Raw genomic sequence first — 57,671 nt, 5'->3', positions numbered from 1 at the left:
GTGCGATGCTCTTCACTTTAATAATCGGTGTCACTTTAGGTTCCATTTCTGGTTATTATGGTGGAAAAGTTGATAGTTTGATTATGCGTTTCACTGATTTGGTATTGGCGCTCCCATTTCTTGTACTTGCATTAACGATTATTGCTTTGGTGCCAACGATTACCACCGCTTTATTTGTTTGTATTATTGCTTTAACCATCTGGCCCAATTTAACACGAATTATTCGAGGGACCTTCCTTTCGCTTCGCGAACAAGAATTCGTCTTAGGCGCTCGAGCCATCGGTGCATCCGATTTCCGCATTATTTTCCGACATTTCATTCCAAATGCGATCGGACCTATTATCGTGAACGCGACGTTAATGATGGCACAAATGATTATCATTGAGTCTGGTTTAAGTTTTATTGGAATGGGCATTCCACAGCCTACCCCAACATGGGGAAATATGTTGTCAGAAGCACAAAATATTCGTATTTTAAGGAATCATCCGGAAGCGTGGATCCCACCTGGACTGGGGATATTTCTAACCGTCTTATCGATTAATTTTATTGGAGATGGATTACGTGATGCTTTTGACCCGAAAAGTAATAAGAGATAAGGTCAAATGGATACCAGTTACAGATTTTTACATTCTTGAAATATGGTGGATTGTATTAAGAGTGCCAAGATCTGTTTTTTCTCTGATTCTTCAAGAACGTTTCTACAGTTGTTTACACAATGATATATGAAGCGGAAGACTTCCCCTTAGGAAACGTCTTCCGCTTTTAGATTAATCCATACATTTATAGGTTTATAGAACCCGCGCGTTCATTCACTTTTTGCTATGCTCCGATTCCTGCGATGAACAAGTACCCTAATCCCTCTCTCTTCGTATGAGATACTACTAATCCTACTTCAGCAAAATTTTTTCGATAGATAAAGTGTAACTTCAATCAGTGGGAGTCTTACGAACGTTTGCTCCGGGATAAAATTTTTGATAAGAAATTTCCTATCAGATGTTTTAATTTCTCACATTTAGGTTAGATAACTAATAAGCTAGAAAATACTTATGCTAAAGGAGTAGATGCATCACTATGGATATAAATAAGGAAATTAAAAAGTTAGAAAGTGTCCATCTAGAAAAGCCAGAACGTGTTTTCAGCATGTATTTAAATACAGATCCTGCTGATCCTGATCAGCAAGGAGGAGAATGGAAAATTCAATTAAAAAACGGATTAAATAGCTTTGAGAACTATCTAAAAAAAGATAACGATCGGGAGGAAAAACGTAACTTCAAAAAGGTAAAAGAAAAAGTAGAACGCTTCGTTCATGAAAATGAATTAAAGTTGAAAAAGAGCATCGTTATCTTTGCAACTCCTGATGATTCCATATGGTTTGCTGAAATTTTTCAAATCCCTGTAGAAAGTAATTTTTATTGGGAAGAAACTGCAAAAGTTGATCAGCTAAAAGAAATCTATCACAAATTCCCTAAAACTGGTATCATTTTAACGCAAAAAGAAGCGATTAAAACAATGGATACAGAACTTGGCATACTTAAGGATACCCAATTATATGAGTTAGACTTAGAAACAGAAGATTGGCGCCAACATACTGGCCCTCATCGTGCACAAGTAACAATGGGAGCTGGAGGTAAAAGTACGAAGCAAGACCAATTTGAATCACGGTTCGAAGCAAATCGATATCGTTGGTACAAAAGCCTTGCTTCAAAATTAGACAAGCTTTCAAAGGACAATCAGTGGCAAAAAATATACATTGTTGGTGATAAAGAAGAAGCAAAAGACCTTTGCGACAATATGAACAAAGAAGTAACTAAAATTGTCGAAAAAAATATGCTTGAACATGAAGAAATGAAAGTGATTGCTGAAGTAATGGCGTCTTAGGAGACCGTGAAAAAAGATTGCTAATTATTAAGTGCAAGAAAAAAAGGCAGGCAAGATCTAAGTATAGATCCTGCCTGTTCTTTATTCTTACTTCAAGCAACAACATCACGTTTTTGAAAAACACCAAACGCTAGAAAATGAAAGAATAGAAAGTATATTAGTAAAATCCCAATGGAAAATGCCAATGTCATCCCTTCTACTGGGGGCACACCATCCGTGTAAACAGTTAAATCCGTATTGGCAAAAAGAATATATTGTGCCCAATCAAATCTACTCGCTACAAGCATTGTAATATTACCTCCCATTAGATAAAGGAAAAGCGCAATCGCTAGGGCAAACGAGTTACTACGAAAAACGGCTGAAATCATAAAGGCCATTGTCGCAACCATTAACAGATTGATTGAATTTAGTAAATAGTCGCTGATCAGTTGAATTGGCATGCTTTGTTCCACAACAGTCCCATTTCGGTATGCTAAATGAACTGCTTCTGAGGAAGGAGATCCAAATAGGATAAATCCTATTACACTAGCAACAAAATAGATGATACCAATGAGAAAAAGACCAAATAGAAGCGATGTCGTGTATTTTGATAACAATATTTTTACACGACTGATTGGACGAATTAATAATAATTTAATAGTCCCCGAAGAAAATTCACTAGAAACAATTCCAGCTGCAACAATAATTGTAAATAATCCAGCAAAACTTAAAAGAAATTTCACTTCTTCTACAAATGCCCAGACATGTACCTCTGGATTAGGCGGGAGATTTTGTTCAATACGATACGTATTAATCGCGATATTTCGTTTATATACCATATCCATTCTGGCATTCGAATACATTCCTAATTGCTCTTGATCAAAATCAATTTGAGCTTGTAATTCCGCTTGCCAATCCGTTGGATGCTCCACTTGCTCTTGTTCAGGTTCAAGATATTTCAATATACCTCCAAAGCCAATCACCGCTATAATAAGAAAGCCGATCATAATGAAAGTAGCTTTTTTACGAAAGATTTTTCCCCATTCATTTTGAATTAGTCGAAACATTTTCCTTCCCTCCTTGTTGCTTGGTTATTTCTAAAAAGCGATCTTCCAATGTTCTGGTTATCTTTTTAATACCGTATATATCAATATCTGAATTTGATAATTCTTTTACTAGTTTTGCAATTTTTTCTTTTGTTGCATGTACAATAAATCCTTCTTCATTACGTTCTACTTTCCATTTTTCTTCTAGCCATACCCACGCACTATCAAGAGAGCCTGTTTCAAATGAATAGGCTGGTTGGTCGTAAGTAGTATCTTCATGGATGTCATGAACAGCAATTAATTTTCCCTGTTGAATGATAGCAATTCGATCACACATCATCTCCATCTCAGATAACAGATGACTAGAAACAACAATACTTAACTGTTTTTCTTTTGCTAAAAAACGTAGATGATCACGCATCTCTCGGATTCCTGCGGGGTCTAGTCCGTTCGTAGGTTCATCCAAAATCAATAATTTGGGTTCATGTAATAAGGCTTGAGCGAGGCCAAGTCTTTGTTTCATTCCTAACGAATAAGTTTTTACCTTGTCGTTAATCCGATCACCTAAACGAACTAACTCAATCGTCTCCTTCAGTTTTTCTTTACTGACTTGTTTATGCATTCTTCCATATTGAACAAGGTTTTGATAACCCGTTAAATGTTGATACATTTCTGGATTCTCCACAATTGCACCAACGTGCTTGATTGCTTGCTCAAAATCTTTTCTAATACTATTTCCGCAAATTACGATGTCTCCACTGGTCATTTTCATTAATCCAACGATCATTCGAATCGTAGTCGTTTTTCCAGCACCATTGGGACCTAACAATCCAAATACTTCTCCCTCTTGAATCGTTAGACTAATGTCATCAATAATCTTTTTCTTGCCCATTGTTTTACTCACGTTTTCTATCGAGAGTACGGTTGTCATAACGCTCCCTCCTCTTTCTGATGTACAATATTTTTGAACCATTCTAATACCGATGTCCCATGTTCCTCACGAAGTACTTCTACATCCTCTTTCCCGATAATATCACCATAATATAGCGCAATCACTTGATCCAATAATGGCTCTATTTCATTGATTTCATGTGTAGCGATCACTAGTATTTGTTTATCAAGCTGAACATATTGAAGTAAACTTTTCACTGTCGCTTCACGGACCATTGGGTCTAAGCCTGAAAATGGTTCATCCAATAAGATGACCTCGGCATCGCGCGCCAACGCCGTGACTAATTTTAATCGACCACGATTACCCTTTGATAATGATTTTACTTTCTTCTTTGGATCTAGCTTTAACTGGTTTATAAGTTCATTTGCTTTGTTTTTATTAAAATTAGCAAACTGACTTGCTACAAAGTCTACTGTCTCTTGTACAGTAAATGACTCGTAAAACATATCTAACTCTGTTAAATAAGCTACATCTGCCGTTGTTTTTCGCGTAACATTTATACCATTCAAAGTGACGTCACCACCATCTGGAAAAACCAGTCCTGTCATCATTTTTAGTGCTGTAGATTTTCCACTACCATTTGGTCCAACCAACCCATAAATCTTTCCTTTTTCCAGATGAAGATCAACCTCTTTAAGTGCGAATTCTCTTCCGTATTTTTTCGTAACCTGCCTTAATGCAATCGTCATTTTATTCACACCCTTCTAGATAATTTTGTAATTGTTCAATCATATCTTTGTTTGATACACCGATCTCCAACATCTGTTCCACATAATTCTCAATGATCTCTTTTTGCATTGATGTTTTTAGCTCATCTAATAATGTGGCATTGTCTAACACAAACGTACCTTGCCCTCTCCTCGTCTCCACAACATTCATCCTCTCTAGTTCACCATAAGCACGTTGGATTGTATTCGGATTCACACCCATTTTCACAGCCATTTCTCGAACGGATGGTAATTTCTCTGCTGGCTTTTGTTTATTTTGTAAAATATCTATCACGATGCTATCGACAATTTGCATATATATCGGCTTGGATGACTGAAATTCTTTCGACATATTTACACCTCTACCTTCTTGGTCAACAATCTCGCTGAGAGATAAAACAAGAAGCAGGTTAAGAAAACATAGTAAAAGGCTGGAATGATCGGGATGCCCACGAAATCATCAAAATATACATTCCAAGTTGCGCCATCATAATTCACCTGCGGCATGAACTGGATGTTGAAACGGTAGCGAAAGATAAATTGACGAACAGATTCAAATCGAATGGATAAGACCTCAAGTATATTATAAGTAAAATAAATCAATGCGATGATGAGCCAACGTAACGATCGAATTCTAGGATACCGATTTAAGGAGTGGTAAAGCGTCCAATAAAACAGAACCCAACAAGTTAAATAAAGACCATAAAAGATGAGAAGAAAAAAAACAAAAGTTACCATTGTAAGAAATACTTGCAGATCCAACTGTTGATATACTTCTCCTCCAAACGAATACATCGAAAAAGCAAAATAACCAATCAAGATAAACTGATAAATAACTTGAAAAACAATACATAATAATAATTTTGAAAAGAACAACGTATAGCTTGATCGTGGACTATATAGCCACAACTGGTTTTTCCCTTCTTTTAATAAAATAGAAAGCATCATTATTGGAATAAATCCAACCATTGCGAAACTTGCCATGATTAAGATGAATATCGTACCAGCTGGTTCGGCTGTATAAAAAGATGCAACAATTCCAAAACCTAAAGCTAACATCATAATAATAAATGAAACCAATAGGTCTGCTCTTAATAATCGATAATCTTTTCTTAGTAATCCGATAAACGGTTGGGTCATAATCAAACAACTCCTCATGTATTAGTGTACTAATTAGATAGTACACTAATACATGAGGAGTTTCAAGTACTTTTAATTTTTTTAGGCAGAATTGGTGATTCATCTAAGATAAGAAAAGATCACAACCAGCACTGCTGGATGGTGATCTTTCCATCGTTTACCTAAAATTGTATTTGTTTCAGCTGATCTGCATGATTGCGATTTGTGTTAATTACTTCTTCTACAATTCGTTTACTTTCAGGGTCAATATCACCTTTAACCACTTCTTCTGCATATGCTACCCCATAGTTGTCCATCCCTTTTATTGCTTGTTCAATCATTTCTTTTGATTCTTTAGGGGTAGTCCATTTATGCATATAGCTGTGTATTGCTCCTGTGAACCCCTCACTATCGGCTGGTGCTCCATTTAAATTCTGAATTCGCTCTGCCAACTTATTAGCGTTTTGTTTTTCTTCTTGTTGCATTCTTTGAAATTGTTGCTTCAATTGTTGATTGTCTGTTTTTTGGATATAATGTTCCAACGTACGAATTCCCATATACGTTCCTCTTAGTAATGTGTTTAGTTCCTCGACAACAATACCTTCATCATTTTGCATATACATCACCTCTTTCACTATTATGAGGTACTATTATTTTTGTTATGCAATTATATTGAGCCAATTATTTTCTTCATGTACCACTACTCCATTCTAAAACATTCCGCGCGTGGTTATTTTCATAACAAATAAAGGCTCTAACCTTTGGTACAGCAAAAAAATGCTTTCCTATACTATAGAAAAAAGAGCGCTGCACCTATGCGGCACAGCGCTCTTTTTTTCATCGATTATTGGTGTTTCTCCAAGAAATCCAACATTAAGCTATATACTTTAATCTCGTTTTCTTTTTTGGAAAATCCATGACCTTCATCATCTAACACTAAGTATTCAACATCTCTGCCCTTATCTCTTAGCTTTGCGACGATTTGATCAGATTCTTCTTTTACTACACGTGGATCTTTTGCTCCCTGAATTACAAGCATTGGTTTGGTCATTCCATCCAAATAAGTAACCGGTGAATCTTTAATGAAACGTTCTTTATCTCGTTCTGGATCACCTAACCATCTTTCCATAATTGGTTTCCAGTGCGGTGGAACAGAATTAACAAACGTAAATAAATCTGACGGACCAAAAATATCAATTACCGCCTTGAAATATTCGGGATGTCGACCATGTAGTAGAAGCGCCATGTACCCACCATAGCTACCACCTACCAAAAATAACTTTTCTGGACTAGAAATGTTTTTTTCAAATAACCATTCAATCGCAGCGATATTATCTAACCGTGGACCTTCTCCCCAATCTTGCTCGACCATCTTCACGAACGATGATCCATACCCTGTACTACCTCGGAAATTTGGGGCAAAAATGGTGTAACCGCGATTTAAGAATGCTTGGAACATCGAGCGAAACATTTTCCTTTCTGAAGCTTGCGGTCCCCCATGTGGCCATAAAATGGTATAACCATTATCATATTCTGGTTTCGCTTTAAATAACAGCGATTCAATTTCTAGTCCATCAAAAGAAGTATAGGCGACAACGTCTGGCTCGACCATATCCGTACTATTTAAACCAAGTACACGATTATTCGTCAATTGTTTCCATTCCCCAGCTCCTATTGATTGAAATAGATTTAATGGGACGGTTCCGCTTCTTCCTAACAAATATAGAGTTCCAGACTTGGCAATGTGTAATTTCTCAATCACATCGACAGGAGTACCGGTTTTTAATAACTCACTAGATGCGAGATCATAACGATATAAAATATCCTCTACTCCTTTTTCTGTAACGAGGTAAAGTGCTTGATTCTCCTTATCATGTTTAATCACTTGAATGCTCTCGTTGGCAATAGTCAAAACAGGCGAGAATTTTTTTAGCTTCAGATCAAACTGAGCAAGATAATTATATTCACTATCATAATTCGTGATAAAATAAATGGTATCTTGGTCAATAAATGTAGTTCGAAGGTCACATGAACTTTTTCTGGGTCTGGAGTTAATGGGTAATTTTCTTCTCCAACTTGCACAAAACCAATCGAATACGTATTCGCGAACATGCGTAAATACACAAAAGCCGTTTCATCTTCAGATACTGCTGCTAATTCTGTCGGTGAAATCTCTCCTTCATGAATTAAAATATCTTTACCATCAACAAGATTGCGCATACGGGCATTTAAGAAGGATGGGTTATCTTTTGACGTCATATAGTACACGCGCTCACCATCTTCACTTAGATGAGTAAAATAATACTTCTCTTCCGATTCACCAGTAATAAAGGGTTGTGGAAGCCCTCCCTCGCTAGGGAGTGCATAAATCTGATAATTTTCATCGCCATCTTTATCATAACCAGCTAAAACATAGTGATTGTTTGGATCGAATTTGATAAAATTGACTGATTCATCATGATGCGCAAACAAATAAGGTGCTGTGTTCGGCAAATCCATTCCCCACAAATTCATCTTCCCATCCATATTCGAACTAAATAATAAGTGCTTTTCATCCACGCTTACCGTAAAATCTGTAATGACATATGTACGAAAAAACTGCTCCACTGTTGGTTTTGGAAATTTTATCATGATATTCCTCCTCGAATTTTTTCTTCCTATTAAATGTAAACCCTTTTATGGATAACCGCAATTTTTTCCCTCCCTTTTTTCATAGCTTCAGGTACATCAGAGCTAAGACTTTCGTCAAAAAAATCTATCGATTTCTTTCATTTTTCTGTATACTATTCTTCATAGGTTAATAAAGAAGAACAAGTAGGAGAGATTAGGGCGAAGCATCGAGGAGGTATAACAATTGCAAAAATTAACTCGCCGTCGCGTAAGTATGATGTTATTAGGAAATTTATTTATAGGGTTAGCAGTAGCTTTGCTACGTATCAGTATGCTGGGGACTGATCCATTTTCAACCATGAACTTAGGGGTTAGTGGATTCCTTGATGTGTCATTTGCAATCTATCAACTAGGATGGAATGCAATTTTATTCGTTATTGTCCTTCTTTTTTATAAAGAGTTAATTGGGCTTGGTACAATTGTAAATATGGTTGGTATTGGTTTTATCTCCGACTTCTTTGTCTATCATTTTCTCCAATACTTTGGTGATCTGTCCGTGCTCCCCATACGAATGACTATGATGACACTGGCTGTTCTCGTTATTAGTTTAGGAGTGGCACTTTACATTACACCAGAATTGGGGATGGCCCCATATGATTCATTAGCTTTCGTGATAAAGAAAGTCACCAACAACAAAATATCTTTTGCCTATGCTCGAGTGATTACCGATATCACTTGTGTTGTCGTTGGTTTCTCACTCGGTGCAACAGTTGGTATTGCAACAGTAATCTCTGCTTTTTGTATAGGACCTTTCGTTCAGTATTTAAGAAAAAACGTGACAGAACCAATGCTTGCTAAAGAAGCAAAAACCCTAACAGGTAAAATACCTGCTCATAAAACACAGTAAAAAAGTGTCGTACTAACCTTTTCGGATAGTATGACACTTTTTTCGACATATACCGACGGGTGACAGGCACCCATCGTCAGTGATATAGTGGTATATATGACAAAAAAACATCACTCAAATACAGGAGGAATTAACTTGAAGCTACTGATAGCCATTATTAACGACCCCAATCTTATGGGGGAAATCCTCGATGAATTTTACGAGGAAAAAATAAAAGGGGCTACCGTAATAGAAAGTAAAGGAATGGCTCATATTATGGCACACTATACTCCATTTTTTGCAAGATTTGCTGAATTTGGAGATGACGGTGATCGGAACCAGACTTTACTCGTTGTGGTGCATGATGATGAAGAAAGAGACAAAGCAATCACATGTATCGAACGAATCGTTGGCGATTTATCAAAGAAAGATACGGGTATTGTGATCACTTTGCCTATCGATTATACCAAAGGATTGATCGACCAATGAGAGGTGTTTTGAATTGAATATTTCATTAGCTATCGGGATTATATTACTTGCAGGTGCTGCGGGTGGAAAAATAGCTAGATTAGTAAACTTACCTTCTGTTACCGGTAATCTTATCGCAGGAATTCTCATAGGTCCATCCGTCTTAGGCATCGTTCAAAGCGATGTTTTAACCGATCTCACACCTATTAATGATCTCGCTTTAGGCGTGATCGCACTTTCCATAGGGGCAGAGCTCCAATGGTCAAAAGTTAAGAAACTCGCAGGTAACGTGACGAAAGTATTTTTTGCAGAAGCTCTTATAACTCTATTGTTTGTATTTCTTGCTTTATACTTTACGAACGTTCCCTTCCGTTACGCTTTAATCTTAGCAGTCATTAGTATAGCGACCGCACCAGGCGCCATCATTGCTTGTATTCGTGAAAATCCTGGTAAAGCAAATTTCAGTAAAGTGCTATTATCTGTTGTCGCATTAGATAATTTATTTGCGATTACGCTGTTTGGTATCGTATTAAGCTTCCTACAAGTGACCGGTGGAAATCTACCAGATGGTAGTGCACCTTTTTGGATAATGGCAACAAGAGATCTTGGACTTGCGATCTTAATTGGACTTGTTGCAGGTATCTTCCTTATCTTAACCGCAGAATATGCCAAGAAAGATGGGCACATTCTTGTTTCCGTTCTTGGCGCTGTTTTAATGACTGTTGGAGTCTCGAATCAACTAGATACGCCCGCTCTTCTGGCAACCATTATTGCAGGGGTTATTTATGTTAACTTTAGTAAACGTGCGAGTAGAATTAGTCGATCACTATTTACTGTAGAAGGTACAATACTACTCGCTTTTCTTACTTTAGCTGGGACAAAACTTGATTTATCAGTTCTTCCCGCCGTTGGACAAATTGGCGCTGTTTATATCATAGCTCGATTTATTTGTAAGTTGGTTGGCACAAGATTAGGCAGTTTATTCACCGATTTTCCAATATCGTGGAAAACAAATTTAGGACGAGCATTAACACCACAAGCCGGTGTCGCAATCGGTCTTGCGATTATAGCGGAGCAAAAAGAGATATTCTCACCTAACTCGATTATGCCAGTCATCTTAGCTGCTGTTGTTGTATTTGAACTAATTGGCCCTATCCTCGTAAGAAAAGCACTCTGTAGTGTTGAATAATGCTATGATGATTCATGCCAGTGAGAACAAGACTCACTGGCATGTTTCAATTCTTCTTAAGCGCTGGATGCGTTCATAGAGGATCGTGTAGTTTCATTTTCAAAAGTTCTTATTTCATTTGAACCTCTATCACCCTGAAATCAGGCATATTTGTTCATTGTACTGGATTATTGCTGATAGGCAATGTCCACTAACTCAGGTACGGTAACAAACTCTAAGCCTTGATCTTTTAAAGTAGGGATAATTCGGTGAAGGGATTTGATCGTATTTGTTCGATCTCCTTCCCACTCGGCACCATCATGCATTAAAATGATCGCACCTGGATGTACATTACTAAGTACGTTATAGGAAATCACTTCTGGTTCTGACTCTTGCCAATCTAAGGAATCAACCGTCCAACCGACAACAGAATAATTTAACTCACCTAGTGTCTCTACTAACTCATTGTACAAAAATCCGTAAGGCGCTCGAAATAATTTGGTCCGATATCCAACGAAACCAGCAATGATGTCTTCTGTTCGCTTTACTTCACTTTCTAGAACATCAAGATCTGCTTTTTCAACAAGATTCGGATGCCCATACGTATGGTTCCCAATAATATGTCCTTCTTCATTGATTCGTTGAAGAAGATCAGGATACTCTTCCGCACGTGCTCCTGTTACAAAAAAAGTAGCTTGAACATCATACTCTTTTAATACATCCAATACATCAGGAGTGAAACGGGGATCTGGTCCATCATCAAACGTTAATGCAATTTGATTTTTCGTTCGATCACCACTTAATACCATGATTTCTGGGTATCTCTCTTGTAGAATATAATTTGATACAGGATAACGAACGCGTTCCGTTAACTCAGATCCACCTTCTGGATTCGGGAAGTCCTCCCTTTGTGGTGTAGCAGATGATGGTGTTATCCCGAGAAAAGGACCTAAAAACAAAAAAATAAAACCAAACAAAATCCATTTACAAGTATTTTTAGTCATTGTATATCCTCCTATTTTTACATCATACTTTATTTTTCATTATAGGAAGCACTTTATTCATACCATATAATGTTAATTTTACATTTATATTTTAAGCGACAACGAACCAAATTAGGTTATATTGCTACAATTGAACATGGAAATGCTCTTCTTTTTTTGTTAAGACACAATCAATCAATCTTCACTCGACAAAACTACTGTTGATACGTATGTCCCTATATTCTTAACTTTGTAAACTATTAACAGGTATTCTATATGCTTTTTTGAGTTCATAAAGGAGAACAAGAATGTCTAGGAATTCTCTTACAATAACTGATCAGCAATTATCGAAAGAACTACTACATATTTTAGACAATACGCGCATGTGGAAATTGAAAGGAAACACACCATCCGAGTTAAGGGAGAAAGAAATGACACACGCTCAATTATTACGAGATACCGCTTATTCTAATACAGAAAAATCACAAAAAATTCTAGAGCCAAACAAGAATATACAAAAGAAAATTGGACGAAATCATCCCTGTCCATGTGGAAGTGAAAAGAAATACAAAAGATGTTGTGGTTATTAATCCTGTTTTCATACAGACAAGTAAGTGATTAAACGGACGAGTGAGGGGTATCGCAATTATTGTTGGTGGAGGTATAAATTACTTTAAGGGATGTACAAATTATAGTACGTGGTCTTTCATCAGAGGATGATTTAATGAGGAAGTAGTTGGAATATCCTGATCTTTCAACACATCTATTACCATGGGAATAAATAGATCATCCATCATGATAATAATTGGTTTGTGATTAAAAATTTATGCATGAACAAACATAGAACATCGGTTAGATTGTAGCAGCTGGAGTGAATGAAGTTATAAGTCATCACCGGTAAGCTTGCTTATCGATGATGACTTATTATAGATTACTTCGTTAAGTTTGCCTATTTTTGGTACTCTGAGTTGGAGACGTCTATATCTGTTCCGAAAAGTTATCCATGATTTAACACTTTATCGTTTTTTTCCATTTTATAATATTTCTCCATTTGATTTAATCACTTTCTTATACCACTCAAATGATTTCTTCTTGTAACGTTTACCTGTTCCTTTTCCTTCATTATCAATATCTACATAAATGAAACCATAACGTTTTTTCATTTCACCAGTACCTGCACTGACAAGGTCAATACACCCCCATGAAGTGTATCCCATCAAGTCCACACCATCGTCTACGGCTTCAATCATTTGTTTTAAGTGTTCTCTCATATAGTCAATTCGATAATCGTCCTCCACTATTCCATCTTTCAGTTCATCAACAGCACCAAGACCATTTTCTACAATAAACAAAGGTTTTTGATAGCGATCATACAAATTGTTCATCGTAACGCGTAAACCTACAGGATCAATTTGCCATCCCCAATCTGATGCTTCTAAGTGTGGATTTCTTAATGAAGCAAAAGCATTACCTGATGTTTTGTTAGTTTTATATACTTCTGGGTCTGCACTAGTAAGTCTTGATGAGTAATAGGAAAATGAGATAAAGTCAACAGGATATTGTTTTAAAATCTCCACATCCCCTTGTTCTAGCTCCAATTCAACATCCAGTTCTCTGAATAGACGCTTTGTATAAGAAGGATATTCACCTTTAGATTGTACATCGATAAAAAAGTACTGTTTTTGATTTTCTTTGACCGATTTTAACATATCATCCGGATGACAAGAGTATGGATAGATTTCAGCAGCCGCCAACATACAACCAATCATAAACTCGTCTCCATTTATTTCTTTCGCCACCTTCGTTGCTAAACTAGAAGCAACTAATTGATGGTGAGCCGCTTGAAATTTTACTTGGTTAGCATTTTCATCATCAGAAATAATGAGACCTCCACCAAAGAAAGGAATATGCAATAACATATTAATTTCATTAAAAGTTAACCAGTATTTCACTTTATCACTGTACCTGTCGAATACTACTCTTGCATATCGCTCATAAAATTCAATTAATTTTCGATTACGCCATCCACCATATTCTGTTACTAAATATAACGGTGTATCAAAATGGTTCAATGTAACAAGTGGTTCAATCCCATATTTTTTACATTCATCAAAAACATCATCATAGAACCTTAATCCAGCTTCATTCGGCTCTAATTCATCTCCTTTAGGAAAAATACGTGGCCAAGAAATGGACGTTCGAAACACTTTAAATCCCATTTCTGCAAAAAGCTTAATATCCTCTTTGTACGTATGATAAAAATCTATTGCTTCGTGACTTGGATAATGGTTAAAATTTGTTTCTAATGCTTTTTGGGGATGAAATAAAGCATCGCGTCGTTCTTTTCCAGATGGTAAAATATCAACCAATGAAGTGCCCTTTCCGTCTTTTTTGTAGGCTCCTTCTGCTTGGTTTGCAGCAATTGCTCCACCCCATAAAAAATCTTTTGGTAAACTCATTTTGTTTCCTCCCTTGAAAATTAAACACTTAGTAGAGATATCACTTCGCTAAACCAATAAGTACAGGAAATAACAAATAACTGGCATGTCACTTCTACACACCAGTTATTTTTTCTTAACTTATGCAGCTTCTTCTTCCTTCAAAGCTTGCTTATCGATAACACGGAAGAATGGATAGTAGATAAGACCTGTAACAATTATCATCAACACTTGAACAATGAGGATGACTACTCCACCTTGAAGAATTGCATTGAAGAATGCAGGTGTGCCTAATGGTAAATGTGCTCCTGCTAACTTCCCAATTATTCCAGATGCCATTAAAAAGTATGGAATAATAACGGCTACAAGTGGTGCAACTACAAATGGTATTGCCAAATAAGGATTCAAAACGATAGGTAGTCCAAAAATAAGTGGTTCATTAATTCCGAAAATAGTTCCGGGTAAAGATATTCTACCTAATGTTTTATAACGCTTACTTTTTGCCATGAATGCCATAATGATAGCTAAACCTAATGTTGCACCTGAACCGCCTAATAACATGAAAACTTGTGCAAATGCAGTATTCACAATATTCGGAAGCTCTTGACCAGCTGCGATTGCATCTAGATTTTCTACACCTAGAGGCATCCAAATACTCAAATAGATTGGTAAAATAACTAACATTCCATGAATACCAAGCAACCATAAAGTATGAATTACTAACGTCATAGCAATTAATGACCAGAAACCGCCACCAAGATTTTGCATTGGCGTTTGAATGAAGGAGTACACAAATTGATGCATACTTACAAACTCTGTCATTCTAAACAAGAAGCTTACAATCGTAAATAATACAACAATGAGAATTCCGGGCACTAAACCTGTGAACGTTTTTGCTACTGTTGGTGGTACACCGTCTGGCATCTTAATCGTAAATCCTTTATCAACAATGAACACATAAAGTCTTGAACTAATTAAACCTACGATAATCGCCACAAACAACCCTTGTGCTCCTAAAAATTGAAATGGTAATGCAATCGCATCATTTTCACCTAACAATCCTGTAGGCGTTAAAACAAAGAATGACATAAGTGCAATCAATCCTGCTGGCGCACCGTCTTTATCAAATGATCCAGCGAATCGATAAGCGATAAAAAACACGGCATAAACTGCTATCATATTCGTGGTATATTGAGCGGGTAACTCTAATATTTCCTTTATTCCAGTACTAGTTATAAAGTTTTGGTAAGCTTCAAACTGCATCCCACTTAATAATGTAGAAAAAGCGCCAATAATTAGTGCTGGTAAAGCAGACATCAACCCATCAGAAATGGCTTTCAAATAACGATTAGAACTAATTTTTCCTGCAACGGACTGCAACTTTTGTTGAAAACCAGATAAAGCCATAATAATTTCCTCCTTTAGTATTCTTTATTTTATTAAATCTAGTGCCCAATCTAATACTTTCTCGCCATTCATTGTTCCATAATCAATACTGTTAATTACCTCTACTGGTATTCCATCTGATCCACCATATTGCTTGGCATAGTCATCTTTCAAATAAGATACTTGTGGACCTAATAACAACACATCTGCATCTTTAATATATTTCTTGATGTCTCCACCGGATGTTGCAGCAATCTTAATCTCTTCCTCTTTAGCTCCAGCAGCTTTCTCCATTTTGTTAACTAACATACTTGTTGACATTCCTGCGGCACAAACCAATAAAATATTTTTCATTTTAATTACCTCCTGAAAGTTGAGTTATTTTTTTATTTAAATCAATAATTTCTAATGCTAAATCTCTTACTGTCATTGCATTCATTAGATGATCTTGAGCGTGAACCATTAATAAAGAAATTTCTGTTTTATCTCCTCTTGATTCTGCTTGAATAAGATCTGTTTGAATTCGGTGGGCTTTATTTAATTCTTCATTTGTTTCTTCTATAAACTTTTCTGCTTCGTCAAATTCTGCTTTTTTGGCTGAAGCCATTGCGCGCATCGAAGCACTTCTTGCATTACCGCCATGTATGATTATCCCCATTATCACTTCTTGATTTTCCAATTCTGTATCCTCCCTTTTTAGATCGTTTATTTATCTTACTTACACTATACAAGTAAAACGCTTACATCTAAAGTTACAGTTTTTCCACTAGTAGCGGAACGAATCTATAACGAATGAATTTCCGTTCACTTAGGAAATACTTCACTTTTTGTACGATTATTCTTTCAAAAAAAATGAAAAGAATGTACCATATTGTCACATTCTTTTCAATAGTTTTAAGACAGAATCCCTATTTTTTTCTTCTAAAATTTCATCTATCATTCTACGGTCATCAACAAAACGAATTAAATTTTTATACATCGGCTCAAGACTTTCTTTGTTCTCATTTGCAACATGCAGTAAACAAACAAATTGAACTTTATTTCCACTCCAATCAATTGGCTTTTTTAGTGTAGCTAAAGTCCAAAATGTACGATCAGATTGTGCTTCTAACGGATGAGGTATTGCAACTAAATTACCATAACTAGTTGAAGCTGCTTGCTCACGAGCCAATACTGATTCAATGATTCCTTTGTCGACATAGCCTTTATCAATTAGTTCATTTCCTAAATATTCGATCACTTCTTGCGGTGTTTTTAGATCCAAATGTAAATAGATAAGATTTTCATCTAAATACCGTTCGATAACCGGTGAGTTTTCTGAGTCTAACATTTCTTCAATTTTCTCTAATTCATTAGCGCCTAATAATGTGTTAATCACAATATGTGGAATGTTAATCGACTCTGGTAATGGCACCGTACTAACAATAAGATCAATAGTGTCTTGATCGTATTTCGACAAGTTGTGTAATTCTGTTGCACCAATAATAGTTAATTGACTGCCAAATTTCGCACGCATTTTATATAACAAAAGTTGAGAACTGCCCAAACCAGTGGTACAAACAATGAGACATCGCTTAGGTTTCGTTTGCAATTTTGCCCTTTCTATTGCTGCACCAAAATGAAGTGCGATATAGCCAATCTCATTTTCATCAACACTAATATCAAAGTCCTCTTCAATTACTTGACAGGCTATAATTCCTGCTTCAAATGCTACTGGATAATTCACTTTAATCGCTTCAAGCATAGGATTTCGAATGTTCATATGGTTTTTATAACGGTGAATTGCTGGCTTTAAATGGATGGCGATAGCTGCATGTAACTCTTGATCATCTACAATGCCAAACTGCATTTGATCTTCCACTCGCTTAATCATCTTATGAACAGTGATGAGAATATCTTTATCAAAACTATTTCTTAGTTTCGTCCCATCATTGTTTAAAAATAGTTTTGTACCTAACAAATGCATAGCTACATAAGATATTTCAACGGTGGGAAAAGAAATCCCCAGCGAAAGCTCAATTTCATGAATAATTGATCTTGCAACATCATATTCTTTTTTCTTAAGTATATCGTTCTCGTCTTGATTCACTAATTCGACATATTGCTGACTTTTAATTCGCCTACACGCAATTGCAATATGAACCACTAAATTATTTAGAGCTATGTCTGATAAATTCAACTGGACAACTTTTAATTGCTGTAAAACAATTTGATGGATAAGATCCATTTGTTCATTCGGAAGTAACCATTCCTCTTGATTAAATTTATCAACAATAACTGTTGTTCGTCTAAATAAGATTTCCGAAATAGCATAGCGTTTTTGCTTTTCTTTTCCAGTTAAGATTAATCCATAATTCGGTCGTTTCGATAATTGTAATTGATACTTGTTAAGAATGACCTTAACGTCTTTTAAATCATTTTGAAGTGTGGAACGACTGACAAACAATTCATCAGCTAAGTCTTCAATTTTTAAATACGTTGAACTTAGTAAAAACGTTTTGACAAGATAATGGACACGATCCTCTGGTTCGATTGGTACTGTTTCATCTACTTCAACCACCTCTCGAATAAAATGTTTGAATTTCACTTCATCCGTAACATCAAGTTGGTATCCTTGTCCTCTTATCGAAGTAATCGTTGCCCCAGCATTCTTTATTTCTAGTAACTTATCGATTTCCTTAATATCATTTCGAATCGTACGAGAGGTGACTTGAATTAATTTAGCAAGTTGTTCTCCGGTAACTGGACTTTGTTTACCTATTAATTCTTTCAGTATGTGTTCTTGTCTTGTATTCATTCGTAGCCCCTCCCGCATAGTTAATCCTACTTTACATTGTAAAACGCTTTCAAGTCACGAAGTATTTATATTTTTTCCACTAATAACGGAAAAAACTTATTTTTTTCTGTTATAAATCATTAAAATCATAGTGGTTTTTCCTATGCAAGATCCTCAAATAATTCAGATGAGTAATAAATATAGTACGATATGGATGATATTGTTCTGTGTTTTTGTTAAATGTTTTGACGATCTTATTATCGACAAAGTAAATCTCGATATACGACAAAGAACCGACACATAGTATGGTGTATCGGTTCTTTATATTACATCATTCGACGAAAAATGACAATAAACGGGCGGTGACAGGCACCGTTACGAGTGTATCTTAAGTCTTGGGGAGTGCTCCATTATCTCTTCTAATACATTTGTTTCTAAGGGTTGATTGATGAGGAGGTGATCAACCACTTCTAGTTTGGCTAATTTCGCAAAAGCTTGAATGTTTATTTTACTATCATCGAGCATCATATATGTTTGTTCACTAATTTCTATCATCTTACGTTTCACCAGTGCTTCTTGCTCATTTGATTCAGTAAAGCCACGAGTTAAGTGCAGTCCTTTACAGGAAATAAACGCTTTGTTCACATAATATTGATCAAGGGACTCTACGGATAATGGCCCCACAAACGAAAGGGAATTTTTTAATAAGGTACCGCCTGTACAAATAGCTGTGATTTTTTCTTTTTTACTTAATTCAGCAGCAACCTTTAAAGAGTTTGTTACAACCGTAAGGGGAATGTCAGGAATGATTTTCGCCATATACCATGCGGTAGTACTTGCATCAAGAATGATTCTGTCCCCTTCATGAACATAACGAATCGACATTCTAGCAATTTTTTGTTTTTCCTCTACATTGGTAACTTCCCGTTGTTCAAAAGGAATATCAAGCTTTCCTTTATCTTCATTAAGTACTGCTCCCCCGTGACTTCTCTTGAGAAAGCCTTCTTTCTCTAACTTTTCTAAATCTCGTCGGATTGTCTCTTCCGTTACAGAAAAAAAACGACTTAATTCTGCAACCTTTATCGTTTTCTTTTCATCTAATAACTGAATGATTTGTTGATGCCGTTCCGCAACTAACATAACTATTTCTACCTCTTTTCCTTTAGAAAAACTCATATTCACTTTCTCTCTTATACAATATGACGACTTGCCTTATCCTTAATATTAAGATATTTTATCTTCATCTCTATTGCTTCATCGTTAAAATCTTTTTAGTTCCTTACCGTATAATAAAAAAGTTGAATGATCCGTTCCAGTAATTCAAAAACTACCTTTATTCTATCGTTTCTATAAACAACAAGCAATTAGACTGCTACGTGAAACACGAAAAATACAGCAGATAAGATCTTATGTTTTTCTAAAAAAGAGTTATGGAAAGATCCATAACTCTAAGATATTACATATATTTTGGATTTGCTGTTACATGAAACGCTTCTGCTAAATCAAGTAATTCTTGATCGGTAATCGTTTGTTTGATTCCACCTTGATGTGATGCCACCAACATATAAACCATAGCAGCTTTTTCTGCTGTTTCAATCAACCCAAACGCATCATCAATCGACTCACCAGCACCAAAGATACCATGATGTGGCCATACTACAAGACGATGTTCTTCCATCGATTTTGCTGTTTCTAAGCCAATTTTATCTGTACCGGGTACCATCCATGGAAGGACACCGACCCCTTCTGGAAAAACAACAACACACTCCGTACACATTTGCCACAACGTTTTTGTAAATGCTTTCGGTGATAGATCATGAACAAAAGTCATTGCAATAACGTTTGTTGTATGCGTATGAATAATTACTCGATGGTTAGGATCTTGCTTTAATCGAGCCATATGACTCATGAAATGTGAAGGTAATTCACTCGTTGGTTTCGCACCATTCTCAAGTCCCCATAGTAAATCAACAGAGCTTCCATCACTAGCAACTTTTAGAATTGCTAACGTATCTGCTGGATCATTCATTACATTTTTAAAGTACTTTCCAGAACCTGTCACAATAAAATAACGGTTTGCTAGATCCTTAACAGGAAAGTCAAGAGAGAATGTCTTAACTACATTACTTGGATCAAGATATTTTTTCACTTCATCTTCCTCAAGCAAATAACTTACATTCCCTCCATTACGCTCATCCCAGTAATTATTCCACATGTTTTGTGTCACTTCCATCATTTCTTTGACAAACGGTGCTTCAATAACTTTATCGATTTGTTTTCCCATTGTTAAGTACCCCATTTCTATTATTCTAGCTTTATTTTACCTTATAAACAAAAATAATTCAACATAAACAAAAACAAAACAACAATTAATCGTTGTTTTGTTTTTGAATAATTTGCTTTTTTATTCTACTATAAAATTTCTTTAAACATTTCTATTACTTCTTCTTTTGTAGGCGTAAACGGATTTCCAGGAGCACAAGCATCCTGCATTGCATTTTCTGCTAATTTATTCAAGTCAACTTTTTCTACACCCAATTCTGATAGTTTCGTAGGAATACCAACTGTAATGGATAATTGTTTAATCGCTTCGATAACCGCTGCAGCACATTCTTCTTCTGATTTATTTGTTGTGTCGATTCCAATCGCTTTCGCAATGGCAGGGAATTTTTTCGGAGCACGTTTTGCATTCTCTCGTTCTACAATCGGTAAAAGCATCGCATTGCAAACACCATGCGGCAAATCATAAACTCCACCTAATTGGTGAGCCATTGCGTGAACATAACCAAGTCCTGCATTATTAAAAGCTAGTCCAGCTAAAAACATTACGTACGCCATTTGTTCTCTGGCTTCAATATCGTTACCATCCTCTACTGCCCGTGGTAAATATTCGAAAATTGTTTCTACTGCAGCTAAAGCTGTCGCATCAGTAATTTTATAAGCACCTGGAGTTACGATTGCTTCAATGGCATGAGTTAATGCATCCATCCCCGTTGCAGCAGTTAAATCTTTCGGTTTACCCAACATTAATTCAGGGTCATTAACCGAAACAGCTACTAAACTATTTTTATCAACCATTACCATCTTCACTTCACGCTCTTCATCGGTAATTACATAATTGATCGTATATTCAGCTGATGTTCCTGCTGTTGTATTCACCGCTACCGTTGGAATAGATTTTTTCGCTGTCTTACCAACACCTTCAAAATCACGGACATTTCCACCATTTGTTACAACTAAACCAATACCTTTAGCGGCATCTTGTGGAGACCCTCCACCCACGGAAACAATAAAATCACATCCTTCATCATGGAAAACCTTAACACCATCATGAACATTTTTCGTTGTTGGATTCGGTTTTACTTCGTCAAAAACAACAAAGTCAACAGCTACTTGCTTCAATTGATCCGTTACTTTTGCCGCAATTCCACTTTGATTTAAAAATTTGTCTGTAACAACAAGTGCTTTTTTAAAACCTAATTCCTCAATAAATGGTCCAAGCTCTTTCAAACATCCTCTTCCAACTAAATTCGTACTAGGTACATACAATACTGGCATGTTTATTTCCTCCTCTTTTTTGTTCAATACTTCACATATTTTATTTGAACATAACCTGTGAAAGCTTCTTCACAGGTATGTTAATAAACATTTAAAAATTACTTACGATTCTTTAACTCTTTTTCTTCATATGCGCGAACATCATTTAACCAATCTGTACCAACCGGAACATTCATTTGTTCGCAATAATAATCCCAAATCGCGCCAATTGGATACGTCTTAAACTCTTCCAAGACCGCTAATCGATCGGTAAAATTTCCTTCTTCTTGGTATTTTTTCAGTTGTTCATTTGGCATTAGTAATGCATATAACAAGGACTTCAACATATTACGTGTTCCGATTGTCCAAGCCGCAATCCGGTTAATACTCGCATCAAAGAAATCAAGACCAATCATCACTTTGTCTAAAGCATTATTCCGGACGATTTCAAGACCAATTTCTTTTAACTCATCATCAAAGGTAACAACATGATCACTATCCCAGCGAACTGGTCGAGATACGTGCAACGCTAATTTATCGCTATACAAAAGCATTGCTGAAATCTTATTCGAAACCATCTCTGTTGGATGATAATGCCCAGTATCCAATAAACAAAGCTTATTATTTTTTAATGCATAACCTAAGTAAAATTCATGAGAACCAACAACGTAAGCCTCAGAGCCAATTCCAAATAACTTACTTTCTACCGCATCAAGATTGTAGTGCTCGTCAATTTCGTCTGAAAAAATCGCATCTAAAGATTCTTTTAATCGTTTTCTCGGTGTCAGTCGGTCGGATGGTGTATCTTTGTATCCATCTGGAATCCATACATTTGTTAATGTTGGTGATCCAAGTTCTCTCCCCATATGTTCTGCTATTTTTCGACTCGCTTGGCAATGTCTAATCCAAAAATCACGTATTTCAGGATTTGGGTGTGATAATGTTAAACCATCAGCAGCTTTCGGATGAGAAAATAACGTTGGATTAAAGTCTAGTCCCAATTCATTTTTTTTCGCCCAATCGATCCAATTTTGAAAGTGCTTTGGCTCTAACTTGTCACGTTCCACCTTTTCCCCATCTGTTTCTGCATAAATCGCATGTAAATTAATGCGATGTTTACCAGGAATTAACTTCAATGCTTGGTCAATGTCTTTTCGTAACTCATCAGGCGTTGTTGCTTTTCCGGGATAATCTCCGGTTACATCAATTCCACCTGATAATTCCTGTTGATCCACTTCAAAGCCGCTAACATCATCACCTTGCCAACAGTGAATAGAGATAGGGACTTGCTTTAATTTATCAAAAGCTGCTTCTACATCGATCCCCCACTTTTCATATTGTGCTTTTGCTAACTGATAACTTTGTTCGATTGACATAACTTATTTCCCCTTTGGTTCAAAAATTTGAATATCAAATGAGCGATTAATTAATTGCCTTGCATCTGCTAAACTTGCAATCTCTTTTGTTTGCAACATCTGAACGACGATATTACCGATCGCCGTTGCTTCTATTGGACCGGCGTAAACTGTTCGGTTAGCATGATTAGCTAAAAGCTGATTTAACCATGTATTTTGGCAGCCACCGCCAATCATATTCACTTGATCAAAGATACGTCCCGTCACCAACTCTATTTGTTCAATCGCTTCTCGATAACTCCTTGCTAAACTGAGAAAAATCGTTTGAGCGATTTCACCTGGAGTACGAGGAACTTCTTGGTCTTTTTCTTTGCAGTATGATTGGATTTCTTCAATCATATTTTCCGGGCTCAAAAACCGATCATCATTTACATCAACAACACTCGTAAAATCCGCAGATGCTTTCGCTAATTCTACAAAATCACTGAAACTATATTGGTCATCCATTAATCGCTTTACTTCTTGGATCATCCATAACCCCATAATATTTTTCAGAAAACGGTAACGATAATCGATTCCACCTTCATTGGTAAAATTAAATTCGAGTGCTTCGTTCGTTGCGATTGGGTCAGAGCTTTCAATACCTATTAATGACCACGTTCCTGAACTCAAATAAATGGTATCCTTTTGCTCTGGAACAGCTATTACAGCTGAACCTGTATCATGCGTAGCTGGAATTACAATGTCAAAATCCATACCGAATTCCTCAGCTAATTCACTTTTTAACGAGCCTAATGTTGACTTAGGCATAAGAATCTCTTGAAAAATATCTGCAGGAAAATCTAACGTTTGTAACAATTCAGTATCCCAATTGTTTGTTTCCCTATTGACCAATTGCGTAGATGTAGCATTGGTATATTCATTTGCTTTTTTTCCGGTTAAAAGAAAATGCAAATAATCTGGTATCATTAATAATGTTTTCGCTTGTTGAAGTACTTCCGGTCTTTGTTCCTTTAATGCTTGTAACTGATAAATCGTATTAAATTTTTGAAATTGAATGCCTGTTCGATCATAAAGACTTTCTTTTTCGATCGTTTGAAAGACTGCTTCCATCATCCCATCCGTACGATGATCTCGATATGCAATCGCATCTGTTAACAACTGATCCTTTTCATCTAACAAAACAAAATCTACTGCCCATGTATCAATTGCTAGAGATTTAGGCTCAAACTGCTGTGCAATCGTCTGTTTTATCCCTTCTTTAATAGAATGAAATAAATGATCAATATCCCAACAAAGATGTCCGTTTTTTTCTACGATATGATTATCGAAACGATACATTTCTTTTAGTTGTAGCTTTTCACCTGCCAAGAAACCAGCCATCACTCTTCCACTTGAAGCTCCTATGTCTACTGCTAAATGACATTTTTGCATGTATAACACCACCAATTGTGTAATCGCTATCTATTCTTCATTATATGGGTTTATGTGTGTGGTTATAATATCTTTATTAGCAGAAAAACTGTCCTTATTTGCCGAGACGATGACTTAATAATTATATATTTTCACATAAACAATCGAGTGTGGCGGTTTTCGACACCGAAAGAGCTAAAATTGACACTCACTCGGCTAAAGCAATGGAATTCTATATTGTATTACCTTCGTATTCCATTTCTGTTTTGAACTAATGTGCTGAATAACAGGAAAACTACCCCTCAAGCCTCGATCTGCTTTGGGGTAGTTTTTTTACACGCGTATACTTTTTAACTGAACATTAACTTCTTCCACTACAGTAGGTTCTGTAAAACACATTGGCAAGAAAGCCGTTTCTTCTAATGTTGACGAGATAAATTCATCATTTTCCCCATTGACAAAAGAATAAAAAACAGGCATTTTTTCTTTAATTATTTCTTTAGCTTCTTGGTTTTTCATTAAATCTAGAATAACGGATTTTTTAGAATATGGGCAATTATAATCTACTGTTGGCTTATAACGACAAGAAAATTCATTGGAATCAATAGTTAATATGTTTTCACTAATAAATGATCCTTTTCCAGTTAATATTTCAAGACCTGAAGAATAGTTTGGTAAAGTTAAACTAGCTTCTATATTCAGTGGTTTTCTTATCACAATCTCTAGATAACCTTGTAGATCAATCGACCATTTAATCTCATAAACTCCACTGACAGAATGATACGTACAATGAATCTTTTTAAGTTGAAAATGTGGTGTAGGCTTGAAGGCTACTGATTTAAATCCTGGCTTTGTAGATTGTAAACCAGCAATACGTGAATAAATAAATTCAACTATCGAACCGTATGCATAATGGTTTAAGGAATTCATGTTCGTACCACTGATTGTTCCGTCTTCCAAAACAGAATTCCATCTTTCCCATATCGTTGTTGCTCCAAGGTTTACTGCGTATAACCAGCTCGGATGTTCTTGTTCAAATAATAAACGATATGCTTCTTCTTCTAGGCCATGATCTACCAAAACACTGCAGATTAGTGGAGTCCCTACAAACCCTGTCTTAATACGATAATAATCCTTCTTCAATCGATTCTTCAAACCATTAATGATCTTGGCTTTGTCAATATAAATATCGAATGCCAATGATAAAACATAGCCCGTTTGGGTATCAATGGTCAATCTACCATTTGGAGAAAAGTATTCATTTAATATCGCTTGTTTAATTTCTGCAGCTAGATCAGCATAGTATCTCACATCATCTTGGTAGCCTAATACGTCTGCCGCTTCGGAAACAAGGGTTGCAGAATAATAATAGTACACTGAAGCGATGTAATAATCATCTGTGGCTCCTTTTAAGGATTGCTCACTCATACCATCTTGAGCTAACCAATCTCCAAAATGAAAGCCAGTTTGATATAACCTTGTTGAACCAGTTTCTTCATCGATTCGATGAACATAATCCACGTAATTCTTCATCAGAGAATAAGATTTAGCCAAGAGCTTTTGGTCACCATAAAATTCGTATAATTTAGATGGAATAATGGTCGCCGCGTCCCCCCAAACACTCCCCGCTGCAATACTTTCTTTAAAAGAAGGTGAGTAATTCGGTATACCACCATTAAAGTGTTCTTGATCTACTTTTAAGTCATGTAAATACTTTTCATAGAAAGGTAAGCTATCCATATTGAAACAAGCAGTTGCTGTAAACACTTGAGCGTCGGCTGTCCAACCTAAACGCTCATCTCTTTGAGGACAATCTGTAGGAACATCAAGAAAATTTCCTTTTTGCCCCCATAAGGCATTTTGAATTAATTGATTAATTTTCTCATCAGATGTCTTAATATACCCTGTTCTTTCAAGATCAGAATAGATAACTTTCCCTTTAAAATCGTTAGGATTGACCTGTTTGATTCCTTCGACTTTTACATAGCGAAAACCATAGAAGGTAAAATGACTTCTCGTCGTATTTTTCTTTCCATCACTGATTACGACAAATTCAGCATTTGCTGTTCTAAGATTATCTTGATAGAAATGATCTTCTTGTAAAATCTCTCCATACCGTAAATGAATTTTTTCTCCTTCATTTACATGGTGTTCAAACTCTACAAACCCTACCATATTTTGGCCGAAATCAAGAATTTGTTCATCCGATGAATTGGTTAATAATCTAGGTATAATCTCATCTTTAACAACAACCGATAAACTTTTTCTCTCAACTACCCGACTTTTATCATAATTGACTGTATCAACAGAAAAAAATTCTTCTTCAGCTTGCTTACGAAGATCAATATATTCACCATCGTATATATTACTGTCTAGAATAAATGATTTCTTTGCCGACCATGTATTATCTGTTTGAATAACTTCTTTTTCTCCATCACAATAATCAACATGAAGTTCAGCAATACATATAAATTTGTCTCCATAGATATTATTCTTTTGATTTAATCCGAATTTACCTTTGTACCAACCATTACCAAGTATTATGGAGATTAAATTTTCTCCAATTTGCAAATCAGATAGAGAGTACGTTTGATATTGAATAAATTCATCATAATCATTACAATATGGCGCTAAGTACTCATCACCAATTTTGTTCCCATTGATGTAAGCCTCATATAATCCTAAACCAGATATGTAAAGTCTAGCGTTCTTCACGGTTTTATTTATTCTAAAGGACTTAAATAAAACGGGGTGTTCATCTTGAAAAGATGGGGTGATAAAATCAGCCGAGAATTCCTTCATTAAACCAGTTTCAAAATAAGCACGTTCACTTTCTTCTATAACTCCATTTAACAAGTGTGCTTTTATTTTCCAGAAATAACGTGTCTGTGGTGCTAAAGTAAACTGCTCAACTTCTATATTCGCTCTATTTCCAAGTGATATATCTTCTTCATAAAAAATATTATCAAAAAGTTCATCTGTACTTATTTGCAGATGAAAAGAAGCCCCTTGAAAAGGGGATTCTTCTCGCACATCAAAAGATAAATTCAAACGATCAAAATTGTAACCAATTGGGTTTGTTATGTGATTCACTTTTAACTTATAAATTCGACTCATATTAATTCTTTAGAACCTCCAATATATCAGATAATTTTTTGATGGAGAATTGAGCGGAATCAGCATCAGCAGCGTAACCAATTCCAACAGTAATCATACCTGCTTCATTTCCTGCTTCGATTCCTGAGTATGCATCTTCAACAACAAGACAATTTTCTGGTGATTCCATTAAATAACTCGCTGCTTTTAAAAATACTTCAGGATGAGGTTTTGAATTTAAGATATTATTCCCATCTGAAACCGCGTCAAAGTATTGTTTTAGCTTCGTTCTTTCAAGAATAAATTTAGCATTTCTACTCGAAGAGCCAATAGCAAGTTTATAATTTTTTTCAATCAAAATTTCAAGAGTGCTAGTAACATCTGAATCAATATTTGTTTCATTAAGCTCTTGCAAAAACTCAACATAATACTGATTTTTCTCCTCAGCTAGCATTTTTTTCTCTGAATCTGAAACCTCAAGTCCTGAATGGTCTAGGATAATATCTAAACTTTCTAGTCTAGATACACCCCTTAATAAGTTATTAACTTCTTCATCAAAAGGTATTAGTAATTGATCAGTAATTTTTTTCCAAGCTTTATAATGAAAATGATCTGTTGAAACTAAGACTCCATCCAAATCAAATATTATAGCATTAACTTTATTCAATGTTATTCTCCTCTACTGTAGTCTTGTATCCCACATACCACAAAATGCATCTACAGGACTAACCCCTTTAAAACTACTTATTCCTTCTAGTTTTTCTATTAGTTTATTAATAATTACATCAGACGATCCAAACGTATTTATATAGGTTTTTACTCTTGGTACATCAATTAAGTGATAAGGATTTTCTAAAGATATGAATATAGTAGGAACTTCAGTAAAATAGACAGGAACGTTGCTTCCCATTGGTTCTTCCCACTCAATTCTCACAATGGTTTGGTTACTCTTCGTAGCCATATTTGCTATATAAATGATAAGATCATAGTTTTCTTGAATTTCGTTATAAGGAGTCATCATACCTTCAAAGCCTGGTTTCGGTTGAAAAACATCAACAACATATCCACTATTCTCCAATTTCTTTACAAATGCATTTACAGCACCTTCCTTAGCACCAAAGCCTATATTTCCTTGTTTCGTTTCAATTCCATAAACTAAAACACGTTTATATTTATTTGAGTTTATTGGTAAAACATTTTTTTCTTCCTTAACGAGCGTAATCGATTGATCAGCACATTCCACTTCCCATTGCTTATGCAAATCAGTTCCTAAGAAAGTATCTACCTGTTCTTCATCTGGAATAAGTGTTCGATCTTTTTGTTTCTGGGGTAAGTTTAAGGATGCCTTTAATGCTAAAATTTTTGTAACTGCTTCATCTAAACGTTCTGGTGTTATGACACCATTTTCAAAACCTTTTTTCATAAATGAAAAATCTTCTTCAATATTCTTCGTAAATAAAAACATGTCGCAACCAGCCGCTATTGTTTGTGGTACTGCCTGCTCTCGACTCATAGGTATCACCATACCTGCCATTGTCGTTGAATCTGTAATTACTAAACCATTAAAGCCTAGTTTTTCTTTCAACAATTTCGTTGTAAGCTCATAGCTTAAACTTGCAGGAAGAATATCTTCATCTTTTATCTCAGGATTAAAGTATTTTGTATAAGCTGGTTGTAAAATATGACCGATCATAACCGATTTTGCTCCTGCATCTATCGAAGCCTTATATGCATTACCGAATGTTTCATCCCATTTTTCTGTAGAGAAGTCATTGATTGAAGTTACTAAATGTTGATCTCTTTCATCTACCCCATCGCCTGGGAAATGCTTAATTGCAGCAGCAACATCATAACTTTGAAGTGCCTCTACATATCTTTTTCCCAGTTCAGCCACTTGCTCTGGATTAGAACCAAATGTTCTTGTATTTGTAATTGGATTTCGAAAATTATAATCAATATCAATAATAGGTGCAAATGACCAATTAACGCCTAAAGCAGATCCTTCCTTACCACAAACTTCTCCTAATCGTGTCGCCATTTCAGGATTGTTTGTTGCTGCAACTTGCATTTGAGAACCAATTCGCGTTCCTTCTGTACAAACACCGTTTCCTCCAGCTTCTAAATTAGCAGAGATAAGCATCGGAATTCGTGATTCTTGTTGCAGACCTTTAACTGTTGCAAGAACCTCATTTTTTGGCATAGTTCGGCACATTATGCCCCCAACTTTTAGATCTTTCGCTAAGTATTTCAGATAATTTTGATCACTAGAATATGCAATTAGACAGAATAACTGGCTAATTTTTTCATCAATTGTTAAACTATCAAGCGAGCTTTTCACCCATGCAATTTGACTGTCGTTTAAGTTGAATGGTTTTTCCCTTAAATGATTCATGTTAATCACCTTTTCTCTCTTTTCTTTATTTGGAATGATTCACTGATTTCTTTCTAAAAGCAAAGATTAACTTTAATCGTCCCTGATTATTTAGGTATGTTAAAAATGCCAATAACAGAAGTGCATTTACAAATTCTTGAGTTTGACGAGGCAAGTCTAAGCGAACAAATCCTAACGTAACAAGCCCCATTGTTAATGAACCAATAAAAATACCAAATCTTTCTTCACTAAACCTTCCAATATAACCACCAATAAACATAGGGAGGAATGCAATAAACATCGCAGATATAGAAGTGAAATTAAGGGAAACACCGGTAAAACCTTGTGTTGTCATGTTGATGAATCCAACCACTCCCATTAGCATACCTGCAAGCATATAAGTCAAAATGGCATTTCGTTTTTCAGGTAATCCAGTATTCACTGCAATTTCTTGTCCGTGTTGCAACGCTTTATGGTTATAGCCAAATTGAGTATGATTCATGATGAAGTAAACAATAGCAAAGCCTACTAATAATATGATTAGAAGGTTTCTTGTTGAAGGAAGTACTAGCAAATCAAATTGAGTTGAAATTAATAATCCTTGTCCATCAGTTAAAACAAAAGTTAATGCCTCATAAATCAACATAACACCGACAGATGTAATAATTGGTGCTAATTTTAACGTAATATACACGAGGCCTGAAAACAACCCAAGTAAACCTGAGATAAAAACTATAACAAAGATTAATGAAAATGCAGGTAGACCATAGTTAATCGTTATTTGTGTTCCGATAATTGAAGATAAGATTGCCATTGAGCCCAATGAAAAATCAAATCTACCAGATTGTAAGTTTAATGCTAGTGCCCATGCTGTAAAACTAATAATCGTCGTTGATCTTACAAATGTTTGTACATGTCCAGCATGAGCGAATAATGATATGCCTTGTATTTGCGTGAGAAAGGTTAAAACAACAAATACACCAACCGGTATAGAAATAACTATCCCAATTTTTTTAATACTTTGAAATAATTTCATTACGTAAACACCTCTTAATCTATAGTTGAGAGAATCCAACAAGGTAAGTTGGATTCTCTGAAAAATATTAATCTTGTAAATTGGTAATTTCATCAAATGAATAACTTTGAACAAATGATTCGAAGTTATCATAATCTGTGTCAGGATTCTCACTTTTAATAACCATATCTAACAATTCTTTCGTATAAGCTGGATTTTCTGTACTATTAGACATTTCATACATTTCATTAAATTCATCAACATTCGTTGCGATCCAGTAACCTTGGTCAATACGAAAAGGGTTTCCATTATTTCTTACAACTTCCATGTCACCATTAATTGCATTATAGACAGCTGCAAAAATAGGTCCGATCGAAGAAGAAAATTTTCCAGCTAAATAATCTACCTGACCCGCACTAAAACCTTCATAGTAAGCATCTTCAAATGAAGCAACAGTTCCCATGCGTATATCTTGTCCAGATTGAGCTAATGCAGTTCCAAAGAATTCCACACCTAATCCCGCTGTAAGGATAACTTCCAAGCCCGGTTCATTAACTCTCTCGGCTACTGTTCCAAAAAATGCACCAGAATCATCTGGGAATCCATACACAGTGTTAATTGTGTATTCATCACTTTCAAAAGTACCTATTTGACCATCTTCACGGGCGTTATAAGTAACACCAACCTCTTCCAAGGCGCGAATCATACCATGCGTTCTCATTAAGTGCATATCAACGAATGGATATCCGCCCGCATAAAGTAAAAAGTTCGTATATCCTTGCTCAATATAATGTTTAGCCATATCATATCCTACTTCTTCTTCCTCTGCTAATGATGGCCCAATAGATCCAACAAAGTATTCGTTATCAGATAGCATATCTAACTGCTCGTCGCTAAGTGTCCCTGCTCCGATTGCATAATATACACCTGCATCTTCCGTCATTTGAATAACTGACATTCTGTCACTATCAGAGAAAGAAATAATCGCCGCAACCCCTTGATTTATAAAGTTCTCAGTGGAAGTTCTTTCTGCTTCTGCCGTATCAAGAGAATCTGAGAATAGAAATTCTACGTTGTAATTATCCTCAATATAATCTTGATAATAGCGTCTAAAAGCAATTAATTCAGAATCTGTTGCATCATAAATTTGCACTCCGATTTTTTGAGTCGGTCCTTGATCTTGTTCCTCATTTGCACCGTTATCAACACCATTTGTTTGAGGGTCACTATCACCATTACATGCAGCAAGTAATCCGATCAACAATAAACTGAATACTAATAAACCAATCTTATTCAAACACTTATTCATTTAATTAACCTCCATTTTATTTTTTTATATAAAAACAATGAAATGTTTTTATAACAGAATTAACGTGGCAGTATCTTCTTCCGATAATTAATTGTTGCTACAAATACAACAAAGAGAAATAAAATTGCCTTGGCGATTTGATTTTGACCAGAAGAAAACCCAAAAGATAATAAAACCTGATTAAGTAAAACAATGGAAAATGCACCTACAACTGCCGCACTTATTTTTGATCGAGCTCCACCGGATAACGGCATTCCACCGAACACGATTGCAACCAGTACGTCTAACCCCAGTGAAGCAGCAGTCGTTTGCCCCAGCATAGGTGCTCTGATAACCGTCAAAAATCCAGCCAATCCTACACCAATTCCTACAAGGATAAAAGCGATAATAGTAATTTTTTTATTTGAAACGCCAGATTGTTTTGCTGCAATTGGATTAGCTCCTAAGAACTTGCTCTCTCTCCCGACTTTCGTATAATTAAAAATAAAGAAGCAAAGTAGGAAATAACAGATTAAAATAAATAGTTTAAATGGAACATTGTCAAAAGCAGCAACCGCGTCACTCGGTATACTAATACTAGATTGTCCACCTAGTAAAACTCTTACTAATGAGCTCAATATACTTAACATTGCAACAGTTAATACGAAAACTGGTAGATTTAACAATACTGCAAGTATAGATTCGATTACACCAATCGATACACCGACTAAGATACTTGCAAGTAGCATTAGAAAAATTGATTCTGTTCGGTTATAAGTTATTACACTAACCATTGCAGCAACAGCTGTTGCTGCGCCTAACGAAATATCAAATTGTCCAAACGAGAAGATAAAAATAGCACCCGTCGCAACAATTGCGACAATAACTGCCTGTTCAATAATAATCCCCATACTATATGCGGTTATGCTCTCCCCCATTTGAATATAATAAATACTAATTAAAGCAATCAAACCAAACCACGAGGAGTAATTTGTTATTCTTTTTAAACCACTAAATTTATTTGTAAAACGTTCCACCATAATGCCATCCCCTTAAATCATGTAATTAATAATATCGGACTCAGAAAGTTCTTTATCTCTAAAAAATTCTTTCGTTATTTTTCCATCCTTCATAATTAGAAGGCGATCAACTAAACCGGTCAACTCACTTAACTCTTCAGATATGAGAATAAAAGATTTTCCTTCATTCTTTAGTTTAATAATCAATTGGTACATCGCTTGTTTCACTCCAATATCTACACCGCGAGTGGGACAGTCTAGGACCAAAATATCTGAATTACGTCCCATCCACTTAGCAAATACTACTTTTTGTTTATTACCACCTGACAATCCACTTACATATTGTTCCATGGATTGAGCTTTGATATTGAAGATATCCACTTGTTCTTTAACGTAAGCCTTTTCATGTTTACTGAAAATTAAATTATGTTTTTTTATGATATCTAAACCTACGATAGAAATATTCTCTCGAATACTACTATTTAGCGAAAGCGCCTCATGGTCTCGATCTTTAGAAACATAACCTAGACCCGCTTTCATCGCAGTTTTTTCATCGATAATCTTCGTCCCTTGAATAGAGACATGACCTTCTTCAGCATTTTCAAAACCAAATATTACTTTCCCCAGAGTATGCATTCCGCAATGAGACAAACCACCAATTCCTAAAATCTCACCTTTATGCAAGTCTAAATTAACTCCATTTAAATCATTTTCTTTATTTAAATTCTCCACTTTTAATACAACTTCACTGCTAACTTCGTGATTATAATCACTTCGATAATAATCTCCTTCTAATTCACGACCTACTAGAAGTTGTTTAATATAATCCTCTTCAAATTCAGCTTTATTCAGATGTTTAATTAACTTTCCATCTCTTAAAACAGTGAGTGTATCACATTTTTCTATCAACTCGTCTAAGTCATGTGATATAAGTACAACGGATTTGTCTCTGGATTTAAAATCCTCAATTATCTTATACAGTATTTGTCTTCCCTCATAAGATAAAGCCGTAGATGTTTCATCAATCACTAGAATATCTGGGTTTTTAAACACCACTTTAGCAATTTCAATTAACTTTCTATTTTGCATATTCAGGTTTTGGATCATATCATCTGCTCTAATATTCGTTATACCTATGTTGTCTAAAGCCTGATTTGCTTTGTTATAAAGTTCTTTTTTATTTAATAATCCAAATCTTCCATATTTGTTTAATTCACCCAAAAATATGTTTTCTGCTACGGTTACATTTTGAATCGTTCCTTTTTCTTGAACAATCATACCAATACCGTTTTGAAGCGCTTCAACCATATTTGAAGGTAAGTAAGGTTTTCCTTTATAAATCAATTCTCCTTTAAAAGATTTTTGAATTCCTGCTATTATAGAAGAAAAGGTTGATTTGCCAGAACCATTTTCTCCAACTAATCCTCTTATTTCACCACGATATAAGTTAATATCTACACCTTGTAAAGCCACCGTTTCACCAAAACGCTTTTTAATCCCTATAGCTTCTAAAATAATTTTCTCTTTCATTTCTTTCCCCTTTCAGTTGAGAGCGTTTTCTTTATCTGACTACAATGATACCCTTTTCATAACAAGCAACCTAGATCATAATTTATCTCATTTTATACAATTATTTAATTTTCATCATTAAATAAACAAAAGCTTTTACATCGTTTATATTAAAAAAGTGCAGATTATTTATAATTATCACATTTTTACTCATGACTTTTAAGTTGTTTTCAATTAGTCCACTATGCATAGCACCTTGGTCGCGTCGACAAATTTTCACTGAGGCAAATATAGGCTACGCTTCTTTTGTCGGCTAGGATGCACGTGGAAAACAAAGTGATGCTATACTCTTTAATTACTGCAAGTTCAGCCGATTAATAGGAAAACTTATTCATCAATTTGTTCAATTTAATAGATAACTGGTTAAGGTCATCTGCTTTTCCTTTAATTACTTGAATAGATTTTGTTGTATTGTTCGTGAATTGTGTATTATCTTCAATACTTGCCGCTGACTGTTGTGAGATTGATGCAATTTCTTGGATCGATCTATTCATTTGAGTAGATCGATTAGATAGATCACCCAAGTTATCTTGTACAACGTTTATGCTATCTGACATTACTAATATTGCTTTTTTAATTTTCTTAAATGTTATTTCCATTTCATTTATTTGCGTTGTTCCGTGTTCAACTTCTTGATAACCTGTTAGTAAAGTAGTGCTAACATCTGTTGACTCATTTTGAATTTGAACAACAACATGCTTAATATCTTCAAGTGAGTGTGTAACTTGTTCAGCTAATTTCCTTACTTCATCAGCTACAACAGCAAAACCCTTCCCGTGCTCACCTGCTCTGGCAGCTTCAATTGCAGCATTTAAAGCTAATAAATTGGTCTGTTCACTAATATCTTTGATTACTTGAATAAGTTTCGTTATTTCAAGCGTTTGATTTTCTAATCCTTTAACTCTTTCAACAGAACCTTTTACTACCTTGTTTATTGACTTCATTTGAGTAACGGATTCTGCCATTTTTTCTTCACCTAAAGTAGTTAATTCCAAGACACTATTTGAAGATTTACCAATAGAGATCCCTCGATCATTCGCCTGATTAGCATATTCTACCAAATGCTCCATTGACTCCGACATTTCAACTACATACTTCGCTTGATGATCAGATCCTTCTGATAATTCTTCCATCGCATTTAGAGTATGATCAGAATTTTGATTTACTTCAGTAGATTGCTCAATCATGTATCTACTTTGCGTTTCCACTTCATAAGATACTTTTTTAATCTCTTGAACCATATCCTTTAGGTCCTCTCGCATCGTTATCATCGCTTTAGACAGTTGCCCCACTTCGTCCTGTTCCCCGTTGTATTTTAGTTCTGAAGACAATTGGCCTGCTGCAATTTCTTGACTAAATAGAATAAGCGCCTTCATTTTTCTTGATATTACACGACTAATAAGATAAATAATCAATGCTCCTACAATTAGGGAAATAATCATAGAGATTAATAAAACCACATGTGAGTTCTTTAAATACTCATGCACATTCTCTGTAGCGATTGTTCTTTCTGTGTTTACCGTTTCTCTTAACCCATTTAAAGCATGAATCATATTATCTCCTAAATCATTGGCTCTTGAAACTAAGACATACAAAGCACTTTGATCATTCGTATTTACTACAGGAATAATTTCCTGAAAAAATAACGTGTTAAATTCTTGATCAATTTGTTCAATTTCGGAAAATAATTGTAACTGCTCTTGAGTAACTAATGATTCCTCCATTACGGATTTAATCTCATCAAATTCTTCTTGAATATTTCGAAAGTCAGCTTGTGATATCCAAGAGGAATTTTGTAGTCCTGCATAATTAACCGCTTGAATTGATTTTTCTCTAAACAATGATCCCATCTCAGTAATTGCGACAGCACGATCAGCCTGTCGATCTAATTCATCTACTGTCTCTCCAGTATTGGAGATCATATAACTAACAATAAATGTTGAAAGAATAAATAGAATAATAACAAAACTTAAAGCAACACTATATTTCCAACCAATTCTAAGATTTTTAAACTTTAAATGATTCCATTGATTTTTTTTCACTATTTCCTCTCCTTATGTACTATCGATAATTTAATTTTAATGAAAAAAATGAAAATGATAAGGTGATAAATTAAGCGTTTTCACTCATTAATTTAATATTTCTATCTTAAGAAACAGATAAAACGTGTCGATAGTAACTTAAAATTGTGAAGATGTTTTTTACATATTCACTTATTTCAGTTATAATTTTCAAAAGAATACGTTTACAACTAGGAGGGAAAATATGCAACACAACTATGAAATGATTCAATATGAAGAAGATATTCCGATAAAAATATTTATTCATCAGTTAGGGAGTGTCAAAAAGCACTGGCACAAAAGCATCGAGTTGTTATACATGTTAGAGGGAAATGTTGATATTTATATAAATGATAAAAGTTACAAGCTCAAAGAAGAGGACGTTATTGTCATAAATAGTAATGAACTACATCAATTGCATTCTGATTATGCCGTACTTATAGCTGTTCAAATTGAATTAGATGAATTTAATTTGAGAGATAATATTAAAAAAATGAGTTTTGACTGTTTTACACAAACTCAACCAAATAAGTCTTTTGAAAAGATTAAAAGTTTGATTGCAAATATGATCTATACTAATTCACTTAATGACGAATCAACATACGCTTACAATTTATCTCTTGCTTATTCATTAATTGGTGAGTTAATGAGAAATTTTAAATCTGATCGGCAAATAAATAATGTAAAAACGGACAAACATTTAAAACGTTTAAGTAATATTCTGAATTATATAAAAGAGCACTATAACGAAAACTTGACTCTATCCCAAGTGGCTGAAAGAGAACACCTATCCGCGCCTTACCTTTCGAGTTTTTTTGATAAATATATTGGTATTAATTTCACTACTTATTACGATAAAATACGGATCGAATATGCCGTTAATGATCTTATTTCATCCGATCTATCGATTGAAGAGATTGCAAGAAAACATGGTTTTTCCGAAACAAGATCCTTTTTAAGAGCATTCAAAAAAGAGTATGATATGTTGCCAAGTGTTTATCGAAAATCACAGAAAAAAACAAATAAAAAACATGATCATCCTTCTGACAATCTTGTTGATTATATTGAATTTGAGCCCAAATATTATTTGGACAAGATAAGTAAGTATTTTAATGAGGAACGAACACAAACGAATGTCATAAACAGAGGAAATAAAATCAAATCGTTGGATCTAATTGATTTAGCTGAAAAGACAATTCCTTTAACACACAATTTCAAGAATTTCACCTCTGTTGGTCGTGCGAAAGAATTGTTATATAAAGAAGTTCAAGAAATGCTCACCGAATTGCAAAAAGCAATAAACTTTAAATACATTAAGTTTCACGGCTTGTTGTCTGATGACATGTTAGTCTGTAAACGCAATGAGAATGGAAGCTTGTCCTTTAGTTTTATCCTAATTGATAAAGTACTTGATTTCCTTGTCTCACTAGATTTAATCCCACTAATACAACTATCATTTATGCCAGAAGTGTTAGCTAGCAATACAGAAAAACATGTTTTCGCATCAAAAATGAATACGTCCTATCCTAATGATATCAAAGAATGGAAATTATTAATTGAGGCATTCATTCAACATATTCAATCTCGATACGGCACTAAGGTCATCGAACAATGGCTTTATTGTGTATGGAATGAACCAGACACGTCAGCGAATATGTTCGGAATCGGCAGTGATGAAAAATTTTATCAATTATATATAGAAACATATATTAGTGTAAAAAAAATAAATCCAAACCTGATTTTTGGTAGCCCTTCATTATTACTTATCACTACTATGAGTAAAGAATGGGCGAGGAATTTTCTTTTGTGGACAGTGGAGAATGATTGCACACCTGAGTTTCTAAATTTACACTATTACTCTGACGATTTTAATAATTTAGCTGAAGAGCATAGCCTTTCTTTACCATATAAAGCAAAACTGAGTCATGATCACCAAGATTTTAACAAATATATAGATAGTGTTAAAGTACTGCTGAAGGATCTACATTTGGAGCATTTAAATATCTACTTGACTGAGTGGAATCTAACTGTATCACACCGGAATTTAATTAATGATACCGTCTTTATTGGATGTTATTTAGCAAAAAATATATTATCAAATTATGATAAATTAGATAGCTTCGGTTATTGGTCATTAACAGATTTTATTGAAGAGTTTCAATTAGATAATAATCTTTTTCATGGTGGGTTGGGATTATTCACTTATAACGGCATTAAAAAACCACATTTCTATGTGCTAGAGTTTTTGAGTTGGCTTGGAGATCAATTAATTTCAGAGGGAGACAGTTATTTTATTACCAAGAAAAATGATGAAATTTCGATGATCTGTTACAATTACGAACATTATAGTAAGGTTTTTGCTGACGGGAAAGCCTTTGCAATGACACAAACAAATCGCTATACACCATTCACCCAAAATCTTGCTCTAGATTTTTCTATTCCCTTTATAAATATTGATAATGGACATTATCTTGTTAAGGAATATATAATTAATCAAGAATATGGTAGCGCTTATGATAAATGGGTGGAGATGGGTGGAATTCCGATTCAAACAGATTATGATATCCATCTAATGAAGAATGCATCGATACCTAGATTAAGACAATATACAGTAGATGTGGTTGATAATAATTGGACGTGTTTCACAACATTAGAACCGTTAGAAGTAAAATATATCGAAGTGACAAAAGTTAATTAATACTTTTTAAACAAGCGAAAAAACCATCAAATTATTTTTTGATGGTTTTTTAATCCCTTTCCCGAAAAACTCTTGGTGTACAGCCATATCTTTTTTTAAAAATACGATAAAAATAACTAATATTCTCATAGCCAATATCTTCCGCGATTTGATCAATTGAGATCTGTGTGTGTTTCAATAGAATTTTAGCTTCCTCTAATCTACGTTCTTGCAAAATTTCTTTAAATGTTTTTCCGGTACTCTTCTTAATCTGCTTACTAAGATTATAGGATGCCATTTGCAGATGGTTTGAAATATGCTCTAATGATGCTGTTTGGTATGAATCATTAATGTAAGCTAGTACTTCTACTACAATGCGGTGATCATATAAATGATTGGAGCGTGTAATCGCCTTATCTGCGTGCTCCATCAGTTGAACCATCAATAATCCCATTTGAAATTTCATCGTAACTTCAGAAAAAATGGAGGGCTCCATCATTTCGAGTATCATCTTTTTAATAATCTCTTGAATTTCTCTTTCTTTTGAAACGCGAAAATACAGATAATGTCCCGCTCGGTCATGGTTAAAAAGTCCACTGATTAAAAAATTGATAATGGATTGCTCTGCGCCTTCAATATCAAGGTTTTGAAACATATGGTCAAAAAACTTTGGATCAATAATAAAATTAATAATTAAGTCCTCATCACCACATGGTTCTAGTTCATGCTCAATATGTTGGTTTAAAAAGAGAAGTTCGCCTTTTTGCAATTCAATCCATTCTTGTCCTACTTTTTGTTTTAGCTTACCATGATAGACATAATTTAATTCAATATAATCATGACGGTGTGTTGGAAATGCAATATACCTTGGATGTTTGCGGATCACAATCAATTTATTGTCCGGTAAAAACTTTGCTCTTTCAATAACAAAATCCTGTTGATTGGTATATACTGTTTTATTCACATTGCTTTTTGCCTGATCTAGAATCTCTTCTTCTTCTTCTGTTAATGCAATGAGGTTTTCATAGATTGATAACATAGGATCGCTCCTTTTTATGTAGCATAAAGCTAACATATCACAATTGAACCAACAAAACGTAAACCAGTCAATCATTTAAATAGCTTCTTGAGCAGTTTAAAGAGGTCAAAACTCGTTTTTCGATATACTTTGTTGTAAGCATATTTCTTTGGACTTCTAGCCCATCCAGTACCTTTAGGCATTTTTAAACCACCTCGGTGAACTACTTGCCTTTTTATACTTGTTCGAGCCGATATTCTCCTCTTTAGACTTGGTTTACGCATACCAAACTTCATGGTATCGCCTCCTTTGTTTATTTTTTTCATACGAAAGAAATGGCTAATTTTCATGGAAAGATAGATTTCATACATTTTTCATGGAGCCAGATTGCTTGATCCTATCTATATTTCTTCGTGGAATTGACATTTAAGTGTATGTTTGAAAAGTTGGTAAAATAAAGTGAAACTTCAATCAGTGGGGGGTTTTTAGGTATTCCCCCACTGATTGTTAGCCCTAAAGGATGACCTAAAGGCCCTTCAACCATTCGGGGTGCTAGCGTCCGTTACTCCCACTTAAACAACTTGATTTTCTCGTTGTTTTGAAGTGGGAGTCTTACGGACGGTTGCTCCGGGATAAAAGCTAGCAGGTCGAGGCGATGAAGTTTTTGATAACCCGAATACATGCTTTCCGTACCTGTGAACAGATGAATAATCCAACGAAGAGATACAAAACTTTTCATTTTGTTTCTTTTGAATTAACTATATCTAATGATATACAATAAATGTATAATAAAAATAGATTGTTCTTTAATTCACATGATTAGGTGGGGATAATATGAAAAAAATTTATTGGAATTATAGTTTTTTAATCATTGGTATTATCTTACTAATTGTTACAAATGAACTGAAACCTGACGGAATACTTGGATTTATTATGATACTTAGCTCCCTCTTGTTTTTTGCTCTAGCTTTTCTTTGGGGAAATAATCCTGGGAAAGTCATGATCGAATTTTTCAAGTCCCTGCTTTGATTTTGGAGTAAGGGTGGGAAACAAACACCACCCTTAAAACATGCTTAGTTGATAATCATTAGATAACATCTCTAATAATTTCATTCCTGCAATACTATTTCCTTTATCGTCCAAGGCAGGGCCAAAGATACCGATACCGAACTTACCAGGAACTGCGCCCATAATCCCTCCTGCTACACCACTTTTGGCTGGAATACCAACTTTTATTGCAAACTCTCCAGAAGCATTATACATCCCACAAGTTACCATAAATGTTTTACAAATACGTGCAACTTCCTTTGGCATTAGCTGTTTCGATGTTATTGGATCCATGCCATCCATGGCAAACACCATTCCAATTCGTGCCAAATGAAGACAGTTCATTTCAATCGCGCATTGCTTGGTATAAAGATTAAGAAGATCTTCTACCTCTTCATTTAATCGGTTATGCTGTTTCAAGAAATAACAAAGAGCACGATTCAGATCAGCCGTTTCTAGTTCAGATTGTGCAATCTCTTCACTAAAACCAATCGAGGCATCATTCGCCAATTGTTGGATAAATGATAATAAACGATCAAATCTTTCCTGCACCGAATTACCTTTTATCATATGCGTAACCACAAGGGCACCAGCATTGATCATTGGATTTAGTGGTTTGGCTGGCGTCATCTTCTCTAGTTTAGCAATCGAATTAAACGGATCACCTGTTGGTTCCATTCCAACATGCTCAAACACTTCATCATATCCGCGATCCATCAATACAAGAGCTAAACTTATTACTTTTGACGTACTTTGGAGGGTAAACCTTTTCTGTACATCTCCTGCTGATACACAACGACCGTCTGGATAGTTTATGGCAATAGATAAATCATAAGGATCTGCCTTTCCGAGGGCTGGAATATAATCCGCTACTTGTCCATCTTTCGTATATTTCCTTGCTTCTTCCACTAATTCATCCAATTCTTTATTCGTTTCACATAACATCTGCTTCACCACCTATCACTAGTATGAACGGGTTATTGGATTATCATGAGTATTCTTATTGCTCATGAAGTTATCAACCAATGAATAATTTCAAGATTAGTGTTTTCTATTTTTCAAAAGTGTTTAAAAGTTCTTTTGCGTTAAATACTTCAAGATCAGGGGAGATTTCTTCGTCTAGTGCTAGTTTTCTCTTTCGATGATTCATCCAGATTGCTTGCCAGCCTGCTTGCTTTGCACCGACAATATCTTTTTCATAATTATCGCCTACATAAATTGTATCTGCCGGATTAAGGTTGAGCTTCTTCTCAATAAACGTAAATACTTCTTTATTTGGTTTTGCATAACCAATGGCCCCAGAAATAAAAATATGTTCTTCTGGAATCCAATTCGTTAATTCAAGTTGTTTTATTTTCATCGATTGATGATGGTGTTCCCCATTCGTTAAAATCCCCAGACGCTTCCCTTGCTGCAAAAGCATATCTAATAACATCATCACTTCTGGAAATAACGTTATGTTCTTTTGTTCCACAACATAGGTTTCATGAAAAACTGTTGCTGTTTCTTCATCCATAGGTATGTCATAATCTCGGCAAGCATGAATAATGCGCCCGATTTGCCAATCTCTTTCCGTAATTAAACCTTGTTCACTCTGATCAAATAGCAGTTCACTATATTTTCGACTAGTTCGGTACAGCTGATCCATTTCGTCATCTGTTAAAGGTTTTTTGATTATTTTCTTACACGTTTTATGAAAGGATAACGCTTGATCGTATAGTGTATCATCGACATCAAATATTATGGTATCCATTCGCTCCCCTCCTTTATCTTCTCATCATAACATTTGATAAGATATTAGGTAAAATGATCTCTTGTAATAAAGTGGGCAAATTTTGGCTTCGATATTTATCCTACTATTACAAAAGCTATAGATATCATGAAAAAAGGAGGAAAACCAATGAGTAAAAAAGAGGTTGAAAGAACAGTGAACAAAGAGGTAAAAAAGACGGATTATGCTTTTGAAACTATGGAAAGTAATGAGATAGACGATGGAATAGCGATCACACATGAACAAATTTCTGATACTTTTATGGAAGGTACGATCGATGGACAAATCGATAGCGTAAACAAAGATGGTTCATTAAAAAGCCACAATCACGGAGAACTTAAATAAGATAATTCAGGAAAACCACCCGATTCTATTTAAGAATAATAAGAAGCTCTATTTTGTAGGGAGCTGATGGTGACAAGCTAATTCTTGTCATGTTACGCTATAGCGTGACACTTTCCAAATTAGCAAGGTCGCGTAGAAGGGAACCTTTCCATTAGGATTGAGTTCCTTCCCCTCTCATAACCGTTCTTGCGGTATTATCGCACACAGCTTCTAGCCCCATTCCTAACTGCCTACTCTTAAAAATAACAGTTACCTGTTGTCCCACAAGACTCGTTACGAGTGAATGGGTAGTTCTTATTCTACGGGAATCCCATCCATTATATGTTACGATCTATGTTCGGCCACACGAATTGAACCCGATTCAACGGCATATCACATTCGTGTTAACATCATTTGTCCTGGTCAAATTAAGACGAATATTGGTAAAAATACATTTAAAGAAGATGAAAAGCTTAAAAAAATAAATATTCCTGCAGAATACCAAAAAGAAGTCAACCGTTAGAAGTAAAAGGAGGGAAACCAGAACAAGTCGCGGACCTTGTACATTTTCCTGCCCTCTGATGGTTCCACACATATTACGGGAACTGAAGTATATATTGATGGTGCTTCAACAATACTTTGACTAGATAAAACGACACTTCAATCAGTGACGCATTACATTTCCCCTACTGATTGGTAGTTGATTGAAAGAGGACATTAGCGACCGTTATCCCCCGCCTCTCAACAAGTCAACTCTGCTCACTAATTTGAGACAGGTGTTTTATGGACGCCTATCTGTAATATTTAACTGTCATGACACCCCAAATGAACTTCTCATTTCATTCATATTGGTCATGAGGCATCAATATTTCTTCACCCATTATGTTCCTGTAATTAATTCTACAACAAGCATTAATTAAGCATTTTTCCTTTAGAACAGTCTAAAGATATAACCCGCTAGAATGGCTCCAATCAAACTAAAAGTTATATAAAGTAAAAAGGTTCTTCTCTTTACTAATGAATATACCGCCACCATTGCAGGTATAGATGTTGTTGCTCCCCCTACCATAAATGATAGAGCAGTACCTTTATCCATCCCTAGGTCCATTAATCCCCTTATAATGGGCATAGCAGAAACGCTACTGGCGTATGCAGGCACACCTATTAATGCTGCCAGTATAGGTCCAAAAGGATTATCGCTTCCCAGTATTCCTCCCACCCACTCCATTGGCACATACATTATCATTACAGCCTCCAATACAAACGCGATTAATATGAATTTACCAACAAAAATACCAAGATTTTTAAAGTTTATTAGAAACTGAAACAACCTAATAATTGCTATTTGACTTTTTTCTAATTCCTTCTCTTTATTACGAGTAGTTGCATGAGTTATTTTTATATTGTTTAGTAATTGATTTTCTAAGAATCCTTTATTAGACAAATATAGAGTGAAATATCCAGCCATTATACCAATTGATAAAGCAGCCACTACCCTTGCTACTGCCATTTCTTTACCGAGTAATCCATATGTCAGTACAAAAGATTCTGGATCCATTAAAGGAGATGAAATTCAAAATGCCATAATTGGAGCTAAGGGTACCCCTGCTACCAGGAGTGCAGCAATTGCTGGTATAACTCCACAAGAGCAAAGCGGACTAACTGTTCCTGTGACAGCTGCTATAGGAATAGAAGATTCTTTTCTGGCTTCAAATACTTTTTTAAGGTGTGCATCTAGCTTAAAGGTTTTTATTAAAGATGCGATGGAAATTCCTATTATAAAAAACACTCCTATACTTCTAACAGCATTAAAAACAAATTCTAATACATAAAGTAAATCATTCATAATAACTCTCCTCACAATTTAGGTGCCCATATACACTAAATTTTTTTATAAAAAACCAAAATTTAATTGCATGATAAAATATTTGTATAATACAAATAAAAGATTTGATTTTTTTCGATATTATATTCAGTTTTTATTTTGATTATCACCAGTATCATTGGATTTAGCAACTTCGTTTAAAGTGCAACAGCTTTTTTTGCTTGCTTCCTTGTCACAGCAGTCTGTGTCGGTACCTTTTGCTAGCTTGAAAAGCTCTTTTAATGATAACTTTTTTTTCATATGACACCCTCCCTCTTACGTTTTTCGTCAGTATTGAACTATTGAACTTCTACAGTTTCTTTGATAGGGGCTATAAAAATGATTTATTTACATCAAAATGGATTTGCTTTATCAAATGCACCAACTAATAATTCTACTGATCTGAGAACTTCCTCTACCTTCCCATTTGGTAAGTTACTTACTATTTCTCTGTAATAGTCCATAATGGATTCTTCCAAACTCTGTGCAGCATTAATTCCTTCTTCTGTTAATTTAACTTTTACTATTCTCCTATCCCATTCATCTTTTAAGCGTTGTACATAGCCATCCCTAACAAGATTATTTATAATTCTAGTCATAGTACTGGTGTTTAAGTTCATTCTTTCACTCAGCTCATTCATGGTAAGCTTGTTGAACTTTTTCAATTCTAGTAGAACATGGCATTGAGTGGTTGTAAATCCAAAAGGCTTTATTTGATCCCTTTCAAATATTTGCAACACTCGTACAAGCTTCTGAACCATTGATCCCACTTCTTCAGTACAGCAGTCGGTGGCCTTTTTTTCTAAGTATATACTCTTATTTCCTTTGTTTGATTCCATAAGATCCCTCCTTTTTTATTGTATAGTACAAATATTGTATTGTGAATTGTTTTTTTAAAAAGTAAGAATTTTGTAAAGAGCTTAAACTTGTTATTTCTTACTCTACGGGAATCCCAACTATATGTTATGCTCGTTCGCACGATGATACCCTACTGTTATACTAGAAAATCTTTTACATCTATTTTTTAAAAAAACACCTAAAAAATCCATATAGCTAATCTTTAACTTTTCTTATCTTGGAACAAATGTGCAGAGTGCCAGTTAAAATCGTAACAGCTGGAGTGAATCAATCGTGATTAAGGAATCACGTTTTGCTTACGAACCGATGATGACTTATCGTAGATTGCTACATGAAGTTGCATGGTTTTTGGCGCTCGGACTGGACGTAACTCAATCTGTTCAAAAAAATATTCACAAATCTGAAATTTTGTTTCCTAAGCAAAAAAGAGAGTAGCTCTCCAATTGATTAAAGCTACTCTCTTTCATTCGACAAAAACCGGGCGGTGACAGGCACCCGCATGAGACGCATACTGTTTAGTGCTACGATGATAGTTGCTCCCATATCAGATAGGATAGCGATCCAGAGGGTTAACCAACCGGGGATCACTAATAATAAAGCAATCAATTTAATCCCAATCGAAAACGTAATGTTTGCTTTAATAACATTTAATGCTTTACGACTTAATTTTATCGCAAATGGCAGTTTGCGTAAATCATCTGCCATTAAGGCCACATCTGCGGTTTCTAATGCCGTATCTGTTCCAGCCCCTCCCATTGCAATACCCACGGTAGCTGCTGCTAATGCTGGCGCATCATTTACACCATCACCAACCATTGCTACCTTGCCATGGCTTGCTCGCAATCGTTTCATGAAATGTAATTTATTCTCTGGCATTAACTCTGCCTGCACTTTTGTCACACCAACAAGTGAACCAATTGCATTGGCGGTACTTTGATTATCTCCAGTAAGCATGATGGTTTCTTTTATTCCTGCTTTGTGTAGCTTCTCGATTACTTCTTTGCTTGAATCTCTTACTTCGTCTGCGACAGCTATGATTGCCAACATTTCTTTTTCTGTTCCAACTAGCATTGTTGTTTTTCCTTGTTTCTGAAAAACAGCAACTTTATCTATTATCTCTTCCTCCAACGATAGGGATTCAAATAATTTTGGGTTTCCAATAAAGTAGGTACTATTATTAATAACACCTTGGACCCCTTTACCGGTAATCGCAGAAAAATCTTTAACTTCCAAGCTTTCATAATCCACATTCTCCACTTCTGCTTTTTTCACAATTGCTGAAGCAAGTCGATGCTGGGAACGATTTTCTAAAGCTGTAATAATGGATAAAATTTCTTTTTCATCGACGGAATCGTTGATCAATTCATAATCTGTTACAGTAGGAACACCTTTCGTTAAAGTACCCGTCTTATCAAAAGCAATAGCTTTTAAAGTACCCATTTCTTCTAGATAGATTCCACCTTTAATCAGCACCCCTTGTTTTGCAGCATTTCCTATGGCAGAAACAATTGATATCGGGGTAGAGATTACTAATGCACAAGGACAACCAACGACTAAGACAGCTAATCCTTGATATACCCATGACGACCATTCTACCTCGAAAAATAATGGTGGCAAAATAGCAACGACCAATGCAATAATTATAATTGCTGGGGTATAGTATTTTGCAAATTTATCAATAAATGCTTGAGCTGGTGCTCGCTCTCCTTGTGCTTCTTCGACAAGATGAATGATTTTTGCAATTGTCGTATCTTCAACTAACTTCGTGATTTCAACTTCAATTAAACCTTCTCCATTTAACGTACCTGCAAACACTTCATCTTGGGTTGTTTTTTCAACGGGGACTGATTCACCAGTTATTGAGGCCTGATTAACAGCCGTATTACCATTCACCACTATTCCATCCATTGCAATTTTTTGACCTGGTTTTACGATCATGATATCCCCAACAACAATATCATCCACCGGGATATTTGCTTCCTGACCATTCCGTCTTACGAGTGCTTCATTTGGAGCTATATTCATGAGAGAACGAATGGAATTTCTTGCTTGGTCCATCGAAAATCGTTCCATTTCTTCGCTTATGGCAAAAAGAATAACAACGACAGCAACCTCTGCCCATTCACCAATAATAGCTCCACCGATTACAGCGACGGTCATTAAGGTTTTCATATCGAAATCAAAACGTAGCAAATTTTTAAATCCAACAAAGAAAAGAGAGTATCCTCCAACCTGCATGGAGGTTAGAAAAAGAAAAATGGTCACCAGATTCTCTTCACCATTCACAAAAAAGGAAAGAAAACCAAAGAAAAGTAACATAACTGCATAAAGTAACATGCTGTATTTTTTTAACAAAGGAACTTTTTCTTCGGATTTTTCTTTCTTTTGACTCGATGATCCCCTCGGTTTTTCGGGAGTAAGTTTCAAATTTTCGAAAGCTCCTGCTTTTTCTAAATCCTCTAAAGACGCATGTCCTGTTATTGAGATTTTCGATGCACCAAAATTCACTTTAGCATTTTTTACTCCTGAAAGGTTTCTTACGTTTTTTTCGAATTTTCCAGCACAATTTGCGCAGGAAAATCCTTGCACACGATAAACCTGCTCATTTACATTCTGACTTTTCTTATTCACGGTTATCTACCTCGTTTCCATGTACAACCGCTGTTGTTACAAGCATCTTGACGTGTTCATCATCTAATGCGTAGAAAACTAATTTCCCTTCTTTTCTACTTCTCGCAATACCTAGTTTCCGAAGATGGCGCAAGTGATGCGACGTAGTAGCAGTTGAAGCATCAATTATATTGGCAACATCGCAAACACATAGTTCATCCTCTTTTAGAAGAGCATAGGCAATTTTCAACCTTGTTTGATCTGCTAATGCCTTAAATATATTTGCAGCAGTGGTTAACTTTACATCTTCTACGACAGAACGGACTCGCTTCACTTTTGCTTCGTCAAAACAAAAAATTTCACATGTATCTTCTGCATGTTTTTCCTCTTTATTCATTCCATTCACCTTCATTCAAATATTCGTTTGATTGTACTGTCATTATAATGAACGTTTGAATGAAAGTCAATGGGTGCCTGTCACCGGTCGGTTTAAGTCGGTTTTTGTCGATTTTTATGTACTTTTTACTTGGGAATACAAAAAATAAGCACTGCTTTAAGATTGATTCTTTTTAGCAGTGCTTTTTCTATATTCTATTGCAAACTTTCATCTTGGTGTTCCTGATTCACAAAAATTCATCGATGAGAATTAACACTACTCTAATCCGAGACGAAAGCAAAACAGTAGAGATCATCTCAATCAAATAAACCGATCTGTTGGGTTTCACCAATACGCTCAATGGTATGTGGGTCATGGTCTTGAAAAAACGCATGGTGTAACCACTTTTCTTTTGTCATGACTTTTTTATCTGCAGCAGATGAAGCCCGCAATCGGCAGCTATAGATAATTGGGAAATAGTCTTGAAGAAACTTTCCTTCGGCATGTGCGGTCAACGCAATAATTTGAAAACCTAGTTGCTCGGCGACAAAAAATACCGGACTTAGCACATGATCACTGGAAGCTTTTCCGAATGGATTATCCAAAATAACAGAACGATGTCTTTTCATGTTAGACTGAATATGTTTTTTCTTCTCCGCAACATAATTTAAAATCCCTAAAAACAGTGTCATATTCTTACTCCATTTTTCTCCACCTGACCAAACATTACTTTGTTCCCAAGAATAAGATCTCGTCGTCACTTTATTATCATTGGTAACCTTCCGACAGTGAACTTTCATGATCTCATTATTCATCACGATGCGTAACAATTGTTTGGATTGTAGCCAAGTTTCGATTTGTTTTCGGACTTTGCCATCATCTTGAACACCATTCTCATTGAAAAAATCATTTGATTCTAATTGCTGTAATATCCATTCAATATAATCCCTAATTCTCGTCTTACCTACATCTTCTTCCCATTCTGGAATGTTAAACCGGAAAATTTGTTTCCAATTCTCTTCTACTTTCACCCGTGTTTTCATCGGGATTTGATTTAACTCATCCGCCAATGTTTGAAGGTGGGAGTATATTCGATGAATAAATAACTGTAAATCCTCATCACTTTTACGAATATGCTCATTGGCATAGCGAGACACTTGTTCAATTCGGGTCATCATATTCTTTCTGAAATCTAACACATCGGGATATGTTTGTTTCGTTTCCACACCATTGATCGCCATTTGCTGCAACTTGATTTCTGATATCTCTTTTCTGCAAAATTCTCTAAAATAATTTCTTGCCTTCTCCACTTGTTTGTATTCAGAAACTGTAAGGGCTTGTTTTTGTTTTAAACGATTGGTTAGATTCTTCACAAAATCCATACGCTGATAGCTAAAATCACGTACTTGTTCAGTCGTTAGCTCAATAGGAATGATATCTGGTGCATTAAAATGATGTGCTTCGATATACTTGTCCATATGATATAATGCTTCTTCTATCGAAGTTAATTCTTTTTCGACTCTCATCATTTCTTGATCAATAAACAACTTCCGATCATCTAATTTTGCTTTTATCTCAGCTAATTCTGAATTAATCTCTTCCATTGATTTAGAAAAAACAATAACTTCATGATCTGGAAATTCCTTTTCGAAGTGCTCCACTTTCATTTGCCATTTTCCTTGTTGTGTATTCTTCGTTGATGCCTTCTTTTCGACCTCGATCATCAGTTTATTCAGGTCTTCATTTAACTGTTGCTTTCGTTCCCACAATTTTTCCATTACTTGTTTTCCATCACTAGGAAATGGTTTCTGTTCATCAATGTCTTTATGCTCTAGCAATAAATCGTCTATTTGTTTATTTAATCTTTGAATACTTTTCTCGATCGCTTCTTTTTTTGCCAATAGCTCCCCTTCAGAACGAATAATTTGACGTAACTTCATTTCAAAATTTTGCACACGTACTCTACAATTTTGTTTGCTTTCCTCTGAATAAATTGGGGTTAATTCTTTTATTGCCTGATATTCATCTTCTTGCATTAATGAATTTGTTACCGCTTTGGCGGTATGAATTCGCGTTTGTAACTCTACTTTTTCTTCTTCCAAACGATTTACATCACGCTGAATCCTCGATATTTCCCGTTTCACTTGGGTTAATTCTTTTTGAGCTTCTTTTTCTGCTTTCTTAGCTTCTTCTACCTCTTTTTCATAATGTAAGTACTGTACTGCTTTTTCTATATTCACATCTAGTCCCTGTTTTTCACTTTGATGTTCGGTAATGTTTTTTCGAATCCGAACTACAAGTTGCTGTTGTTCAACTTTTTGACGTTTGTCTTCTTTTAAACGAGCATTCATTCTTTCTAACTGATGTTTCTGCTCTGCTAATAGCTGTTTCCATTCAGAAACCTGATAAAATGGGTATTGATTAAGAAAAGCATGAAAACGATTTTTACCGTCATCCCAACGTTTTATCTCTCGTTCCTTTTCTTCCCGAAGCTGGGTTGTTTGATTTGCCTGTGATTGTATTCCTTTTTTCCATTCATCAAAAAGATCAAGTGAAAGGTTGTTTTTCCAATGAGATGGAGCGATCCAATCTTGATCAAAATCTAATGTTGAAAAATCTAATGCTTCTTCCGTAGAAACAACCCGAATTGGATATTGAAGATTGTTTGTCCCAGATTTAATTTTCTCGATCACTTTATGTTTTGACTGATTTGTAGTAACTAAGGTCATTGACCAGAGTGGATATGCTTCAACTTTTTGTTTCTCTGATTCTGGTAATGATTGAACATATTCTACCCCAGTTACGATATAATCAAATTGGTTTTTCCATTTTGTTGATTGCTCTTCTAGATAAGGATCAGCAAAAAATATTGCTTGTTCTTTGTAATCATCGACAAAACGATAAGCTAAACGTTCTCGATAAAGAAGTTCTTGTCTTTCTCTAGTTAGTGAATCGAGTTGTTCTGTCAATCGTTGTTCAATAGAGTCTTGTGACAAATACAAACCTTCGAGATTCATCCACTGCGGTCGAAGTTCCGTTAATATACCCATGATCTGTTGTTCTGCCTGCTCTACTGCATCAAGATAAAAGTTCGTTTGATTTTTATCTTGTTCTAGCTTAACGTATTCTTCTTGTCGTGAATCAATATTCTGTTCGATCTGTTTAACTTCATCATCTAATTGTTTTCCTTCTTGTTGTAATCGCACTGTTTCTTCATCTAACCATTGACTTTTTTTCTGCCAGGTAGCAAGTTTTTCGCTCACTTGTTCTTGTTGCGGATTAGCAAGAATTTGTTGTCTAATTTGTTTCATGTCCTTACTACGTGATTCGTTAATCGCTATCATTTTCGACGAGATTTGATTCCAATGTGTTTCCGCTTTTATTTGGTCTTGCTTTCTATCATTTAATTGCTCAACCTCTTCGATAATTGGGTTTAACATATAGATTAATTCTTGCTTTTCTTGTTCTAATACTTCCAGCTCAGTTAGATAAGCACCAAGCAACATTTGCTTTGCTTCCTCTAATTGTTCCTTAATATCTTCAACTTCCTCTGACCGATTCATTTCGGATAACTCACGTTTAATCTGTTCTATCGCAATTTTTTCTTGTTTTCGATCCTTTTTTAATTCTGCAAGTTTTAATGAATAATAGTCATGCAGTTGTTGCTTCAGCTTTTCTTCTGTTTCTACTTTTTCTCCATAAACTTCTTTATACTCTTTTTCTTGAATCTGGAACGTCGTTTTCTCTTGAAAAATTTCATAAGAAGCCATGCTCACTTGATACTCAAGTAGACGCGCTTTCCAATCTGCTAGTTTTTCTAGAACATCGGCATGCTCTGCTTCCTTCGAATGTTTTTGTTGCTTCGATTCATTCCAAGTACCTTTCATCTCAGACTTTACTTTTTGGTAATCCTGCTCGCATTGATCGTAGCTTTGATAGGTATGAACATACCCCTCAAGATGCTCTTGAATCTTTTTATTTTCTTCGATTGTTTGCTTTAATTTCTTGTAATTTTTAAAACTGCTATGTTGTTGTTCAAAAAGATCGGCAAACATCGTTGCTTCATGCCCAGCAATGGAATTTTCAACCGTTGGAATTAATAATCGATCAAACAGCTGATTGGTACTTTTACATTCGTCAAAAAAAGCTTCCACGCCACCTTCTGAACTATTAATTTTTACAATGCTCTCCCATTCACTCGCCACAATATGATACTGATCTTCGATAAATGTTCGAAATTCTTTGATCGTTTGAAACGTTCGTGCACTAAACGTTTTATCACGCATTTGTGCATAATATTCTTGCATTTCACCGCGTTCAGCTGTCCGTTTACCTACTTTTCCATCTCGTACAAAAGGAATTCCTTCGATACCATTGGGGTCATTTGCGTCGTACTCATAAACATAGCGTAATGAATCAATACCTTGTTTGGTCGTAAACAAAGAAACAGCCGTAACCACGTAACGTCTAGGGTTGTCATGATCAATCCATTCAATAGCAATATGTGCTGGTGCATTTTCAAGCATGAGAGTTTTTTTGATTTTCCGTTCCGCTAAATCTACATGAGGAAAAATCGCTTGTAATGCGGTATGAATTAAGACGGTTTTACCCCCACCATTCTCAAGTAAAATAGCGCCATTATGTCCATCAAATAAAAACATCTCATCATTATAACGCTTGTTTCCTTCTTCATAAACAATATTTGTTAATCGTATTTTACTTATCGATGGCATGGCTTTCCTCCCTTTCAAAACGATAGATAAATTCAAAAATACCTTTGTTGTATTCTACTTCCATAAAATAACGTTGAATAATTGTTTTTGCTTTTTCGGTTAAAGTGAGCTCGTCATTTCCAATCTCTTGAATCAGCGCTTGATCAATTAAAAATCGTTTCACAGTATCAATAAAACTAAATCGACTAATCGTGTTTCCAGTTTGTTTTTTTGCGGTTTCTTTTATGTCATCCATGTCTTCCCATTTTTCAATAATAATACTCCAGTTATAAGAAAATTCTTTTTCCAAGGAGGCCAGTGTCTCTTTTTCATGGGATTTCAGTTGATCAATTCGCTCTTGAATAAAGCGAATCCACTCTTCTTTTCTTAAAAACTGTCGAGTTGCTTCTTGACTTTGGTAGGTGTCATAAAAACTTCCGAATAAAATAATGGTAGCAAAATAAAGAAGGTAGATATCTCCATTAGTAGCGGAAGATCGTAAGTAATTTCGTTTGATCCAATCATTGCTCACATGAAAAGGTGACAACTTTGTTTCAGGAATCAGAAATAACTGTTCACTTGTACCTACAATGACACAATCTACTTCTCGACTAAAGGTATCTAAAAGGCCACGAATTTGGTCATCTGCACGATACAGTTGAACAGATTCTTTATCCGCTACACCTTCTCTAGCCAAGATCGTATATATTTGAAAGGCTTTCGTTACTGTCTGTTCAGAATAGTTCATCGTCTGGTTCCTCCAAACTAATTGATAGTTCTTGGATCGAGAATCGTTCTGTTCGTTGCACGATTCCATTGCCTTCTTCGACAATTAACGTTCGTTTTCCTAAAAGGGATAATGCTTCACCAAGTAATGTCTGGTTATCTTGCTCTTCGCTAACATCACGATGAATCGGTGATCGTTGATGCAAAATCAACCAAAAATCATAAAAGTAGCGTTGTTCAAACCGATCCGATGCCTCAACTTCATCTAAATAAGTCATAAACTGAGACAATGTGGAGCCTTTCCCTGAATCATAGGCATGCAAAAATTGTTCCATCAACTGTTTATATTTGGTCATGATCCAATCACGGTACGGATCATCTTTTTCATGATCTTTAGCTTCAATAAAGCCTTGCTCCACCCTTTGTTCGCGTTCTTCTGTTATATTTTGCTCTGCTAATAACGTTAAAGGAGACCAAATTGGATTTTCCTCTACTTTTAAAAAAGGAGCAAGAATTCCGGGCATCGAATCATACGGTAATGGTGTGGAAACAACATGCGAAACAATATCTTGATCAAAGTTGAATGCTTGAATTCCTGTGTAGTAGAGTGATTCTTGCGCAGTTACGAGTGTCGTATTTTTCAAAGCAAACGTTTTTTCTAGTAGATGTGAATGCTCGTAGTGAACAGACTCTAATTCTCTAGTTATACGTAAGATGACATTGTAAGTTTTGCTTTCTTTTTTATGGAGGTCTTTTGAGTAAAGTCGTTCTCGCGTTTCCTTCACAAACTGACGTAATTCTTTAAACTCCTCATCTTCTCTTTGTAAACGTCCGTAAATATCGTCCAATAATTGCTTATACCGTTCAAAGGTTTCTTCTGAAACAATACTTCGTTGGATCTCATGTTTCAGCTTCGTCATGCGTTCTTCTAGGCTTTCTACATCAATTCGCATCTCATTGATTTGTCGTAATGCTCCGTTGAACTCCCCTTTATCTAGCTGTTTTCGAAGCATTAACTGATTAATCGATAATTGAAACTCGCTATAAAATTCTTTCGTCGCAAAGATAAGTTCCAAGCCATCATCATCTAACGTGTAATACTGCGTGTTCGTTTTACTATCAAAGTTATTGGCCTTTAATATCGAATATTCTATCGACTCTTCTACACCACTTTCCCAATTAAAAAAAGAATAACTACTCTTTTTTCCCGTGGAAGGGCGAAATGTCTGAATTATTGTGCGGGCAATTTTTTCATAGTCGGTTTCTTCTAATTGATAGTGATTTTTCGTTAATCTTTGCAAAAACAACGTCAATTGTTTCCTATCTGTTTTATAGTCTCGCATTAATTTTTGTTCAAAAAAGAATAACAAAGCAAGCAAACCGAGGCCTTTCATGTCAATCGGATTCCCCAATTGGTCTTGTTCCCGCTTTCGATCAAGATCATACAACGGATCAAACAGAGCTAAGCGCCGTACTCGTTCTTTATAACCATTTGTTATTTCTCGAAAATCTAGCTCGTCCAATCTGTATCCCTCCATATCTGCTGTAATTCTTTTGCTTTTAATGTCTCTTGTGGATAATACTTTCCTTCATTGATAACCTTCCTTATTTGCTTTTGATGTTCGTTTGAAAAAACAGATAAAAAAGCCATAACAGCTTCTGTTCGTTCTTGTTGATATTCTTTGCCTATTGTGGGTTCGCGGGTTAAGCACGCTTGATAGAAGGGAAGCGCCAATTGAAGTAATTGTTTTTTCGCTAAAGAATACCAAATTGAAATACCTTCTCGATCGATATCACCAAAATAAAAGTAATGATGATTTGCCATAACCGGATATTGGCTCGGAAATTGCTCTATACTCTTTATTACAGACTTACCACTGCCGTAAATCAATGTGGAAAATATTGTTTCTAATAATACTGGTAAAAGCCCCTGATAGGTTGTTTTGTTTTCAACAATCAGATGGTATTGATTCTGTTCAGCTATTTTTGTCGGATTAAGCGCAAACATAAGAGGCTCGGAAACTGGAATAATCTGAAGTTTTTCAAAAAGGCCGACTCGATCAAGTAACTCTTTCCCTCCTTTTTCAACGATCCATTTTTCATCACCTACCAGCTCATAACTTCGCTCCGGTGCTGGTGCTTGTTCCGTTGGAAAAGGATAATGTTTCAAATAATAATCGAGTTTTAGAAGATATGGAAGATCTGCTTTCCATAAGGAAGGATCTTTTCCATAGTATGTATCGATTGTTATGGCTGGGTGTAAGGTCGTTCGATAGTTCTGGAGTTCAATATGAAAATCTTTTGCTAGTAAACTTTTATTAATTCGATAGTGAAAAGCTAAGGATGGTGTTCTAGCTGTTCTTCCTTTTGCTTTAACCATCCTCAATATCTTTTCTTCCTCAAGTTCTACGATTGCCTGTGAAAATTCTTGATATGTATGAAAATAAACCTTCATTAATTGTTCTAACTCAGATAAGGTAATTGTTTTCTTCCTATAAGTAGCTAATAACCGATAAATCCGCTCCACTCGACACACCTCCCAGATACCTTACATTGTACTATGAATGAA

Annotated in this window: 47 protein-coding genes and 2 pseudogenes (1 of these 49 running past the window's edge); 10 read left to right on the top strand and 39 right to left on the bottom strand. The window is 35.3% G+C overall.

What is annotated here, in order from left to right; all coding sequences use genetic code 11:
* On the top strand, window positions 1–596 hold the 3' portion of the coding sequence (opp4C, locus tag OWO01_RS00250) for an oligopeptide ABC transporter permease (RefSeq protein ID WP_268778409.1). Its footprint begins 343 nt before the window's first position; 596 of the gene's 939 nt are visible here — the last part of the coding sequence; its start codon lies beyond the left edge, outside the window; it ends in the stop codon at window positions 594–596.
* A 475-nt stretch (window positions 597–1,071) separates the two neighbouring features.
* Window positions 1,072–1,878 carry a VLRF1 family aeRF1-type release factor gene (locus tag OWO01_RS00245; protein ID WP_268778408.1) on the top strand — a complete coding sequence of 269 codons (807 nt, stop codon included), beginning with the start codon at window positions 1,072–1,074 and terminating at the stop codon, window positions 1,876–1,878.
* 92 nt (window positions 1,879–1,970) lie between these two features.
* Here OWO01_RS00245 and OWO01_RS00240 read toward each other — a convergent pair whose 3' ends face one another.
* From OWO01_RS00240 to OWO01_RS00210, 7 genes and pseudogenes are all read right to left on the bottom strand, one after another.
* Complete coding sequence (locus tag OWO01_RS00240; protein WP_268778407.1) at window positions 1,971–2,924, bottom strand: ABC transporter permease; 954 nt, start codon at window positions 2,922–2,924, stop codon at window positions 1,971–1,973.
* Entirely contained in the window at window positions 2,902–3,834 is a 933-nt protein-coding gene (locus OWO01_RS00235; protein ID WP_268778406.1) for an ABC transporter ATP-binding protein, read from the bottom strand. Before OWO01_RS00235 ends, OWO01_RS00240 begins: the two co-directional genes overlap by 23 nt.
* The gene (locus OWO01_RS00230; protein ID WP_268778405.1) at window positions 3,831–4,544 is read right to left on the bottom strand and encodes an ABC transporter ATP-binding protein; all 714 of its coding nucleotides are present in this window, start codon (window positions 4,542–4,544) and stop codon (window positions 3,831–3,833) included. The genes OWO01_RS00235 and OWO01_RS00230 overlap by 4 nt, the downstream gene beginning before the upstream one ends.
* Before the next feature lies 1 nt (window position 4,545).
* Window positions 4,546–4,914: a GntR family transcriptional regulator gene (locus tag OWO01_RS00225; protein ID WP_268778404.1), complete on the bottom strand. Its 369-nt coding sequence runs from the start codon at window positions 4,912–4,914 to the stop codon at window positions 4,546–4,548.
* Window positions 4,915–4,916: 2 nt separating this feature from the next.
* Window positions 4,917–5,702 (bottom strand): hypothetical protein, encoded by a 786-nt coding sequence (locus OWO01_RS00220; RefSeq protein ID WP_268778403.1) that lies wholly within the window; start codon window positions 5,700–5,702, stop codon window positions 4,917–4,919.
* A 161-nt stretch (window positions 5,703–5,863) separates the two neighbouring features.
* Window positions 5,864–6,298 carry a DUF2383 domain-containing protein gene (locus OWO01_RS00215; RefSeq protein ID WP_268778402.1) on the bottom strand — a complete coding sequence of 145 codons (435 nt, stop codon included), beginning with the start codon at window positions 6,296–6,298 and terminating at the stop codon, window positions 5,864–5,866.
* 227 nt (window positions 6,299–6,525) lie between these two features.
* A pseudogene (locus OWO01_RS00210) lies at window positions 6,526–8,312 on the bottom strand (S9 family peptidase).
* A 223-nt stretch (window positions 8,313–8,535) separates the two neighbouring features.
* On the opposite strand from OWO01_RS00210, the gene OWO01_RS00205 reads away from it, so the two are divergent.
* From OWO01_RS00205 to OWO01_RS00195, 3 genes are all read left to right on the top strand, one after another.
* Window positions 8,536–9,198, top strand: coding sequence for a YczE/YyaS/YitT family protein (locus OWO01_RS00205; RefSeq protein WP_268778401.1), 663 nt, complete (start codon window positions 8,536–8,538; stop codon window positions 9,196–9,198).
* Window positions 9,199–9,333: 135 nt separating this feature from the next.
* On the top strand, window positions 9,334–9,666 hold the full coding sequence (locus OWO01_RS00200; RefSeq protein ID WP_268778400.1) for a hypothetical protein: 333 nt from the start codon (window positions 9,334–9,336) through the stop codon (window positions 9,664–9,666).
* A 13-nt stretch (window positions 9,667–9,679) separates the two neighbouring features.
* The gene (locus OWO01_RS00195) at window positions 9,680–10,834 is read left to right on the top strand and encodes a cation:proton antiporter (protein ID WP_268778399.1); all 1,155 of its coding nucleotides are present in this window, start codon (window positions 9,680–9,682) and stop codon (window positions 10,832–10,834) included.
* Between the two features lie 167 nt (window positions 10,835–11,001).
* Here OWO01_RS00195 and OWO01_RS00190 read toward each other — a convergent pair whose 3' ends face one another.
* Entirely contained in the window at window positions 11,002–11,817 is an 816-nt protein-coding gene (locus OWO01_RS00190) for a polysaccharide deacetylase family protein (RefSeq protein ID WP_268778398.1), read from the bottom strand.
* A gap of 287 nt (window positions 11,818–12,104) precedes the next feature.
* Here OWO01_RS00190 and OWO01_RS00185 point away from each other — a divergent pair, with 287 nt between their 5' ends.
* Entirely contained in the window at window positions 12,105–12,386 is a 282-nt protein-coding gene (locus OWO01_RS00185) for an SEC-C metal-binding domain-containing protein (protein ID WP_268778397.1), read from the top strand.
* Between the two features lie 444 nt (window positions 12,387–12,830).
* On the opposite strand, the gene OWO01_RS00180 is transcribed toward OWO01_RS00185, so the two are convergent.
* The 18 genes from OWO01_RS00180 to OWO01_RS00095 all read right to left on the bottom strand — a co-directional run bounded on the left by OWO01_RS00180 (window position 12,831) and on the right by OWO01_RS00095 (window position 37,101).
* The gene (locus tag OWO01_RS00180; protein ID WP_268778396.1) at window positions 12,831–14,255 is read right to left on the bottom strand and encodes a 6-phospho-beta-glucosidase; all 1,425 of its coding nucleotides are present in this window, start codon (window positions 14,253–14,255) and stop codon (window positions 12,831–12,833) included.
* 120 nt (window positions 14,256–14,375) lie between these two features.
* Entirely contained in the window at window positions 14,376–15,641 is a 1,266-nt protein-coding gene (locus OWO01_RS00175) for a PTS sugar transporter subunit IIC (protein WP_268778395.1), read from the bottom strand.
* A gap of 24 nt (window positions 15,642–15,665) precedes the next feature.
* Window positions 15,666–15,974, bottom strand: a complete 309-nt coding sequence (locus tag OWO01_RS00170; protein WP_268778394.1) for a PTS sugar transporter subunit IIB — start codon at window positions 15,972–15,974, stop codon at window positions 15,666–15,668.
* A 1-nt stretch (window position 15,975) separates the two neighbouring features.
* Window positions 15,976–16,299: a PTS lactose/cellobiose transporter subunit IIA gene (locus tag OWO01_RS00165; protein WP_272505928.1), complete on the bottom strand. Its 324-nt coding sequence runs from the start codon at window positions 16,297–16,299 to the stop codon at window positions 15,976–15,978.
* Between the two features lie 195 nt (window positions 16,300–16,494).
* Window positions 16,495–18,417 carry a BglG family transcription antiterminator gene (locus OWO01_RS00160; RefSeq protein ID WP_268778393.1) on the bottom strand — a complete coding sequence of 641 codons (1,923 nt, stop codon included), beginning with the start codon at window positions 18,415–18,417 and terminating at the stop codon, window positions 16,495–16,497.
* A 354-nt stretch (window positions 18,418–18,771) separates the two neighbouring features.
* On the bottom strand, window positions 18,772–19,572 hold the full coding sequence (locus OWO01_RS00155; protein WP_268778392.1) for a DeoR/GlpR family DNA-binding transcription regulator: 801 nt from the start codon (window positions 19,570–19,572) through the stop codon (window positions 18,772–18,774).
* A 280-nt stretch (window positions 19,573–19,852) separates the two neighbouring features.
* Window positions 19,853–20,680: a rhamnulose-1-phosphate aldolase gene (gene rhaD, locus OWO01_RS00150; RefSeq protein WP_268778391.1), complete on the bottom strand. Its 828-nt coding sequence runs from the start codon at window positions 20,678–20,680 to the stop codon at window positions 19,853–19,855.
* A gap of 128 nt (window positions 20,681–20,808) precedes the next feature.
* Window positions 20,809–21,954, bottom strand: a complete 1,146-nt coding sequence (locus OWO01_RS00145) for an iron-containing alcohol dehydrogenase (protein ID WP_272505924.1) — start codon at window positions 21,952–21,954, stop codon at window positions 20,809–20,811.
* Window positions 21,955–22,052: 98 nt separating this feature from the next.
* A complete protein-coding gene (gene rhaA, locus OWO01_RS00140; RefSeq protein WP_268778390.1) occupies window positions 22,053–23,309 on the bottom strand; it encodes an L-rhamnose isomerase in 1,257 nt (418 codons plus the stop codon).
* A gap of 3 nt (window positions 23,310–23,312) precedes the next feature.
* The gene (gene rhaB, locus OWO01_RS00135) at window positions 23,313–24,722 is read right to left on the bottom strand and encodes a rhamnulokinase (protein WP_268778389.1); all 1,410 of its coding nucleotides are present in this window, start codon (window positions 24,720–24,722) and stop codon (window positions 23,313–23,315) included.
* 312 nt (window positions 24,723–25,034) lie between these two features.
* Window positions 25,035–27,818 carry an alpha-L-rhamnosidase gene (locus OWO01_RS00130; RefSeq protein WP_268778388.1) on the bottom strand — a complete coding sequence of 928 codons (2,784 nt, stop codon included), beginning with the start codon at window positions 27,816–27,818 and terminating at the stop codon, window positions 25,035–25,037.
* Window position 27,819: 1 nt separating this feature from the next.
* Window positions 27,820–28,464 (bottom strand): beta-phosphoglucomutase, encoded by a 645-nt coding sequence (pgmB, locus tag OWO01_RS00125; protein ID WP_268778387.1) that lies wholly within the window; start codon window positions 28,462–28,464, stop codon window positions 27,820–27,822.
* Window positions 28,465–28,476: 12 nt separating this feature from the next.
* On the bottom strand, window positions 28,477–30,189 hold the full coding sequence (locus OWO01_RS00120; RefSeq protein WP_268778386.1) for a glycoside hydrolase family 3 protein: 1,713 nt from the start codon (window positions 30,187–30,189) through the stop codon (window positions 28,477–28,479).
* 25 nt (window positions 30,190–30,214) lie between these two features.
* A complete protein-coding gene (locus OWO01_RS00115; protein WP_268778385.1) occupies window positions 30,215–31,204 on the bottom strand; it encodes an ABC transporter permease in 990 nt (329 codons plus the stop codon).
* Window positions 31,205–31,271: 67 nt separating this feature from the next.
* Complete coding sequence (locus OWO01_RS00110) at window positions 31,272–32,492, bottom strand: type 1 periplasmic-binding domain-containing protein (RefSeq protein ID WP_268778384.1); 1,221 nt, start codon at window positions 32,490–32,492, stop codon at window positions 31,272–31,274.
* 59 nt (window positions 32,493–32,551) lie between these two features.
* On the bottom strand, window positions 32,552–33,511 hold the full coding sequence (locus OWO01_RS00105; RefSeq protein ID WP_268778383.1) for an ABC transporter permease: 960 nt from the start codon (window positions 33,509–33,511) through the stop codon (window positions 32,552–32,554).
* A gap of 12 nt (window positions 33,512–33,523) precedes the next feature.
* A complete protein-coding gene (locus OWO01_RS00100; protein ID WP_268778382.1) occupies window positions 33,524–35,020 on the bottom strand; it encodes a sugar ABC transporter ATP-binding protein in 1,497 nt (498 codons plus the stop codon).
* Between the two features lie 353 nt (window positions 35,021–35,373).
* Window positions 35,374–37,101: a methyl-accepting chemotaxis protein gene (locus OWO01_RS00095; RefSeq protein ID WP_268778381.1), complete on the bottom strand. Its 1,728-nt coding sequence runs from the start codon at window positions 37,099–37,101 to the stop codon at window positions 35,374–35,376.
* Window positions 37,102–37,324: 223 nt separating this feature from the next.
* Here OWO01_RS00095 and OWO01_RS00090 point away from each other — a divergent pair, with 223 nt between their 5' ends.
* Window positions 37,325–39,817: a GH39 family glycosyl hydrolase gene (locus OWO01_RS00090; protein ID WP_268778380.1), complete on the top strand. Its 2,493-nt coding sequence runs from the start codon at window positions 37,325–37,327 to the stop codon at window positions 39,815–39,817.
* A gap of 49 nt (window positions 39,818–39,866) precedes the next feature.
* Here the strand turns inward: OWO01_RS00090 and OWO01_RS00085 are convergent, their stop codons facing one another.
* Complete coding sequence (locus tag OWO01_RS00085; protein ID WP_268778379.1) at window positions 39,867–40,835, bottom strand: AraC family transcriptional regulator; 969 nt, start codon at window positions 40,833–40,835, stop codon at window positions 39,867–39,869.
* A 71-nt stretch (window positions 40,836–40,906) separates the two neighbouring features.
* Complete coding sequence (locus OWO01_RS00080; RefSeq protein WP_268778378.1) at window positions 40,907–41,110, bottom strand: hypothetical protein; 204 nt, start codon at window positions 41,108–41,110, stop codon at window positions 40,907–40,909.
* Between the two features lie 538 nt (window positions 41,111–41,648).
* Here OWO01_RS00080 and OWO01_RS00075 point away from each other — a divergent pair.
* Entirely contained in the window at window positions 41,649–41,843 is a 195-nt protein-coding gene (locus OWO01_RS00075; protein WP_268778377.1) for a hypothetical protein, read from the top strand.
* A gap of 33 nt (window positions 41,844–41,876) precedes the next feature.
* Here the strand turns inward: OWO01_RS00075 and glsA are convergent, their stop codons facing one another.
* Both glsA and OWO01_RS00065 read right to left on the bottom strand, forming a co-directional pair.
* Window positions 41,877–42,806 carry a glutaminase A gene (gene glsA, locus OWO01_RS00070; RefSeq protein WP_268778376.1) on the bottom strand — a complete coding sequence of 310 codons (930 nt, stop codon included), beginning with the start codon at window positions 42,804–42,806 and terminating at the stop codon, window positions 41,877–41,879.
* A 106-nt stretch (window positions 42,807–42,912) separates the two neighbouring features.
* Window positions 42,913–43,614 carry an HAD family hydrolase gene (locus OWO01_RS00065; RefSeq protein ID WP_268778375.1) on the bottom strand — a complete coding sequence of 234 codons (702 nt, stop codon included), beginning with the start codon at window positions 43,612–43,614 and terminating at the stop codon, window positions 42,913–42,915.
* Window positions 43,615–43,761: 147 nt separating this feature from the next.
* On the opposite strand from OWO01_RS00065, the gene OWO01_RS00060 reads away from it, so the two are divergent.
* Window positions 43,762–43,977, top strand: coding sequence for a YozQ family protein (locus OWO01_RS00060; protein WP_268778374.1), 216 nt, complete (start codon window positions 43,762–43,764; stop codon window positions 43,975–43,977).
* Window positions 43,978–44,887: 910 nt separating this feature from the next.
* Here the strand turns inward: OWO01_RS00060 and OWO01_RS00050 are convergent.
* The 3 genes and pseudogenes from OWO01_RS00050 to OWO01_RS00040 all read right to left on the bottom strand — a co-directional run bounded on the left by OWO01_RS00050 (window position 44,888) and on the right by OWO01_RS00040 (window position 46,659).
* Window positions 44,888–45,802: pseudogene (locus tag OWO01_RS00050) on the bottom strand (permease).
* Between the two features lie 126 nt (window positions 45,803–45,928).
* Entirely contained in the window at window positions 45,929–46,081 is a 153-nt protein-coding gene (locus OWO01_RS00045; RefSeq protein WP_268778373.1) for a hypothetical protein, read from the bottom strand.
* Window positions 46,082–46,173: 92 nt separating this feature from the next.
* Window positions 46,174–46,659 carry a MarR family winged helix-turn-helix transcriptional regulator gene (locus tag OWO01_RS00040; RefSeq protein WP_268778372.1) on the bottom strand — a complete coding sequence of 162 codons (486 nt, stop codon included), beginning with the start codon at window positions 46,657–46,659 and terminating at the stop codon, window positions 46,174–46,176.
* A gap of 292 nt (window positions 46,660–46,951) precedes the next feature.
* Here OWO01_RS00040 and OWO01_RS00035 point away from each other — a divergent pair, with 292 nt between their 5' ends.
* A complete protein-coding gene (locus OWO01_RS00035; RefSeq protein ID WP_268778371.1) occupies window positions 46,952–47,113 on the top strand; it encodes a hypothetical protein in 162 nt (53 codons plus the stop codon).
* A gap of 18 nt (window positions 47,114–47,131) precedes the next feature.
* Here OWO01_RS00035 and OWO01_RS00030 read toward each other — a convergent pair whose 3' ends face one another.
* From OWO01_RS00030 to OWO01_RS00005, 6 genes are all read right to left on the bottom strand, one after another.
* Window positions 47,132–49,309, bottom strand: a complete 2,178-nt coding sequence (locus tag OWO01_RS00030; RefSeq protein WP_268778370.1) for a heavy metal translocating P-type ATPase — start codon at window positions 49,307–49,309, stop codon at window positions 47,132–47,134.
* Window positions 49,302–49,685, bottom strand: a complete 384-nt coding sequence (locus tag OWO01_RS00025; protein ID WP_268778369.1) for an ArsR/SmtB family transcription factor — start codon at window positions 49,683–49,685, stop codon at window positions 49,302–49,304. The genes OWO01_RS00030 and OWO01_RS00025 overlap by 8 nt, the downstream gene beginning before the upstream one ends.
* 296 nt (window positions 49,686–49,981) lie before the next feature.
* Window positions 49,982–54,397, bottom strand: coding sequence for a coiled-coil domain-containing protein (locus OWO01_RS00020; protein WP_268778368.1), 4,416 nt, complete (start codon window positions 54,395–54,397; stop codon window positions 49,982–49,984).
* Window positions 54,381–55,124 carry a DUF6063 family protein gene (locus tag OWO01_RS00015; RefSeq protein ID WP_268778367.1) on the bottom strand — a complete coding sequence of 248 codons (744 nt, stop codon included), beginning with the start codon at window positions 55,122–55,124 and terminating at the stop codon, window positions 54,381–54,383. The genes OWO01_RS00020 and OWO01_RS00015 overlap by 17 nt, the downstream gene beginning before the upstream one ends.
* Complete coding sequence (locus OWO01_RS00010) at window positions 55,111–56,625, bottom strand: replicative DNA helicase (RefSeq protein WP_418936185.1); 1,515 nt, start codon at window positions 56,623–56,625, stop codon at window positions 55,111–55,113. Before OWO01_RS00010 ends, OWO01_RS00015 begins: the two co-directional genes overlap by 14 nt.
* Complete coding sequence (locus OWO01_RS00005) at window positions 56,613–57,629, bottom strand: Wadjet anti-phage system protein JetD domain-containing protein (RefSeq protein WP_268778365.1); 1,017 nt, start codon at window positions 57,627–57,629, stop codon at window positions 56,613–56,615. The genes OWO01_RS00010 and OWO01_RS00005 overlap by 13 nt, the downstream gene beginning before the upstream one ends.
* Window positions 57,630–57,671: the final 42 nt, after the last annotated feature.

The sequence above is a fragment of the Natronobacillus azotifigens genome (assembly GCF_026805325.1).
Lineage (GTDB): Bacteria > Bacillota > Bacilli > Bacillales > Amphibacillaceae > Natronobacillus > Natronobacillus azotifigens.
Note: the sequence above shows the minus strand (reverse complement) of the source record. Positions and strands in the feature narration are given on the sequence as shown.

Excerpts from the sequence above, each read along its gene's own strand:
- OWO01_RS00020 (WP_268778368.1), bottom strand. The coding sequence starts at position 54,397 with ATGCCATCGATAAGTAAAATACGATTAACAAATATTGTTTATGAAGAA.
- OWO01_RS00075 (WP_268778377.1), top strand. The coding sequence starts at position 41,649 with ATGAAAAAAATTTATTGGAATTATAGTTTTTTAATCATTGGTATTATC.
- OWO01_RS00145 (WP_272505924.1), bottom strand. The coding sequence starts at position 21,954 with ATGCCAGTATTGTATGTACCTAGTACGAATTTAGTTGGAAGAGGATGT.
- OWO01_RS00155 (WP_268778392.1), bottom strand. The coding sequence starts at position 19,572 with ATGAGTTTTTCTAAAGGAAAAGAGGTAGAAATAGTTATGTTAGTTGCG.
- OWO01_RS00015 (WP_268778367.1), bottom strand. The coding sequence starts at position 55,124 with ATGAACTATTCTGAACAGACAGTAACGAAAGCCTTTCAAATATATACG.
- OWO01_RS00225 (WP_268778404.1), bottom strand. The coding sequence starts at position 4,914 with ATGTCGAAAGAATTTCAGTCATCCAAGCCGATATATATGCAAATTGTC.
- OWO01_RS00065 (WP_268778375.1), bottom strand. The coding sequence starts at position 43,614 with ATGGATACCATAATATTTGATGTCGATGATACACTATACGATCAAGCG.
- OWO01_RS00025 (WP_268778369.1), bottom strand. The coding sequence starts at position 49,685 with ATGAATAAAGAGGAAAAACATGCAGAAGATACATGTGAAATTTTTTGT.
- OWO01_RS00080 (WP_268778378.1), bottom strand. The coding sequence starts at position 41,110 with ATGAAGTTTGGTATGCGTAAACCAAGTCTAAAGAGGAGAATATCGGCT.
- OWO01_RS00110 (WP_268778384.1), bottom strand. The coding sequence starts at position 32,492 with ATGAATAAGTGTTTGAATAAGATTGGTTTATTAGTATTCAGTTTATTG.
- OWO01_RS00220 (WP_268778403.1), bottom strand. The coding sequence starts at position 5,702 with ATGACCCAACCGTTTATCGGATTACTAAGAAAAGATTATCGATTATTA.
- rhaB (WP_268778389.1), bottom strand. The coding sequence starts at position 24,722 with ATGCAAAAATGTCATTTAGCAGTAGACATAGGAGCTTCAAGTGGAAGA.
- OWO01_RS00245 (WP_268778408.1), top strand. The coding sequence starts at position 1,072 with ATGGATATAAATAAGGAAATTAAAAAGTTAGAAAGTGTCCATCTAGAA.
- OWO01_RS00230 (WP_268778405.1), bottom strand. The coding sequence starts at position 4,544 with ATGACGATTGCATTAAGGCAGGTTACGAAAAAATACGGAAGAGAATTC.
- OWO01_RS00115 (WP_268778385.1), bottom strand. The coding sequence starts at position 31,204 with ATGAAATTATTTCAAAGTATTAAAAAAATTGGGATAGTTATTTCTATA.
- OWO01_RS00045 (WP_268778373.1), bottom strand. The coding sequence starts at position 46,081 with ATGAAAAAAAAGTTATCATTAAAAGAGCTTTTCAAGCTAGCAAAAGGT.
- OWO01_RS00090 (WP_268778380.1), top strand. The coding sequence starts at position 37,325 with ATGCAACACAACTATGAAATGATTCAATATGAAGAAGATATTCCGATA.
- OWO01_RS00160 (WP_268778393.1), bottom strand. The coding sequence starts at position 18,417 with ATGAATACAAGACAAGAACACATACTGAAAGAATTAATAGGTAAACAA.
- OWO01_RS00190 (WP_268778398.1), bottom strand. The coding sequence starts at position 11,817 with ATGACTAAAAATACTTGTAAATGGATTTTGTTTGGTTTTATTTTTTTG.
- OWO01_RS00240 (WP_268778407.1), bottom strand. The coding sequence starts at position 2,924 with ATGTTTCGACTAATTCAAAATGAATGGGGAAAAATCTTTCGTAAAAAA.
- rhaA (WP_268778390.1), bottom strand. The coding sequence starts at position 23,309 with ATGTCAATCGAACAAAGTTATCAGTTAGCAAAAGCACAATATGAAAAG.
- OWO01_RS00215 (WP_268778402.1), bottom strand. The coding sequence starts at position 6,298 with ATGCAAAATGATGAAGGTATTGTTGTCGAGGAACTAAACACATTACTA.
- OWO01_RS00105 (WP_268778383.1), bottom strand. The coding sequence starts at position 33,511 with ATGGTGGAACGTTTTACAAATAAATTTAGTGGTTTAAAAAGAATAACA.
- rhaD (WP_268778391.1), bottom strand. The coding sequence starts at position 20,680 with ATGGGAAAACAAATCGATAAAGTTATTGAAGCACCGTTTGTCAAAGAA.
- OWO01_RS00040 (WP_268778372.1), bottom strand. The coding sequence starts at position 46,659 with ATGGAATCAAACAAAGGAAATAAGAGTATATACTTAGAAAAAAAGGCC.
- OWO01_RS00085 (WP_268778379.1), bottom strand. The coding sequence starts at position 40,835 with ATGTTATCAATCTATGAAAACCTCATTGCATTAACAGAAGAAGAAGAA.
- OWO01_RS00060 (WP_268778374.1), top strand. The coding sequence starts at position 43,762 with ATGAGTAAAAAAGAGGTTGAAAGAACAGTGAACAAAGAGGTAAAAAAG.
- OWO01_RS00100 (WP_268778382.1), bottom strand. The coding sequence starts at position 35,020 with ATGAAAGAGAAAATTATTTTAGAAGCTATAGGGATTAAAAAGCGTTTT.
- OWO01_RS00235 (WP_268778406.1), bottom strand. The coding sequence starts at position 3,834 with ATGACAACCGTACTCTCGATAGAAAACGTGAGTAAAACAATGGGCAAG.
- OWO01_RS00130 (WP_268778388.1), bottom strand. The coding sequence starts at position 27,818 with ATGAGTCGAATTTATAAGTTAAAAGTGAATCACATAACAAACCCAATT.
- OWO01_RS00170 (WP_268778394.1), bottom strand. The coding sequence starts at position 15,974 with ATGAAAAATATTTTATTGGTTTGTGCCGCAGGAATGTCAACAAGTATG.
- OWO01_RS00180 (WP_268778396.1), bottom strand. The coding sequence starts at position 14,255 with ATGAGTTTACCAAAAGATTTTTTATGGGGTGGAGCAATTGCTGCAAAC.
- OWO01_RS00185 (WP_268778397.1), top strand. The coding sequence starts at position 12,105 with ATGTCTAGGAATTCTCTTACAATAACTGATCAGCAATTATCGAAAGAA.
- OWO01_RS00120 (WP_268778386.1), bottom strand. The coding sequence starts at position 30,189 with ATGAATCATTTAAGGGAAAAACCATTCAACTTAAACGACAGTCAAATT.
- glsA (WP_268778376.1), bottom strand. The coding sequence starts at position 42,806 with ATGTTATGTGAAACGAATAAAGAATTGGATGAATTAGTGGAAGAAGCA.
- OWO01_RS00175 (WP_268778395.1), bottom strand. The coding sequence starts at position 15,641 with ATGGCTTTATCTGGTTTTCAACAAAAGTTGCAGTCCGTTGCAGGAAAA.